Origin of the sequence: Pseudomonas sp. SORT22, from assembly GCF_018417635.1 — a bacterium.
Lineage (GTDB): Bacteria > Pseudomonadota > Gammaproteobacteria > Pseudomonadales > Pseudomonadaceae > Aquipseudomonas.
Genome location: NZ_CP071007.1, coordinates 1,676,852 through 1,732,901, shown reverse-complemented (window position 1 = coordinate 1,732,901; position 56,050 = coordinate 1,676,852). Strand labels below are relative to the sequence as shown.

Genomic DNA, 56,050 nt, shown 5'->3' with positions numbered 1-56,050 from the left:
TCGGTCACTCCCAGCACCACAGTGGGCTGGTAGCCGGAGCCCAAGGCGCCGGCGACCAGCCTGAACGTTTCTGTGGCCGCCGGCTTCAAACTGTCAGGCTCATAGACGCGAAAGCGTGCACCGCCGAACCTGCCCTTGGCGGCGCCGATCCGCACGCTTGAGGGCCCGAACTTATCGACGCTGATCTGCAGCGGAAACGGGTTGGCAATCAGTCGATCCAGCAGCATCGGCACCATCTCGACGGCCTTGTCACTGTCACTGCTCATGCTCAGGCGGTGCAACAGGTTCGGGTTGTCTGCGGGGTTGAGGCCCAAGGTGATGGCATGGCGCGGCGTGCCATCATCGGCAATGAAGCCGAAGGGCACACAGAAGCCGTTGTCCTGGGGAATTTCGTATTGCTTGCGGATGCGGAACGCGGCCAGCACAGCGCGCGCCCTGGGCTCCAGCCGGGCCAGCGCCGCGGTGTCTGTCGCGGTATTGGCGCCACTGTAGAACTTGAATCGGTAGATGCGTTGATCGCGCCACAGGTAGGCAGTCAGATTGCCTTCATACCAGTTTGCAGAGGCGTCCGGCACACCCAGCTCGATAAAGCGCTCATGCTCGTACTCTACATCGGTCGGCCATTGCGCCTGCTCCTCGAAGAAGGCATCGCGCTCGACCTGCAGCTTCGCCACCGACCGCCCCTCGCCAGTAAATTGCTTGATCATGTCGTCAAGCACCACCAGTTGCGAAGTCACATAGCCTATGCGCTGGAGCTTTTCACGCAAGTCGTAGTACTGATCACTCAGGGCCCTGTGGCGCGTTTCGTCGTCACGGCTCGCAGAGATGGCGGCATCCAGCGCCTCCATCTGCGCCTTCACCACCCGCTCCTGCGCCGGGCCACGGGTGAGGCCCTGCACATAGCGGATCTGTTCGTAGAGTGCACGGGTGGTCAACGGGCTGACCTCAATGTCGACCAGAAAGGGCAGCTCGCCGGTCAATCCTTCGCCGTAGGCAATCTGCTTGTCCCCAGGGGTGATTGTGGGAGTGGGGAGCTCGAAATTGTAGTACTGCCAGTAGCCACTGGAAGTGTGCCAGGCAATGTCCTTGGGCACATCGAACTGCACCCGGCCCATGCATTCGGTACGCCAGCCGGGGGGCGTCTGGTAATCCGCCGGTGCAACATCGGCCAGCGCCAACAGTGAATGGCACAGGCCGGCAAACAATACGAACACGCGCACGCAAAAATCCTTTTTTGATGGGCGCCGTTGCAGCCCCCGCTTCCTCAAGCGCGCGATTTGAGCATCCATGGCCCAGAAAGCCAAGACCCCGGCAAGCCGGGGTCCTGTTTACAGCACCCGCAACGTCGTTATTCCGGGGTGCCGTGCACTACACCCGCGGTGTTATCCAGCAGGCTCTTGGTCGCGGTCTGGATGAACGACTCAAGCTTGTGGGTCAGCTCGGTCTGGTCCGGGGCTTCGATCAGCTCGGCCTTGAAGTTGGCGCCCAGCTCGTAGCGGTACATGCGTGGCGACATGTCCTTGGACTCGATCAGGATCCGGTCGCCCTTGACCAGCCCGACGATCTGCTCGCTGCCCGATGGCTTGATCATGCCGAAGCCCTGGTCACCGGCTGGCAGGTTGAGCAGGTCACGGCCCCAGCACTGGTGACGGGTTTCGCCGCCCAGGCGGCCCATGATGGTCGGCACGATGTCGATCTGGGTACCCACGGTGTGGTTGACCGCACCGAACTTCTCCTGGATACCCGGGGCGATCAGCAGCAGCGGCACGTTGAAGCGCCCGAGGTCGAGCTCGGTGACCTGCTGGTGGTTGCCGAAGCCATGGTCGCCGACGATGACGAACAGGGTTTCCTTGAAGTAAGGCTCCTTGCGCGCTTTCTCGAAGAACTGGCCCAGGGCCCAGTCGGAGTAGCGCATGGCAGTCAGGTGCTCGTCCAGGCGGCCCTGGCCGGTAACCTTCTCGACCGGCAGATCCTTGGGCAGCGCATACGGCGTGTGGTTGGACAGGGTCTGCAGCAGCGCGTAGATCGGCTTCTTGCCATCGTGCTTGGCCAGCTCTTCGTTACCACGGTCGAACATGTCCTGGTCGGACACACCCCAGGTCGGGTCGGAAAACACCGGATTGACGAAGTCGTTACGGCCGATGAAGGTGGTCATGCCCTGGTTGCCGAAGAAACCGGACTGGTTGTCCCAGGCAAAGTCACCGTTGTAGACGTAGACGTCATCGTAGTCACGAGCACTGAGCAGCGCCGGCAGGCCGGACAGCTTGTGGCCACCTTCCGGGGTTTGCATCAGGTATTCGAAGCCCGGCAGGTTCGGGTAGCAGGCCATGGTGGCGAACATGCCCTGGTGGGTATGGGTGCCGTTGGAGAAGAAGCGGTCGAACAGCAGGCCCTCTTTCGCCAGTTTGTCGAAGTACGGGGTGATGTTGTTCGGGCTGCCCAGGGCGCCAACCGAATGACCGGCGAAGCTCTCCATGAGGATCACCACGACGTTCTTGATTGGCAGGGTGTTGTCCGCCGGCGGGGTGAAGTCACGGCGCACGGCGGCGCTGTCGGCATCGACCAGCTTGTCGTTGGCGGTCAGCAGCATGTCGCGCACGGTCTGGGTCGCCAGGCCTTGCTCGATGGTCGACTTCCAGATGTTGGCGCGGTCTTCGCCGAAACGGCTCTTGGCCGCGTCGATCAGGGTCAGGGTGCCGTTCAGGCCCAGCTGGTTGACGAAGTTCGAGTCGGTGGTGAAGGCATCGCCCCAACGCATCGGCGGGCCCTGGCGCAGGGTACCGCGAGCGGCGATGACCGCTACCAGCAAGACCATGAAGAACACCACGCCGCGCACGTACCAGGGCGCAACGCTGCGCGTGCCGGCTACCTGGCTTTCATACCCGCCAGCAGGCCGGGTCAGGCGGTCGATGCCCTTGAACAACAGGCTCAGCAGCCAGGTGCCAAAAGCCCAGGCCAGCAGGTAGCGCACCACCGGGAAACCGTACCAGAGCATGCTCAGCACGGTTTTCGGGTCTTCCTTGACGTACTGGAACACCAGGCCGTTGAGGCGCTGATGGAACTCGCGATAGAAGTCCATCTCCATCAGGCCGAGGAACATGACAATGCTCGAGGCGATGGTCAGCCAGGCCCGGAACAGGCCGCGGGCAGCCATGGCGCGGGCACTGAGGATCGCCAGCAGCAGCGGGATGCTCAGGTACACCACAACCCGCAGGTCGAACCGCAGGCCATTGAGGAAACCCTCGGCTACGGTCGAGGTCGGCGTGTCGCCGATCATGTCGCTGTTGTAGACCAGCAACGCGAGGCGGACCAGGCTGAGCATCAGCATGATCACCAGCCCGCACAGCAGGGTGTAGGCCAGATGCGATTTCAGCGTCGGTTGCAACGGGCGCGACGCAGCCCGCTGTTGACTCAAGGCGTCCGTGTTAGCCATGAATTGGAAGATCCTAGGGTTCAGGTTCGAGGAAGGCGGTAAAACGAATCGGCAAATGTGCCCTAAACGCGAGCGCGTTGCACGGTCATTCGGCGAACGGATAATTGCGCGCGCAAATTGTCGGCAATCGTTTGTGAAAATTTCGTAATAGAATCAGGGTTATCCGCAGGGAGATCATTACCCCATGTTTTTTCGCTACCTACCAAGCCCGCTAGGCCCGCTGCTGCTGGCAGGCGATGAACAGGGCCTGCGCCTGCTGCACATGGACGCCGCCCAGCCCTGGGAGCTGGCCGCGGACTGGCTGCCGGCCAGCAACCAGCTGGACGACGTGGCGCGCCAACTGGACGAGTATTTCGCGCGCAAGCGCGAGACCTTCGAAGTGCGTGTGGCGCCCTGCGGCACACCGTTCCAGCGCGAGGTTTGGCAGGCCCTGCAGCGCATTCCCTACGGCACCACCTGCAGCTACGGCGAACTTGCCCAGGCCATCGGCAACCCCAGGTCGGTACGGGCAGTGGGCACCGCCAATGGCGCCAACCCGATTGCCATCATCATCCCCTGTCACCGGGTGATCGGCAGCAATGGCACCCTCACCGGCTTTGCCGGCGGGATCGAGCGCAAGCAGATCCTGTTGGAACTGGAGGGGACCTGGCTGATCTGAAGATTATCTCGGGCTACAGCCGCACATTGCCCCGCGGCCCGGCTATCGCCCAGATAATCAGGCCCAGCACCGGCAGCAGCAGAATCAGCAGGATCCAGAGAATCTTGGCGCCCCCGCTGGCACCGCTTTTGATCACATTGATGATCGCCCAGATGTCCAGGGCGAGGATGATCAGCCCAACCAGGCTATTGAAGGTAGAACCCATGGTATTGCTCCCTTGGTCGCGTCTGCCCTCAGGATAGCTGGCTATCAGGCCCATAGAGGCGAATCGTTCGCCGCGCCCAGGCAGCGCTGGTTACACTCGAGTGATTGAATTGCGCCAGAGAGGTTCCTATGCCACCCGCCCACAGTCACAGCAGCCCCGCTCCCGTCCCCTTGTGGAACGCCTGGATGCAACAGGCACAAAGCAGCCCGTGGCTCAGCGCAGGTTTGGGCCTGAGCTTGCTGGCGGTGCTCGGCCTGCTGATCGCCAGCGCGTGGAATGCTGTGCATGGCGACCACCAGCAAAACCTGCACATGGCCATGCTCGGCGGCCTCGCCGGATTTGCCGCCACCGCCCTTGGCGCAGTCATGGCAGTGGTGCTGCGCGAGGTCAGCGCGCGCACCCAGGACGTGATGCTCGGCTTTGCCGCCGGGATGATGCTCGCCGCCAGCTCCTTCTCGCTGATTCTGCCGGGCCTCGACGCCGCGCGGGAGATCACCGGCAACGGCCCGTACGCGGCACTGACGGTGGTGGTCGGCATGGGCCTGGGGGTCTTGCTGATGCTCGGCCTTGACCGCTTCACCCCGCATGAGCACGAAAGTACCGGCCCCTGCGGCCCACAGGCGGAGCGGATCAACCGGGTGTGGCTGTTCGTCCTGGCCATCACCCTGCACAACCTGCCCGAGGGCATGGCCATCGGCGTCAGCTTTGCCAACGGTGACCTTAATGTCGGCCTGCCGCTGACCAGCGCCATCGCCATCCAGGACATTCCCGAAGGTTTGGCCGTGGCGCTGGCACTGCGCGCCACCGGTCTCTCGACCTTCAAGGCGGCGCTGGTGGCCATCGGTTCTGGTTTGATGGAGCCCATTGGCGCAGTGATCGGCCTGGGTATTTCCACCGGCTTTGCCATTGCCTACCCGGTGAGCATGGGCCTGGCAGCCGGGGCGATGATTTTCGTGGTGTCCCACGAAGTGATTCCGGAAACCCACCGCAACGGCCACCAGACCTCGGCAACCCTGGGCCTGATGGGCGGTTTTGCGGTGATGATGTTCCTCGATACCGCCCTGGGTTAAACGTGCACGGCCACCCGCAGCGCTTCCAGGGCCGGCGCTGCGGCGATGCCGACTTCGGCACACAGCTCCAGCACCCGCGGCAGGTCGTCGTTGCCGACCAGCACCATCTGCAGCTCGTCATCGAGCAACTGGCTGAAGTTCATCAGCACATAGCCGCCGGCTTCCTTGTTCATCGCCCCCATCTGCACCTGGATGCGGTTAAGCGCGGTCAGCGCCTCGACTTTGGCCAGTTGCTTGGCCTTGAGGTTGAACGGCACGCTCTTGTCGAAAGAGTCGGTGATCTGCTGGAACAGGTCCTGATAGCTATCAGCCTGGAACAACACGGTGTCGGGCAGGCTGCCGACGACAATCCACTCACCCAGCGGGATAGGGAAACTGTCGTCGTAGTTGATGTCCGGGTTGGCGGCGAGAAACGCCTGCGGGTCGGCATAGGCCTGGGCGGCTTCGTCGGCGATACGCGCGACTTCGTCCTCGCCCATGCAGCCAGCGCTGATTTTGCCGATGAGTTCGGCCAGTTGGAGTTTCATGAAGGGGCCCTGCGACGCTGAAAAAAGTCGCCAAGGATAGCCGCAAAAGGCCCCGTGGGGTTAGCCGAGCAGCTTGAGCAACTGCTCGGTGGTCTCGGGCGCGCCCATGGTTTGCGCCGCGCCCAGGGCATCGGTGCCACGGGCGTCGCGATGGCGCGGGTTGGCGCCCTGGGCCAGCAGGTAGTCGACAATCACCGTGCGGTTGAACATCGCCGCCATCATCAGCGCGGTGCGTCCATCGGCGGACGCGCCATCGACCTCGGCGCCCTTGTCCACCAGCAGCTGGACCATCTCCAGGTTACCCTTGAAGGCCGCGCCGGCAATCGGCAACTGGCCCTTGTCATTGGCGATCTGCGGGTCGGCGCCGTGCTCGAGCAGTACCGCCACGGCATCCAGGTGCCCGTGGTAGCTGGCAAGCATCAGCAAGGTGTCGCCATTGCCATTGCGCAGGTTCACTGGCAAGCCGTTTTCCAGCAAGCGCCCGAGTATCACCGCGTCGCCCTTGCGCGCCCGGTCGAAGACCTCTTCGGCAAACGCTGCCGCCTCGTCGTCGTTCATCGGCGTTGGCCTGCGTTGGTCAGACATGGGGAACCTCCTGGCTATCGGAAAGGCCCAAGTCTTGAGCAGGGAGCGCGGCGGGTCAACGGTGGATAAGTCATGGCCATGACAGAAGAAATCTATTGGCCAAGGCGATACTGCAAAATGCACTGTGCAAAATGCACGACCATGCAGAATGCACGGCACACCTTTCCCAACCAAATCCTAAGCCATTGATTTATAAAGTTTTTCTAAAATCAAAAAGCTGGCACAGTCGCTGCACCTGTCACTCCATGTCTGCCACTAACAGTCAGGAGCTGATATGGACCTCATCCAGGAAAAATTCGCCTCGGTATTCTCCGCCTACGATGTCACCACCCAGGCGCGCCCCGATGGCGGAATTCTGCTGACCCTGCGGGCAGCCGACGGTACCCAGACCAAGCGCTCGATTTCTTATGCCCAGCTGCATAGCGCCGAACAACTGTCGTGGGCGATCAGTGCGATTCGCCGCGACCTGGCTGAACAGGCCAGTGAGCTGCCGGTGATTTCGATGCTGCAAAGCCAGCAGCGGTTTGCCTTGCCGACTTATCGGTAACTTCGCGGGGGCAAGCCCGCTCCTACCTGTAGGAGCGGGCTTGCCCCGTGATGGCGTTTATCAGTCGTCAAGCCGCGGGAACATCTTGGCAATCGAATCGCCAGTAAACCGTACAAGCCCACCTTCCGGCCGGTTGAACACCCGGATCGCCACGAACCGCGGCTCCTCGCCCATGTCGAACCAGTGCCGAACCCCTGCCGGCACGCCGATCAAATCGCCCTTCTCGCACAACACCGCATAGATGTAGTCCTCGATCCGCAGGCTGACCAGCCCGCGCCCGGCGGCAAAAAAGTGCAGTCGCTCTTCGCCACAGGTGTGCTCATCGCGCAGGCTGGTATCCGCTTCGCGGCTTACCTCGACACGGGCGTAACCGGTCTCGGCTTTTAGCGCATCGATACTGGCTTGATAAGCGCCAATCAGTTGCTGGTCGCTGGCGCCCGCCTGAATCGGCGCGCCAGCCTGCCAACGGGCAAAACGCACGCCCTGCTCTTGCAGGGTCGCGCCGATGTCCTCCAGGTGAGTCAGTACCTTGTTTGGGGTGTCCGGGGTGGACTGGTGATACACGCTAAGGCTGCTCATCGGGGCAACTATCCTCTTTCATTCGAAGCGCAATGATAACGGCTGCAGCCAGGGCTGCGATGCTGGCAATACTAAAGGTGGTAGCCGGCCCCAGCAGGTTCCAGCTGTAACCCGAATACAGGGCGCCCAAGGCGCCGCCAGTGCCGGCCAGTGCGGCATATAACGCCTGCCCCTGACCTTGCTGGCGGGCCGCGAAGCTGCGTTGCACGAAGGCGATGGCGGCCGCGTGAAAACTGCCAAAGGTGGCCGCATGCAAGAGCTGGGCGAGCAACAGTACGCCCAAATGTTCGGCAAAATTGCCGAGCAACGCCCAACGCACTGCCGCCAGGGCAAAGCTGGCCAGCAGCACCCGGCGCAGCGATACCCGCGCCAGAATCCAGCTCATGGCCAGGAACATCAGCACCTCGGCCACCACCCCCAGCGCCCAGAGCATGCCGATGGTGCCGCGGCTGTAGCCCAGGTGCTCAAGGTGCAGAGTCAGAAAGGTGTAGTACGGGCCGTGGCTCAGTTGCATCAGCGCCACGCACAGGTAAAACGCGGCAACCCCGGGGCTGGACAGTTGCTTGAGAAAGCCGCCGCCGCTGGCCCGCTCATTCTGCCCCGGCGGCTGGGCATTGGGCACCCAGAGGCTGGCCAGGACGATACCGGCCATGATAATCACCAGCGCCAGCGGGTAGATGTCCAGGCTCAGCCAGTCGAACAAGCGGCCCAGGCCGACTACGGTGAGGATGAAGCCGATCGACCCCCACAGGCGGATCTGGCTGTAACGCGCGGTCTGCCCCTGCAGATGGGCCAGGGTGATGACTTCAAACTGCGGCAATACCGCATGCCAGAAGAACGCATGCAGGGCCATTACCAGCGCCAGCCAGGCGTAGCTCTTGGCGAAGAAGATCAGCGAAAAGGTCGCCAGGGTCGACAACGCCCCCAGGCGCACGATCAGCAGGCGCTGGCCACTGCGGTCACCCAGCCAGCCCCACAGGTTGGGGGCCACGCAACGCATCAGCATGGGAATGGCGACCAGCTCGCCGATGCGCGCGCTGGAAAAACCCAGATGATCGAAATACAACGCCAGAAACGGCGCGGTCGAACCAAGCAAGGCGAAGTAGAACAGGTAGAAGCTGGACAGCCGCCAGTAGGGAATCGCCGCCACGGCTCAGCGAGCCGCAGCGCGATTGGCCGAGGCCGGCATTACAGCTGGCCCAGTACCGGGGTGTTCACGCGTACCTCGGCATTCTGCCCGCGATGGCGCAGCAGGTGGTCCATCAGCACGATGGCCATCATCGCTTCGGCGATCGGCGTGGCGCGGATACCCACGCACGGGTCGTGACGGCCCTTGGTGATGACCTCGACCGAGTTGCCATCGACGTCGATGGAGCGGCCCGGGGTGGTGATGCTCGACGTCGGCTTGAGGGCCAGGTGGGCAACGATCGGCTGGCCGGAGGAAATACCGCCAAGAATGCCGCCGGCGTTGTTGCTGAGAAAACCCTCTGGGGTCAGCTCGTCACGGTGTTCGGTGCCGCGCTGGGCGACGCTGGCAAAACCTGCGCCGATCTCCACGCCCTTGACTGCGTTGATGCTCATCAGCGCATGGGCAAGCTCGGCGTCCAGGCGATCGAAGATCGGCTCGCCCAGGCCCGGCATGACACCTTCGGCGACCACGGTGATCTTTGCCCCGACCGAATCCTGGTCACGGCGCAGCTGGTCCATGTAGGCCTCAAGCTCCGGGACTTTGTCCGGGTCGGGGCTGAAGAAGGCGTTCTGCTCCACCGAATCCCAGGTCTTGAAAGGGATTTCGATCGGACCGAGCTGGCTCATGTAGCCGCGAATGCGAATACCCTGGCTGGCCAGGTACTTCTTGGCGATGGCGCCGGCGGCCACGCGCATGGCGGTCTCGCGCGCCGAGCTGCGGCCACCGCCGCGGTAGTCGCGCTCACCGTACTTGTGGTGGTAGGTGTAGTCGGCGTGGGCCGGGCGGAACAGGTCCTTGATCGCCGAGTAGTCCTTGGACTTCTGGTCGGTGTTGCGAATCAGCAAGCCGATCGAGCAACCGGTGGTGCGGCCTTCGAACACACCCGAGAGGATTTCGACTTCGTCGGCTTCCTGGCGCTGGGTGGTGTGGCGGCTGGTGCCGGGCTTGCGCCGATCGAGGTCGTGCTGCAGGTCGGCCAGGGAAATTTCCAGGCCCGGCGGGCAGCCATCGACAATGGCGACCAACGCCGGACCATGGCTTTCGCCAGCGGTGGTGACAGTGAACAGCTTGCCGTAGGTATTGCCGGACATGCAGGACGCTCCGCGAATCAGCCAGATTTGAACAAGGCCGCCAGTATACGCAGGCTAACCATTCAGTTCATCCCTGACGGCGAACCTTCTGCGCTGGCCCCGGTCCAAACCGCACTCTCTCGATAGTGGCCTGATGATGTTGCGTATTGTTGCAGTAATCGCCCTGCTGTTCAGTGGTCTGGTCCAGGCTGCTGCCCCCGTCGTGTTCCAGCGCCCGCTCAGCCTCGATACCGGCAGCGGCGTGCTGCACGGCAGCCTGCTGTTGCCGCGCACCGAGCAGCCGCCACCGGTGGTGCTGATCATTGCTGGCTCCGGGCCGACCGATCGCGACGGCAACAACCCCTACGGCGGCAATACCGACAACCTCAAGCAACTGGCCCTGACCCTGGCGAAAAACAATATCGCCAGCGTGCGCTACGACAAGCGAGGCGTCGCCGCCAGCCTGGCTGCTACGCCGGATGAGCGTGACCTGACGGTGGAACGCTATGTTGCCGACGCGGTGGCCTGGAGCCAGAAAATCAAGGCCGACCCACGCTTCGGCCGCCTGGTCCTGCTCGGCCACAGCGAAGGTGCGCTGATCGCCAGCCTTGCCGCCGAGCACAGCGGCGCCAGCGCGGTGATCAGCATTGCCGGCAGCGGCTGGCCGATCGACAAGGCGCTGCGCGCGCAGATGTTTGACCGCATCCCCGGGCGCTACATGGCCAGTGCCCATGACATCCTTGACCGCTTGAAAAACGGCAAGACTTCTTCCCGCGTGCCGCTGCCACTGCAGGACGTCCTGCGCCCGAGCGTGCAGCCCTACCTGATTTCGCTGTTCCGCCAGGACCCGGCCGAGGCCTTCGCCAAGGTCAAGGTACCGGCATTGATCATCCAGGGCACCCATGACTTCCAGGTCGGTGTCGATAACGCCGAGATCCTCAAGGCGGCCAAGCCGGATGCCGAACTGGCGTTGATCAAGGGTATGAACCACATGCTGCGCATCGCCCCCGAAGAAATGAGCCAGCAACGCGACAGCTACCTTGACCCGCAACTGCCGCAAGCAGCCGAACTTGGCCAGCGCGTTGTCGACTTCATTCAGCGGTTGCCCGCCAGCTGAGGCCAATTCGCAGAAATTACGCCTCCAGTCCAGGCCAATCCTGCCGATAAAGCGGTGCTGGCATCGTCAATGCGACCAGCCCGCTGCGCACATGAGGATTGCCGTGATGACCGAAGCCGCCCCCCAGGACACCGCCGAGACGACTGCCGAGCAGGCAGCAGCGGAAGTTGCCCCCCTGCCCTGGGCCGATGTTACCCCCGAACATTTCCAGATGCTGCGCCTGGCGCCGTTGCCGACCGACCGCAACAGCGGTGCGCGGCCGCTGCGCTTTGTCCAGTACGGTTATGCCGAACGCCACAGCAAGCAGACCAGCCTGCTGCGCATGGCCATCCAGCTGCCGGCGCAAAAAGTGCGCAAGGAACAGAACCACCTCGATGTGTGGGTCGACCATGAAGAAAAGCATGTGACCTTCACGCCCGACACCGGCTTGCAGATCGAGCCGCTGAACCGCGGCCTGGGGCGCTTTCTGCTCAACCAGGCGGTGCAGTGGGCGCAGCGCAAGTGGCCGCACTACCGGGTCGAAGGTGCGGCCCTGCCAAGCAAGGATGCGCTCAACGAAGACACTCGCCTGCGCCGCGACCATGTGCTGCGCAGCCATGGCCTGGAGGTCGAGTACGCCGATGCCCAGCACCTGAAGGGGCGCTTCGTCGATGTCCAGGTTGGCGAGCTAAAAGGCGGCTGGAACACTGACAAGGTGCAGCGGGTCGAGATCCTCGATGCCGCGCAGATGCTGCAACAGGCCGAGCAGACCTTGCAGGAAAAAGAGGCGCAACTGCGCGAGCGTGACGAGCGGGTCAGCAAGTACCGCCGCGAAGACAGCGGGCTGCGCTTTACCATCACTTGCCTGGTGGCCTTTGCGGTGTTTCAGGCGGGGCTGTTGATCTGGATCGCGACTCACCGCTGAATCTATCGCGGGGCAAGCCCGCTCCTACAGGAGCGGGCTTGGTGCTTACACCTTCGAGGCAAACAGCCCCTGGTGCTGGCGGCACTGCTCAGCCGTGAGCATGAACACCCCGTGGCCGCCGCGCTCGAACTCCAGCCAGGCGAAATCTACCTCCGGATACAACGCCTCGACATGCACCTGGCTGTTGCCCACCTCGACAATCAGCAACCCTTTGTCGGTCAGGTGATCGGCCGCTTCAGCCAGCATCCGTCGCACCAGGTCCAGGCCGTCGTTACCGCAGGCCAGGCCCAGCTCCGGCTCGTGGTGATATTCCTCGGGCATGTCGGCAAAGTCTTCGGCATCGACGTACGGCGGGTTGGACAGGATCAGGTCGAAACGCTGACCCGGCAGGCCGGCAAAACCGTCGCCCTGCACGGTATACACACGCTCTTCCAGGCCATGGCGCTCGATGTTCTGGTTGGCGACTTCCAGTGCCTCGAACGACAGGTCGGCCAGCACCACTTCAGCCTCGGGGAACACTTCGGCGCTGACGATGCCGATGCAGCCGGAGCCGGTGCACAGGTCGAGGATGCGCGCAGGTTCGCTGGCCAGCCACGGTTCGAAGCGTTTTTCGATCAGTTCGCCGATCGGTGAGCGCGGAATCAGCACGCGCTCGTCGACGATGAACGACAAGCCGCAGAACCACGCCTCGCCCAGCAGGTAGGCGGTCGGCACGCGGTCTTCGATGCGGCGCTTGAGCATACGCTGCAGGTTGACCAGCTCGTCGTCTTCCAGCTGGCAGTCCAGGTAGGCATCGGCGACTTCCCAGGGCAGGTGCACCGAGCCCAGCACCAGCAGCCGCGCTTCATCCCAGGCGTTGTCGGCGCCATGACCGAAAAACAGGCCATGCTCGTGGAAACGGCTGACGGCCCAACGGATATGATCGCGCAGGGTGCGCAAGCGAGAAGTGATCACAACAGACTCCTTGAAAGACGACCTGCGATTCTAACAGCCCGGCAAAAGAAATGATCGGCAAAAACACCCTGTAAGGATATCGCCAGGGTGGCTGCAGGCCACTAACGACGCTGCTTGTACGCGAAGCGATTCACATAACTGCTCAGGCAGGGGACAATAGGGTAAAAGCCCTATCCAAAGGAGCCCTTGATGTCTGTTCCAACGACGATGTTCCACCTCAGCGGCCGCGGCTATCCGCCGGCCAAGCTGAACAACGCCAGCCTGGTGATTATCGATGCGCAAAAGGAGTACCTCAGCGGTCCCCTGGCGCTCTCGGGCATGGACGCGGCCGTGGCCAACATCGCTAAAATGCTCGAGGCGGCCCGCAAGGCCGGGCGCCCGATCATCCACGTGCGTCACCTGGGTACCGTCGGCGGCATGTTCGACCCGCAGGGCCCACGCGGCGAATTCATCCCGGGCCTGGAGCCTGTGGGCGATGAAGTGATCATCGAAAAGCGCATGCCCAATGCCTTCAAGAACACCACCCTGCACGAGACCCTGCAAAAGTACGGGCACCTGGACCTGATCGTCTGCGGCTTCATGAGCCACTCCAGCGTCAGTACCACCGTGCGCCGGGCCAAAGACTACGGCTACCGCTGCACCCTGATCGAGGATGCCTGCGCCACCCGCGACCTGCCGTTCAAGGACGGCGTGATTCCGGCGGCGCAGATCCAGCAGAGCGAGATGGCGATCATGGCCGACAACTTTGCCTGCGTGGCGCCAACCACCAGCCTGATCTGAGCGACCGCCCGGCAGCCGGGCGGAACCACCTCAAGGCTTTTCGGTCCAACGCCGGATATCCATAGAGGAAATCGGAATGAAAATATCCGATGGTTTTGATGCCAAACGCTTGCGCCCACGCACGCCCCGTAACTGGGGCATGCGCCTGGCGGCGGCGTTTTCGGCGTTGCTGGCAACCGCCGGCGTGCTGCTGGCCATGGCCGGCGCCGCCAGCCTGCTGGGCCACCCCGCTGCTCTGGGCGAGCTCAACGCCAACCCGGCCGGCGCCAGCGTCCTGCTGGGCCTTGGCCTGTTGCTGCTGTACCTGGGTGTGTGGTTCTGGCGCCGCAGCCGCTTGCGCCTGCGCCGCAGCCGCGAGCTCAACCTGTCACCGCACCTGATGAAAAAACACGATTGACTGCACGCTTTGGGGGAGTCGCGTAAACTACGCCGCCCTGGCGGAGGCTTACATGCAAGACGACGATTTTTCCCTGTTCAAAAGCGAGATGCGCGGCGTCAAGCCGATCACCCATGATCGCGCCGAAGTCGGCAAACCCAAGGCCGACCGCAAGAAACTGGCAAGCCTGCGCCAGGCCGCGACGGTCCGTAGCGACCAGACCGTGGTCGATGGCCTGTCGGACCAGTTTGTGATTGATGTCGGCCCCGAAGACGATCTGCACTGGAGCCGTGACGGCGTCCAGGAAAGCCAGATGCGCAAGCTCAAGCTCGGCCAGATCGGCTTCGAAGGCAGCCTCGACCTGCACGGCATGACCGTCGAAAAGGCCCGGGAAACCCTGTGGGCCTTCCTTGCCGAAGCCACCCGCTTCGAAGTGCGCTGCGTGCGCGTCACCCACGGCAAGGCAGTGCGCCTGGATGGCAAGCGACCGATGATCAAGAGCCACGTCAACACCTGGCTGCGCCAGCACCCTCAAGTGCTCGGTTTTACCTCATGTCAGGCCCGCCATGGCGGTACTGGCGCGGTGTATGTCATGCTCAAGCGAACCATGCTCGAAGGCCGTGACGAGTAACGCCGTACTTGCAGCGCCGCCGTCGCCGCCGTACCCTTCGCGTTTGCGATAAATCCCACAGGTAGATCCATGTCCCTGGAACAGAACTACACCGCGATCCTTGGCCAGCTTGGCGAGGATGTCTCCCGCGAGGGCCTGCTCGACACGCCCAAGCGGGCTGCGAAGGCCATGCAGTACCTTTGCCGCGGTTATGAGCAAACCCTGGAAGAAGTGACTAACGGCGCCCTGTTCAGCTCCGATAACAGCGAAATGGTCCTGGTCAAGGACATCGAGCTGTACTCGCTGTGCGAACACCACATGCTGCCGTTCATCGGCAAGGCCCACGTGGCCTACATCCCTGACGGCAAGGTCCTGGGCCTGTCGAAGGTGGCGCGGATCGTCGACATGTACGCACGCCGCCTGCAGATTCAGGAAAACCTCAGCCGCCAGGTCGCCGAAGCGATCCAGCAGGTCACCGGCGCCCTGGGCGTTGCCGTGGTCATCGAGGCCAAACACATGTGCATGATGATGCGCGGTGTGGAAAAACAGAACTCGACCATGATCACTTCGGTGATGCTCGGCGAATTCCGCGAAAACGCCGCGACCCGCAGCGAGTTTCTCAGCCTGATCAAGTAATCGGGCCAGACTGCAAGCCGACCTTTCGTGGTCGGCTTTTTTTATCCTTTGGAGTTGCCATGATCGTCAAAGCACTGCGTGTGGGCCTCGGCCAGTTGATTGTGTTCGGTGACTGGATCAGCCGCCCGGCCAAGCTCAAGCGCGACCCGGCCGCCCAGGCCCTGGTCGAGCAACAGGCCAAGGGCCTGAGCCTGTACCAGTTTCATGCCTGCCCGTTCTGCGTGAAAACCCGCCGCACCCTGCACCGCCTGAACGTGCCGGTGGCACTGCGCGATGCCAAGAACAACCAACAGGATCGCCAGGCCCTGCTTGCCGAAGGCGGCAAGATCAAGGTGCCGTGCCTGCGTATCGAGGAAGACGGCAAGACCACCTGGATGTATGAATCCAAGGTGATCATCGACTACCTCAACAAGCGTTTTGCCGCCTGATCGCTCAACCGAGCATGGTCACATGACGGGGATGGCTGGCCACACGCTCCAGCCATGCCTGGATGCCAGGGTAGCCGTCGAGGTCAAAGCCGCCCTGGTGGGCGACATGGGTGTAGGCGTACAGCGCGACGTCGGCGATCGAATAGCGATCACCCACCAGGTAAGGCGTTAGCTGCAGTTGCTTCTCCATCACCCGCAGGGCCTTGTAGCCGCCCTTGTGCAGGGTCTTGTACTCCTCCAGCCGCTCTTGCGGCAACCCCAGGTAAAACTGGATGAAGCGTGCCACGGCGATGTACGGCTCATGGCTGTACTGCTCGAAGAACTGCCATTGCAGCACCTGGGTGCGCAAGCGCGGTTCGGTGGGCAGGAACTCGCTACCATCGGCGAGGAAGTTGAGAATCGCGTTGGACTCCCACAGGTAGGTGCCATCCTCGAGTTCCAGCACCGGCACCTTGCCATTGGGGTTCATGGTCAGGAACTCAGGGGTTTCCGTCTCGCCCTTGAGGATATCCACCGAATGCCATTCATAAGGCAGGTCGAGCAGGTGCAACATGAGCTTGATCTTGTAGCAGTTGCCCGACTGGTAGTCGCCGTAAACCTTGTACATCGCTCCCCCTCTTCGTAATGCTGAATCGAACCCGCGCCCATAGTTGGCGACTGTACGGCTAATTGCAATGCCTGCTGTATGGCAAAGATCAACAGTACGCACGGTAGTCTGAAAAAACTGCTTACATCCAGAACAAGGAATGCCCCCATGCCCGACGCCACGTCCGCGCAATTGCGCCCTTTGGCCGACTCCTCGCCGTCTGCGGTGGTGGCTGGCTTCATCGCCATGCTCACCGGTTATACCAGCTCCCTGGTGCTGATGTTCCAGGCCGGCCAGGCTGCCGGCTTGACCACGGGGCAGATCTCGTCGTGGATCTGGGCGCTGTCGATCGGCATGGCGGTGTGCAGTATCGGCCTGTCGCTGCGCTATCGCACCCCGATCACTGTCGCCTGGTCGACCCCCGGCGCGGCACTGCTGATCACCAGCCTGGGCGGGGTCAGCTACGGCGAAGCGATCGGTGCCTATGTCACCTGCGCGGTGCTGGTGGTGATCTGCGGCATGACCGGCAGTTTCGAGCGCCTGGTCAAACGCATTCCGGCCTCGCTGGCCTCGGCATTGCTGGCCGGGATCCTGTTCAAGATCGGCAGCGAGATTTTCATTGCCGCCCAGCATCGGACCGCGCTGGTGCTGGGCATGTTCTTCAGCTACCTGTTGATCAAGCGCGTTTCGCCGCGCTACTCGGTATTGGCAGCGTTGGTGGTCGGCACGGTGCTGTCCGGGGCCATGGGCCTGCTGGATTTCAGCGGTTTCAGCCTGGAAGTGGCCACCCCGGTGTGGACCACGCCGAGTTTCTCTCTGGCGGCGACCATCAGCATCGGCATTCCGCTGTTCGTGGTGGCCATGACCTCGCAGAACATGCCCGGTGTCGCCGTGCTACGCGCCGATGGCTACCAGGTGCCGGCCTCGCCGTTGATCACGGTGACCGGCCTGGCTTCATTGCTGCTGGCACCGTTCGGCTCCCACGGCGTCAACCTGGCCGCCATCAGTGCAGCGATCTGCACCGGCCCGCATGCCCATGAAGACCCCAGCAAACGCTACACCGCGGCCGTCTGGTGCGGGATTTTCTACGGCATCGCCGGGGTCTTCGGCGCCACCCTGGCGGCGCTGTTCGCCGCCCTGCCCAAGGAGCTGGTGCTGTCGATTGCCGCCCTGGCATTGTTCGGCTCGATCATGAATGGCCTGACCGTGGCGATGAACGAGGCCAGGGAGCGCGAGGCGGCGCTGATCACCTTCATGGTCACCGCCTCTGGCTTTACCCTGTTCTCGATCGGTTCGGCATTCTGGGGGATCGTCGCCGGGGTGCTGACCTTGATGATTCTCAACTGGCGTAAATAGTCGTAGGGACGCCGCTGCTACAGACGAAAATGCCCGACCATCCCCTTCAAGTCATTGCCCAACTGCGCCAGCTCGATACTTGAGCTGGCGTTGCCCTGCATGGCCAGCGCCGACTGATCGGCGCTGCTGCGGATCTGGGTGACGCTGCGGTTGATCTCCTCGGCTACCGAGCTCTGCTGCTGCGCCGCTGCGGCAATCTGCTGGTTCATCTGCTGGATCAACGACACCGCCGCAGCGATGCTGCCCAGGGCGCTTTCGGTGTGCAGGGCATCGCTGACGGCCAGCTTGACCAGCTCGGCACTGCCCTGGATCTGCGCCACCGAGGCCTGGGCACCGCTGCGCAAGCTGCTGACCAGGCGCTCGATCTCCTCGGTCGATTGCTGGGTACGCCGGGCCAGTGCCCGCACCTCGTCGGCGACCACGGCAAAACCGCGGCCCTGCTCGCCGGCCCGCGCGGCCTCGATGGCGGCGTTGAGCGCCAGCAGGTTGGTCTGCTCGGCGACGCTCTTGATCACTTCCAGCACCTGGCCGATGTTCTGCACTTCGCTGCTGAGGTTGTCGATGCTCTGGCTGGCTGATTCAGCAGAGCTCGCCAGTTGCTCGATGCGCTGCATGCTCTGGCGCACCACCTGCTGACCGCTCTCGACCTTGTCGTCCGCCGTTTGCGCCGCCAGGGCAGCCTCTTCGGCGTTGCGCGCAACATCATGCACGGTAGCGGTCATCTGCTGCATGGCGGTAGCCACCTGCTCGGTCTCATCCTTTTGGCTGTTGACCTCGCGATTGGTTTGCTCGGTAACCGCCGACAGCGACTGAGCATTGCTCGCCAATTGCTCGATACCGTTTTGCAGGCCACTGACGATGGCGCTCAAGCCCGAGCCCATCTGCTGCATGGCCAGCATCAGCTGACCGACCTCATCACGCCGATCGATACTGATTTCACCACGCAGGTCACCGGCGGCTATCTGCTGGGCGCGGCCCATCACCTGGCGCAACGGCCCGACCACCGCACGGGTGATCAGCCAGGCCGCCAGCACCCCGACCAACAGCGCCAACAGCGCAGCGCCAAGGATCAGCACGGCATTGCGCTGCAGCTCGCCTTGCATGGCCTGGTCTTCAGCGAGCCGGGCCTGGTCGACCTGGCGGGTGACCTGTTCGGCACGCGCTTGCAATTGCTCCTTGAGCTGCTGCTCACGGCCAAGCAGGTCGGTGTATTCAGCAAGTTTTTCAGTGAAACTGGCGATGTGCGTGCTGACCTCGCCGAGCACGGTCTGATAGCCAGCGTCGGTCACCGCGGTTTTCAATTGCTCGACCAGTGCTGCTGCCTGCTCGGTCTGTTCGATGCGGCCCTGGCGGGCATCGTCGGCGCCCTTGCGATTCTGCTCAAGACGCACGCGCGCTTCGTCCATGGCCTGCAGCATCAGCCGTGCGACTTGTGCCACCTGCCCGGCTTGCTCGACGAACTCGGCGCCCTGCTGGCCCTGGGTGTCCTTCAGGGTATAGGTGCCGTCATCGGCGAGCCCGGACTGCAGCACATCCAGGTTGTTGGCCACGCTTGAGACCGACCAGCTGGCCATGTCCAGCGCCAGCTCCTTGGCCTGGGTCAGTTCGACGAACTGGTCAAAGGCCTGGCGGTAGTCGTTCAGCGCCTGTTCGACGCCGCTCAGTTGCACCAGCGTCCGGGCTTGCTCTTGCAGGGCCTCGAGGCGCTGGTGCACCGCGTCTACCGACTTGGGATCGGAGCGCAGGGCGAATGCCTGTTCCTGCAAGCGGGTATCGAGCAGCGCGGTATTGAGCGCCGCCATCTGCTTCAAGCCATCGAAGCGCTGCCCGACGCCGTGCAGGGCGGCAACCCCCGCTGCCGCCACCACCGCCGTCAGCAGTAGCACCAGGGCAAAGCCCAGCCCGAGTTTGCGGGCCATGCCCAGGTTGGCGAAAAAACCACGCTTGGCCGAACTCATCGCACTACCCCCTGCTGCCCGCAAATGCATCAAGCCTCAAGAGTGGCAATGGCACGGCCAGCGGCACAAGATCCCGGCGTCGGAATAATGGCAAAAAGCTACAGTTGCGTCGTTTTCAGGACTGCCGAGGTCGTCCGGCGCGCTGAAAGAACGCCTGCGCGCGCTGGTCCTGGGCATAGGCGACATTAATCCGCAGCCAGTCACAGGCAGCGCCCTGGGGATCAAAGGCACTGCCCGGCGCCAACAGCACCGAACAGGCCTGGGCCTCGCGGCTGAGCTCGGCAAAACTGCGTCCCGGGCAGCGCGCCCAGACAAACATGCCGCCATAGGGCTCGGTAAACACCTCCCAGCCATAGGCCTCCAGTTGGCCCAGCGCCTTGGCCATGTGCTGGGCCAGGCGCAGGCGCAGACGCGCCGTGCTTTTGCGGTAGCTGCCGTTGCCGAGCATTTGCGCCACCACCTGCTCGGTAAACCGCGAAGTCCCCAGGCCACTGACCATTTTCAATTCCGCCAGGCGCGCAACCAGTTCCGCCCTGGCCACCAGGTAGCCAACCCGCAGCGAACTGCTCAGGGTCTTGGAAAAGCTCGCCAGGTAAATCACCCGCTGTTCAGCGTCCAGGGTTGCCAGACGCGTCACCGCACCGTCCTGAAAGTCCGCGTAGATGTCGTCCTCGATGATCAGCAGGTCATGTTCGCGTGCCAGCTCCAGCAAGCGATAGGCGACCTTGGGCGACAGGCTGCTGCCGGTGGGGTTCTGGTACAGGCTGTTGATGTACAGGCAACGTGGCCGGTGCTGCTTGAGCAGCGCCTCCAGCACCTGCAGATCAGGCCCCTGCGGGGTACGCGGCACTTCGAGCATGTCGACGTGATGCTGGCGCAACAGGCTGTAGAGGTTGTAGTAGCCCGGGCTTTCCACCAGCACCTTGTCGCCGGGCTTGAGCAACGTGCGCACCAGCAAATCGAGGGCATGGCTGGCGCCCTGGGTGGTGAGGATCTGCTCGGGCGCGGCGTCGATGCCGATCTGCCCCAGGCCCTTGTGCAGCTGGGTACGCAGGCTGGCCAAGCCCAGCGGCGGGCAATAGTCGATCAAGTCCTCGACCGCGCCGCGGCTGACCTGGCGCAGCGCCTGGGCAATGGCTTCGGTAGCGCGCCAGCTGGAAGGTACCCAGCCACAGCAGAGCTTGAGCAACTCGCCGGGGTCATCGGTGAACTGCTGCCAGCGGCTGTCGAAGGCCTCGTCATGGATCGGCTGATCAACCAGCGACGCCTGCAGGCGCTGTTCGGCGACGAAGAATCCGGCGCCATGGCGCGCCTGCAGCCAGCCCGCCGCCACCAACCGGTCGTAGGCTTCGATCACGCAGGACTGGCTGACACCCTGCTCGCGGGCCAGTTGGCGAATCGACGGCAAGCGGCTACCCGGGCGCAGGCGCTGGTGTTCGATCCAGGCCTGCAATTGCTCACTCAGTTGCTGCACGAGCGGGCGGGAGGAGTGGCGATCGAGGCTCAGGTGCATGGCAAAGTGTTCGCTGATTTTATCCGAACAGTTAACCACAAAACCCTCGCCAGTGTGCCTTGTGACGCCCAGGCGATCACCGGATAGTCGGCCCATCGACAAGGAGCCGAACCATGCCCACCCCGCGCCACCCAGCCCTCCTGGCCTTCGCCCTGTGCCTGATCACCTTTGCGGTCAACCTGCAGGCACCGCTGTACACCGCTTACGCCGAGCTTTCCGGTGAGGGCGCCGGGGCCACGGCCATGGCCTTCTGCGGGTATGTGCTGGGGGTAATCCCGGTACTGCTGTTGCTCGGTGGCTTGGCCGACCGGGTCGGGCGGCGGCCGCTGATCCTCATCGCCCTGGCCCTGTCGATGCTTGCCACCTTGCTCATGCTCTTGGCGCCGGGGCTAAAGACCCTGGGCCTGGCGCGCCTGCTGCTGGGCATCGGCACTGCGCTGGCGTCGGCCACCGGCACTGCCTACATGGGCGAACTGATGCACGGCGGCGACAACCGCCATGCCGCCACCTGGGTCACCGCCAGCACTTCGCTGGGCTTTGGCCTCGGCGCGGCGCTGACCAGCCTGTTCCTGCTCAGTGGCCCAAGCCTGACCCCGGGCAGCTTCCACCTGCACCTGGCGCTGGCCTGCCTGGCGATGCTGGCGGTATGGCAATTGCCCGACCGGCGCCTGGCCCCACCTGCCGCGCTGTTGCGCCTGCCCTGCTACCCGGCCGGCAGCCTGCCCTACGGTTTGGCAATTCTGCTGGCCTGGGCCTGTGTCGGCCTGGTGATTGCCTTGCTGCCGTCGATCCTCAAACAGCATGGCCTGGCCAACTGGTCGGGGTTCTCGACCTTTTGCGTGATCAGTTGCGGGTTGTTGTTCCAGCCCCTGGCCAAGCGCCTGGCGCCGGTGCGGGCCACGGCCATTGGCCTGGTGATCTTGCCCTGCAGCTACGCGCTGCTGGCCTGGGGCGCCGACAGCGGCGCGCTGGCGGCAGTGCTGCTGGGCACCATCGCCGCCAGCAGTGCCTGTTATGGCTTTATTTACCTGGGCGGGCTGTCAGCGGTGAACACCCTGGCGGGCGAGGAAAAAACCCGCGCCAGCGCAGGCTTCTTCCTGTTGGCCTACATGGGCTTCAGCCTGCCAGTCATCCTTACCGGGCTGCTGGTCGATCGCCTCGGCCCGGGTAATGCCCTGCTGGTGTTCGGCCTGGTGTTAGTGGTTGGCTGCCTGCTGGTGGGCCTGGCCCTGGCACGCAGCCACAAGGCGCTCGCTCTGCCTGCGCTGGCAGGCGTCAAATAGCCGTGGCGCCGCCATCGACTGCCAGGGCCTGGCCCGTTGTAAACGCCGCACCATCGCTGCACAGGTAAAGCACCGCACTGGCGATCTCCTCGACCTTGCCGATGCGCCCGACCGGGTGCATGGCGGCGGCGAACTCGGCCTTGCGCGGGTCGGCCTCATAGGCGCGGCGGAACATGTCGGTATCGATCACCGCCGGGCACACGGCGTTGACGCGAATCTTCTTCTTGGCGTACTCGATGGCCGCCGATTTGCTCAGGCCGATCACCGCATGCTTGGAAGCGCTGTAGATGCTCATCTTCGGCGCGGCGCCAAGGCCGGCCACCGATGCCGTATTGACGATGGCGCCGCCGCCCTGGGCGAGCATCAACGGCAACTGGTACTTCATGCACAACCACACACCCTTGACGTTGACGCCCATGATCGCGTCGAACTCGGCCTCGCTGCCTTCGGCCAGGCGGCCCTGCTCGATCTCGATGCCGGCGTTGTTAAAGGCGTAGTCCAGGCGCCCGTAAGCCTCGACCGTGCGCCCCATCAACTGCCGCACATCGGCCTCGCGGGTGACGTTGCAACTGACGAACAGCGCCTCGCCGCCGCTGTTGCGGATCAGCTCTACCGTGCCTTCGCCACCTACGGCATCAAGGTCGGCCACCACCACTTTCAACCCCTCGGCGGCAAACGCCAGCGCCGTCGCCCGGCCAATCCCCGCAGCACCACCGGTGACCAGGGCAACCTGGCCAGAAAAACGCATGCTCATCGCTAGCTCCTGCAACAAAGTGAGGTCAGTGATCAGGAGTCTAGGCAGCGATCAGCGCCATTGGGCAGCATCATCAGGGCGCCGGTTGGCGCACTATCGGCCTGGGTGATTGTCTTCCCCAGTATCAATCAGCGCAGTGGATTACCGTGCATTCGCCAGGCGGGTAAACCTTGCCGCCTGGCCAAACAAGGTCTATCAACAAGCATTGCCCTTCAATCGAGAGCCTTGCCATGACTGCCCAGACCAACCGCCGCTTCCTGCTCGCCAAACGCCCGACCGGCGCCGTGACCCGCGACGACTTCAGCTACGAACAGGTGCCGGTGGCCGAACCTGGCGAAGGCCAGATCCTGGTAAAAAACCTGTATCTATCCCTGGACCCGGCCATGCGCGGCTGGATGAACGAAGGCAAGTCGTATATCCCGCCAGTGGCCCTGGGTCAGGTGATGCGCGCCCTGGGCGTCGGCGAGGTGATTGCCTCGAAACACCCGGGCTACGCCGTCGGCGATCACGTCAACGGCGCACTGGGTATCCAGGACTATTTTGTCGGCGAGCCCCAGGGCTTCTACAAGATCGATCCGAAACTGGCGCCGCTGCCGCGCTACCTGTCCGCGCTGGGCATGACCGGCATGACCGCCTACTTCGCCCTGCTCGACGTCGGCACCCCGAAAGAAGGCGATACCGTGGTGATTTCCGGTGCTGCGGGCGCGGTCGGCAGCATTGCCGGGCAGATCGCCAGGCTCAAGGGCTGTCGTGTAGTGGGTATCGCCGGCGGCAGCGAAAAGTGCCAGTACCTTAAAGATGAACTGGGCTTTGACGGGGTCATCGACTACAAGGCAGAGGACGTTCTGGAAGGCCTCAAGCGCGAATGCCCGAAAGGCGTCGATGTGTTTTTCGACAACGTCGGCGGCGAGATTCTCGATGCCGTGCTCAGCCGTCTGAACTTCAAGGCGCGAGTGATCATCTGTGGCGCCATCAGCCAGTACAACAACAAGCAGGCGGTCAAGGGCCCGGCCAACTACCTGTCACTGTTGGTCAACCGTGCACGCATGGAAGGCTTCGTGGTCATGGACCATGCCGCCAACTACGGTAAGGCGGCACAGGAGATCGCCGGCTGGCTGGCAACCGGCAAGGTGAAGAGCAAGGAGGATGTGGTCGAAGGCCTGGAAACCTTCCCCGAGACACTGTTGAAGCTGTTCAGCGGGGAAAATTTCGGCAAGCTGGTGCTTAAGCCCTGATCTCGGCGACCACTGCTGCCAGCGCCTGGGCAGGGTCGGCGGCCTGGCTGATCGGGCGACCGATCACCAGGTAGTCGGAGCCGGCATCCAGGGCCTGGCGCGGGGTCAGGATGCGGCGCTGGTCGTCCTGGGCGCTGCCGGCCGGGCGAATGCCCGGGGTCACCAGTTGCAGTGACGGGTGCGCAGCCTTCAGTGCCGGCGCTTCCAGCGCAGAGCACACCAGGCCGTCCATGCCGGCCTTCTCGGCCAGGGCCGCCAGGCGTAGCACCTGCTCCTGCGGCTCGATGTCCAGGCCAATACCGGCCAGGTCTTCGCGCTCCATGCTGGTCAGCACCGTCACGCCGATCAGCAGCGGCTGCGGGCCGCTGCGCTGGGCCAGCACCTCACGGCAGGCCGACATCATGCGCAGACCACCGGAGCAGTGCACGTTGACCATCCACACGCCCATCTCCGCGGCGGCCTTGACGGCCATGGCGGTGGTGTTGGGAATGTCGTGGAACTTCAGGTCGAGGAACACTTCGAAGCCCTTCTCGACCAGGGTTTCGACAATGCCCGATGCGCTGCTGGTGAACAGCTCCTTGCCGACCTTGACCCGGCACAGGGCAGGATCGAGCTGATCGGCCAGCTTCAGGGCGGCGTCACGGGTAGGGAAATCCAGGGCGACGATGATGGGCGTCTGGCAGGCGGACATGGGCGGGTCTCTTGGCAAGTCTTGAACGGCGCGCATTGTAAACGAAGCGGCGGCCCGTGGGGGGCCGATGATCGCGAAATGGCCGCGGCCCACCCCTGCCCCTATAATTGAACCAATGAATGATGCTTTGGCTCCAATTTAGTGAAGCAGTGTGATTTGCTGTTTAAAAGGAGAATTACATGCCCTGGTATGCCTGGTTGATTCTGGTGCTCGCAATCGGCTCCATCGTCGGTGGCCTGATGTTGCTGCGCGATACCGCAAAAAAGCTGCCCTTGACCGAGGAGCAGCTCAAACGTGTGCATGAGCGCAATGCCGAGATGGATGCCAAGGATGCGCAGGATCGCTGAGCCTTCTGCACGGCCCGGCAACGCACGGCGTTACTTGTAGCGCGCCGCCGCCGAACTGCGCGAAAGATTCGGCCCCAGCGCATCCCGCGCCTTGATGTACGCCTGCCAATCCGCCGCTTTCGGCAATGAAGGAATGGTTACCAGCTCGTTCTGGTCCAGCCCGCTCAGTGCCGCGTCAACCATCTCCCCTACTTCCATCACCATCTGCGGGTCGATCTGGTTCACGTCAAGGCCTGAACGCTCGAAGATTTCCGTACGGGTCACCCCGGGCAGTACAGCCTGAACCTGTATCCCCTTGTCTTTCAACTCACCGCTCAGCGTCTGGGTCAGGCTCAGGACATAGGCCTTGCTCGCGCTATAGACGGCGTTGAACATTTCCGGCGCCAGGGCCACGACTGAAGCGATGTTGATGAGGGTCCCCCGGCCGGCGTTGGCGAACTGTGTCGCAGCAGCAGAAGCCAGGCGGGTGACAGCGACGATGTTGAGTGCGACCACTGCATCGATCTGTTGCGCGGTAACCTCCGCCAGGGTGCCATGCAGGGCGATGCCAGCATTGTTGACCACTACCGCAATGCGGTGGTCGTCACGCAGACGCTTCTCGACCCGGGCAAGGTCGGCGGCTTCGACAAGGTCCGCAGTCAGCACTTCGACACTTACGCCATGACGAGCCTGCAACTCATTCGCCAGCGCCTGCAGGCGTTGGCCGTCCCGTGCGACCAGAAGCAGGTCGTGCCCGCGTGCAGCCAGGCGCTCGGCGTAGACAGCACCGATTCCTGACGATGCACCGGTGACCAGTGCCGTAGTGGTTAATGAAGAATTCGACATGACAGTGATCTCCAAAGGCTCGACGAAAGAGAGGAACAAGTGCGCCAGATAAAAATATTATGATCATAATATTTTATCAACCCGAGCCGACCAAAGGCATCGCACAGCCAAGAAAAAGCCGGTCAATGACCGGCTCCTTCCCTGTGGGTGATCAATTGACCGTGAGCTTGTCCCGATTGCGATCCAGCAGTGCCTTGCCAATACCCTTGATTTCGAGCAGTTCATCCACCGAGGTGAAGGCGCCGTGCTCATCACGGTAGGCGACGATGGCTTCGGCTTTGGTTTTGCCAATGCCGGTCAGGGTGGTTTGCAGGGTTGTGGCATCGGCCTGGTTCAAATCGAGCTTGGCAACCGGCAAAGTGACCATGGCGGCCGTCGGCTCGACTTGTGGTTGCGCCGCCATTGCCGAAAGCGAGACGGCAGTAAACAGTGGCAGAAAGAGGTACGACAGGACGGTGTTGCGCATGGGGAAACTCCTTGGCTATGAATTTGCAGAGCAGCATTTCCTTGGCTGCTACCGAAACCTAGACCGGCAAGAGAGTCGGCGCAAATGTGTCCACAGCGGATTGTTTTACCAAACAAGTCTCAACAGTATTCGAGCGTAGCTGTAGCACAAACGCTTGTGCAAACGCGCCCCGCTACAACAGATGTAGTAAACTCCCGCGCACTTTGTGAGGGGGAGTCAAATGCGTAGAAGGGAATTTATTGTTGGCCTGGGCGTGGTTGCCCTGGCAGGGATCGCCACGAAAGTTATTGTTTCGGGTTCGTCGAATGCACTTAAAACACCAACCGGCATGGACTGGCTGCCGTTTGACTTGCTGGCCCTGAATGCCGATGGAACCGTTACAGTAAGTAAAGACGCGGCCAAGATCATGGACAAGATTTCCATGCTGCCGTCGGCCGATGCCGAGTCGCTGGCAGCCGGCGCGCATGATCCTTTCCAGATCCGCATCGACAACGGCTCGGGTGCCAGTGCTCGCAGTTTCATTGGCGCCAGCAATCCAAACCAAGGCCCGTTTGACCTGAGCAAGCTGACCGTCATCCGCGCGCCGGGGCCTGAGCCCAAAGCGCTGGACTGGGCCCAGGGCGGCAAGTTTTACCGCGCGTTGATTCCGGCCGGCTCCGATCCACGGGCCGTTACTGTATCGAATGTGCTGGACGAATACTCCCGGCCAAAGCCGCTGCGCGAGTTCGCCGACCTGGAACAGGCTGGCGAGGAAGGCTGGTTCTTTGATCAGAAAGAACGCACGCTCTATGTCAGCAAAAAACTTGCAACTAATGTCAACGCACTGAAAGATATCCTCGGCATTGTGTATCGCCAGCCCGGCACTACTACAATGCGCGTACAAGGCGGTGAAGCCTATTTCGAAAACATATTGTTCCTCGGTGTCCTGCCGTGGGTACTGAATGCCTCTGGCCTGGTGTCCAAGGCGGTCTTCAAGAACTGCGCGTTCTGGTATTCCCCGGGTTCAGGTATCGCCAACGAAGGCGGCTATGTTGTTCTCGACAACTGTGAAATCTATCGCAGTCGGGATCATGGCATCAGTTCCCGCAAGAAAGATGACGCGCAACCTAAACATATCGCCATCAACACTAAAGTACGTTATGCCGGGGATATCGACACCCATGGCAATCAGCGCAGTGGCAAAAATGGCATGTCGATGAGCGACGGCGGCCTGGCGGCAGTTCTTGGCTGCGACATTCGACAATCGCTTGGCACGAACATCGCCGACGGCGGCAGTATCGCTAGCCAGGGGATCTCCTGGTGGTATGGCGTGCATTGCGAAGACAGCCTGAGTGAACACTCGATCAACTTTAGTGTTCAGGGCTCACGTACCGTCTGGATGGAACACTGCAGCGAAGACAATACCCGTGGCATTTCAGTACGGGTTACCGGTGAAGGCTCGGTACTTCGTCACGCCAACAATAGTGTTGGCAAGTACCTGACCGACAATGGCGGTCAAGCTTTACCCTTCAGTGACGCCTGAATACTGACGCCTTGAGACCTTGAAAAAAGTCGCCCATGGGCGACTTTTTTCATGTAGTGAAGGCATCAGCAACGAGGGCCGATCACTCTTTGCCTGTGCAACTTCCGCGGTTTTTGCCCTGATCAGTAACGGCAAGCAGCACTGCCAATGGCAACCAGACTATGGTCCAGTAATCGCCCGGCCGGGTGAAGATCCTCTCGACATCCGTCAGCATGACGATCAGTGCATAACACAGCGCGGGCAATGTAAGGCAGATCAACGGATCACGGCGCATGCTCCAGGCTTTCTTAAATACACAGGCCAACCCCGCCAATAGCAGTCCCAGCGCGATCAGGCCGCTGTCATACACTTGCTGCAAATACAGACTGTGTGCATGAGGTGACACCGTCTTGCCATCTGGCCAATGATAGGCGAAGGGAGTACCAAGCCCGTGCCCGACTAACCAGGAGCCGGACATACTGGAGAAAAAATACTCCCAGATGGGACTACGCCCGGAGAGACGACGCGTCAACAATTCGTTGAGTACATGATCTTTCCAGATCACCGCGACGCCCAGGGACACTAGCAGACCAGCACCAAGAATCCACCACCCAAGTTTTGAACGCTGGAGCAAAATGGCCACCAGACAACTCGCCGCTAAACCGATCCACGCGCCACGCGCGTAGGTCAACAGCACATAAGCTGCAAGCACCAGAAACACCGCCATCCAGGCAACAGCCTTGCGCAACGAAGTTGTTCTATCGACTGCAAGCGCAAACGCCCAGCTGGCTATAGCGCCATGAAACATGCCGGCAGCGACCGGATAGCGATAGTTGGCAAAGTCGCCGATGCCCAGGCGATCCAGGCGAAAGGCTCGGTAGTGCAAGGGGCGGTCCAGCCAATAGAACTGAAAGAACAACGTAGCCAATGCCCCCAGGGCAACGACGATGACCGCAGCGTAGAGCGCCTTGCGAAAGACCTGGGGCGACCCATTGACGAGGATGTGAACCGCAGCCATGAACAAGGCTATGAACACACCGCGCTTGGCCAGCGCCAGAACATCACGCTCACTACCGGTTGCCCACAAACCGGATAAGGCGACCCACACCAGGTAGCTCGACCAGATCCAATAGCACAAACCAGGCATGCGCACTTTTCTGCTTGCGATGGCGGCTATTGCATACACCAGGGCCGGCAACAGCAAGAGGAAATACACCTGACTGTTACGCGCGCTCCCTGAGGTCAACCATACCTTGCCACTGATCAGCACAAACAAGCCCAGTGCCAACACCCAGCCTGTCAGGTACCGCCAACGATTGTCATCATTCCAGTAGCTACCCATGGTCAGCACTCACATCAAACCGCCTTCTAGAACGCATTTTTGTTGATGAACCCCTTGAACACGGTGCTGGCAATGATCTTCAGGTCCAGCCACAGCGACCAGTTATCGATGTACCAGAGATCATGCTCCACCCGCTTCTGCATCTTCTCGAGGGTGTCGGTTTCACCACGAAAACCGCTGACCTGAGCCCAACCGGTGATACCCGGCTTGACTTTGTGCCGCTGCATATAAGACTCGACCAGGTCCTTGTAATACTCGTTATGTACCAGTGCATGAGGACGTGGCCCGACCAGAGACATGCGCCCCTGAAGGACATTGAAGAACTGTGGCAGTTCGTCAAGGCTGGTGCGCCGCAAGAACGCGCCCACTTTGGTCACACGCATATCGTTGCGCGTCGCCTGGGTTACATCCTTGTCATCGTGGACGACCATCGAACGGAACTTGTACACCTTGAAGCGCACCCCATTGATCCCGGTGCGGTACTGCTTGAACAACATCGGGCCAGGCGAGCTGAGCTTGACCACAATGCCGATGACGGCACATACCGGCAGGATCATCAGACTGATCAGGCCGCCGACCACCAGATCTTCCAGGCGCTTGACGATCTGCGCCGGCCCGTCGATCGGACTGCAGCTCAAGTCCAGCGAATACAGCCCGGCAATGTAGCTGACACGATGATTGAGCAAGCGGATATCGCCCCACTCCGGAATGAAGCGTACTGCCACCGTGTGATGCCTCAAGGCGTACATTACCGCCTGAATACCGCCGCCCTCGCTAAGCGGCAAGCACAGCCAGACTTCATGAGCCCCATGCCTTTCAACTTGTTCGACCAGCTCGGCCAACCAGCTTTCGTCTGCCCGATAGTTGAAGGACGTCGCCACCTTGAAGCCAAACTCGTTCAACTTGCGTGTACGGTTCAGGCGCCGTGCCGTTTCACCACCGGTGTCTACCAGCAAAACAGACTTCAGGTTCATCCCCGAAGATCGCAGCTGGCGCAGGACCAGATAAACGATCACGCGAAACGACAGGCTGAATACTGCGCCCAGAATCAAGGTCGAAGAAAACCATATCCGCGAGTAATTACCCGACACTTTCAAGAAGAATGACAGCGACAACAAGATTCCCGCAGCAAGACACCAGCACGCCAGAAGAATGCCCAGTTGCCGCCAGATGGATACGCCACGTTGCGATCCATAGCCGCCGCCAAAGGTGATACACAGGACAACAACCGCCGCGATCAGCAGTGTCGTGGTGTTGTAGCGGCCTGCCATGTCAAACGTTGCAAATCGATAATCGTGGGCAAGCAAGGAGGCCACAATAACAATCAACATATCCAGCAACGCTACAACGAACGGTACCGGATAGCGCTCTGAAAACGTGGGCTGATAACGATTGATCAGTTCCATACCCTACACATCCTCCCCCATTCCGGAGCCTGACGGCCTCTTGGCCGCGCCCCGGAAGTCCTATAAAAATGTTGCTTGTTATTGCCCTATGGCGCCTGGGTTCTTTGCCCATGATTGCCATCGATGCAGCCAACCCGAAGTTGACTGGCTGCTGGTCTGCTCCCGACAGCACCAGCTTTCATCACACGTTATTGATGGTGTCGCCAGCCAGCGAAAAACGTCTGGCACTTGTCATCGACAAAACGCTTGAACCTCTCTCGAAAAATCTCGGGAGCAAATTGTTCGGCATGCGCACGAATGCTTGCCGGATCAAAATCCCCAGCGCTTTCAAACTGGCTGATGGCGGCACAAATCGCAGCCTCGGTCTGCTCATAGAAAAACATCCCGGTTTTCCCCTCGACGACGGTTTCGAGGGCACCGCCCTTACCGAAGGCAATGACCGGCGTGCCGCAAGCCTGGGCTTCGACCGGGGTGATGCCAAAGTCCTCCTCGGCAGCGAACACAAATGCCCGACACCGCTGCATATGGTCACGCAGGACCTCGAAAGGCTGATACCCCAGCACCTGCACATTCGGTCCGGCAGCCTGCGTGACTTTATCGAACTGCGGCCCGTCGCCGATCACCACCAGTTTCTTGTCGGGCATGGCACTGAAGGCCCTGACAATCAGGTCCATTTTTTTATAGGGGACCATGCGCGAAGCGGTCAGGTAGAAGTCTTCCTTGTCAGGCGTGAAAGCAAAGTCCTGAACATCCACCCCCGGGTAGATGGTGGTCGCCTCACGTTTGTAGACCTTGCCGATACGGCGGCCGATGTAATTGCTGTTGGAGACGAAATGCTCGACGTTGTTGGCCGTGCGCGCGTCCCAGTTGCGAATTTTGAACAGCAGGTAACGGGCCAGCCAGCCCTTGAGCCCTTCACTCTTGTTGGACTCGATCAGGTACTGGTTCTGCAGGTCCCAGGCGTAGCGGATCGGTGAGTGGCAATAACAGATGTGCAACTGGTCAGGGCCGGTCATCACCCCTTTGGCCACCGCGTGGCTGCTGCTGATGATCAGGTCATAACCCGACAGGTCCAGTTGTTCAATCGCCAGTGGCATCAACGGCAAGTACAGTTGATAGCGCTTGCGGGCCTGTGGAAGACGCTGGATGAAGGTCGTCGTGGCAACTTTGCCACCGATCTTTTTACGCTCGGCGTCAGAAAAGAAATCCACCACAGAGAACAGATCTGCCTGAGGCCAGAGACTGATAATTTCAGCCAACACCTTCTCTGCACCTGCGAATGTCACCAGCCAATCATGAACAACCGCTACCCTGATATTCACTACATCACCATCGCAAATTTTCAAAAAATCAATGTGTTGCCGCGACTGCCTGTTACACCGCGTCAGACGCTTTGAACAACGTTGAATAGAACACGCGGAGTATCAATCCCAGGAGCACTGCGGCAATCATTGCGTACTGCCCGATACCACTGACAAACAGATTGACGACCAGAAAGAACGGCAAGAACGAACAAAAAATCAGGTACATCGGCAACCAGGCGATACCCTGACGGCTCACGGCCCTGGCTACCAGCCCCAGCACCACGGCAAAGATCAGACATGCCAGAGCCCCACCCCAGATGCCAAAGTCATAGACCACGGGCCCGAACAACGTGGTGTAGACACCCGGGCGAATGACACCGTCAATCAACACCTCCTCGATATCCCCTTTACCCAGGGCCGACATGATGATCTTGGCGGGAATGTAGAAGCTCTGCAGCCCATAGGTACTGGCGCCATCAACTAACGAGGCCAGATAGAAAAACTCGTACAACCCGTGGGTGATGTATTGAGAAAAGTGGGTCAGCGCATAAATCAGTCCAGCCAGACCCGAGCTGTCGTTCTGCCCCAGATACTCCACGACCTGAGCGCTGGCTGGGGCAAATCGGGCATAACCGGAAAGCTCCATTGACGCTACCGGATCCAGACCCATTTGCTGGGTACGGATCCAGAAGACCATGCCCCCCAGCCAGATAAAAGCAACGGCCAGTGCAAGGCCAAGCAACAGGTTGCGCAGGGAAAGCCTGACATATCCGGTCATCAGTGCAGCGGTCAACGAAGTCGCCATGAACACCACCAGTCCACTTCTGGAGCCCTGCAGGACCATGTCGAAAACGGCAAACAACAGGCAGCAGAACAACATCGGAAAGTGATACCAGCGGCGCGCGCCGGCCACCCGCATCATGCAGATGAAGATGGGTAAGAATAGAAAGAATGATGACAACACCGCACCGACCAGCGCAATGCTGCCCGAGCCACCGGTGGCAATCAGCTCGCGGTTTTCCATAAAATCGGAACTGATATTGCCGCCGGCCCGGATAAAGATCCGTTCGATAACCCGAAGCACCAAACCGACGCTTCCAAGGCCATAAACAAGCCACACCAGGCGGCCAATGGAGCGCGCATCACATTCAAGCGTCAGAACTTTCGCCCGGGTCAAGCCAGCCGAAAAAAACAAGGCCAGGAAGAACAGGTAGACATAGGCCACGAGGATAAAGAGCGAAGACGGGCCAGCTTCATACAGGTAGTCAATCGGGGCAAAAAACCAGATCAACAGACAGCACAAGCCACCCCAGAGAAAAATCCGGTAGGGCGGAAACACCGCAAGCCTTATCAACAACGGCGTCATCGCAAACCCACTTTCAATATGTTCTCCAGCCTGAAGGTGAACAGTTCCAGTTTCACTGCCCAATACAGTTGCATGCCCACGATCATCAGAAATCCGGCGATCCAGGCCAGCGTGATCAACCCAGTGAAGCTGACAGTCGGCAACAGGTAACCAATGCCTACAAACAGCACAAATACACTGATCCCCGCGGCGACACACAGGGTTTGCAAGCCCGGTCGTGCCGCACTGGCCAAAACGCCTTCAAGGCTTGCGCTGGTCGCCCAGAGCACCATGACCAGCGCCATGCTACTTACCAACCAGCGATCTTGCGGCAACGGCCAGGGAAGGCCGAGTTCGGCCCCGGGAACAAACCAGAGCACTGTCGCTATAACGGCCGCAGCCAGGGCAACCAGCGTCACGCAAGCCATGATCGCTGTACTTCTGAATGCGACCACGCTGCCATAGACGCGCCGGAAGAACACAGTGTTGATAAATTGATGCACGACAATGGCAATGGACAGCCAGCGAAATACAATTGAAAACGCCGCAACGGTGGTTTCTGTGTCCAGTACCCCGAGCACTATTCGCGGGCCGCCCATGAACGCGCCCATCAACACCCCTCCCAGCAGGAACTTGTAGCTGTGGCGAAATACTCCACGCAACGCACCCAAACGCAGCGCCTCACGCCCGGGCAGTTGCGAGACCTTGAGCAATACCCCGATCATGAGCACGCCACAGAGCGCCATGACCTGCACATAGAAGGCCATGAAGTCCACACCCAGCCAATGTGAGGCCAAGCCAAAAAGCAGGGTGAGATACAGGGCACTCTCGAATATCGACGCCACCGCGCCTTTGCCCAACGCTTTAAGCCGGGCTGAGGTTGCCAGTTGCAGCACGACAAGTGCACTTTGCAAGCCGATAACCGCGGCAGCAGCCAGCGATGGCTCCGTGACCAGATGAAATGCCAGCCAACTCGCAGCCATGACCGTCGCGCAGGCGATAAGCACATACGCGGTGGCAGTTTGTACGCCACTGGCTAAAGGTCCACCCAAGGTGCCATAGGCGATGACGCCATGCATGCCCAGTGCAAGCAACGGCCCCAGCGCCATCGACACTGATAGCCACCACTCAACCGCACCATACTGGGCATTGCTCAACGTCCAGGCAGCGAGAAACGGCGCGAACAACACTGCTGATTTCGATAACCCGAAAAGACCTGCCTGTACCAGCAGCCGCTTGGCATGGATGAGCAACGCTAAATCCCCGGCTTCTTGTTATAGACCCGCTCCACCAATCCCCGGACTTCGACTTTGGGATGGCGAACCATGGCCTGCTCATAATCCAGGGCGATCCAGCGCAGCGGCTGCGCGACATACAGCCCTGGCTTGAGCAACGATTTGGAAACGCAGGAAGCGGCCCCGACCGTAACCCCATCGCTGATCGACACTGCTGCATTGACCACTGTCATCGAGCCGATGTAGACGTTGTCACCGATACGCACGCTACCATCGACCCGAAAACGATCCAGCCCCGAAGGCGCATGCATGTATCCATGCGTCCAGATCTGGCTGCCCGATCCAGCGAGCGTTGAGTAATCGCCAAAGCGAACACTTCGGGTACAGTCGACGATGTGTTTCGAGGTGATTTTCGAGTAGACCCCAAGCCGCAACACTGCCCGACCCCAGGTAACGCCACGGCGTGCCCGGTACACTTTGTTCATGTTGCCAAGTGCCGCATTCGGCAACAGGAACACCCAGATGTCGCCCTTCACCAGGTTGAAGTGCTGAATGTAAGCCGCCGGCCGCATGACCAGGCATTTGCAGTCCAGGTAGTTACCGTGGCCAACCGAAACCCGTTCGCCGAGCATGACCGATTCGGCACGAATCCAGGAAAAACCGATTCGGCACCCGGCACCGATATGCCAGCCCAGGGCGCGCAGGATCATATTCTTCAGGGCACATGCTGGCAGGCATAACCCCAACAGCGACGCCAAGGTGCGTTTCATCTGTGTTGCTCCGCCACTCGAACCAGGTTGTTTGCAATTTGCCGGACATTGTCCTGGTCGAGCACTGCTGGCAACGATGCAGGGTCGGAGACCAGCCCGGCAAAGGTGGTGGTATACAGCTTGCGGACCAACTGGGTTCTGGCCGCATCGTCGGCAAGCGTGAATGTTCCGCTTTCCACGTCCTGAATAACCTGCGAAATCCCTTCGACATCACTCAACTGTACGTATCCTGGCTCGCCGGCAAGCACGCCTGGACCGAATTGAACCAGTGGCTTGCGCGACAAGACCGCCTCCACGGCAATAGTCCCGGTAACGGTACAGATCAGTTTGACGTGCTCGAGCAGGGAACCCATTGCGACTTCGTAGGGAACCGGGATGATATTGTCCACGGATACGATCTGTTCAAGCAGGGCATCGTCCAGTTCATATTTGGTCTTGGGGTTAAGTTTGACCAGCAGTTTCCAGTGGGCGGGAAGCGCTCGTGCCAACGCTGCAATCAACTCGGCCTGGTTACGGAAATCCTGTCCCCACAGGTCGAGGTTGGATTCGGGTTGCATCTGCATTGGGTACAGCAGGTAATGTTGATCGGCATCCAGGCTGAAGCGCTCGCCACTGAGTTGCGCCCAACGCGCCAGCCGCGCTTTTACCGCCCGGTCCAGCAACCACTTCTTTACCGGTGAAGGCGTATTGAACCGCTCCCCCCCCAGGTAGCTTTTGATCAACGTCAGCCGGTTGGGCCAGGAACCGTGCAACGGAAACACCCGCCCCGGATCCGAAGGCAGGGCGGGACGCATGTAGTCCGGAACCTTCTCGCGCTTGCGAATAGCTTCAGCCAGGGCAAAACAGTCCTCGTCCGCCGGGCAGTCCGCGGACGTACCAATAGCCTCCTTGCTGTCTGCGGCGTAGATGCTGTAGCGCCCTCCCGGATAGCCGGGCATGGAGGGATGAAAAAAGGCTACTCCGCGAGCCTTGCACCATTCTACCGCCAGCAGTTCATGAAACAGCGTGGCCTCGCCAATGACCAGGTCCGGCTTGGCGTCATCCAGCGCCTGCCAGATGGCCTGCCGGTAGTAGTGGTAGTGGGTAGGCTGACCGCCAAAATAATTGACGAAACGATCTGACTGACGTGTCCGGGTGAACAGATCGTCGCCACCCAGCGGGCTGAAGTCCTTCCCTCGGGGAAAGCCGATCAGCCTGGCCTGACCATGGGCCGGTGCAAAAAGCGGGTTCTGTACAATCCACTGGACATTATGGCCATCAGCAATGAAGCACTTGGCCAGCGCATCCCAGAAATAGGTCTTGTACCTATTTTCTATCAGTACAATATTCATAGGTCAGTAGCTTTCTTTCCGCTCGATAAACCTGAATCCCGATCCGACTACGATCGAGTTTTCCGGGACACTTTTGCTGACCACGACGCCGGCACCAATCACTGAGTTACGGCCAATGGTTACCCCGGCCAGTACGATGCAATGCGCGCCCAGCCAGACCCCGTCTTCGATACAGACCGGCTTCGAGACATGCTGATAGGGCAACGGACCATTGATATCCAGGGAGGCCGTTTCAATATGCACACCCTGGGAAAGGCGCACTTCATTCCCCAGGTGCACAGGTGATTTTGCCCCGATAACGCAATCGGGACTGATCATGACCCGGCCATGAAACTTGATGTTCTCGGGGTACTTCAGGACGACACTCCAGTGACAGTTGCTACCGCGTGGAATATCGGCGACAGCCCTGATTTTGACAAAGGTCCAGAACCGTCCCAGCAGATCAACTACATGAATCATCGCGCGCACCAGCGCCCTGACCAACGACAGTCGGAAAAAGCTTTCGAACAAGCGCTTCAGCGTGCCTTTCATTTGACGTACAACCGATTGATATAATTATCCAGGGGCGCACCCAGCTCGACGCTTACCGGTGCATATTCGTAAATACCTATGGGATGCAGTGAATACTGCGCCTGAAACAGCAACCGTGGCTTATGCGTCGGCAGTTGCCCCTTGTGCAGGCCAAAGGTGTTTTCCAGGAAGGCACTGCCCTGCTCTCCGGTAAAGTACTTGATCCCGTCTTGACCAAAGGCCTCGATCACTTCTGAATCGCTGTAACGTCGGATCTTGTTGAAACCATCATGTTTGTGACTGCCCGGCACGAAGACGTGGGGACCGGCGCCTTCGTCGACATCTGAAAGGTAGATAAACAACTTGATGAAACGCAGGTCATCAACATCGCGGTGAAAGCACTCGGCCTCTTGTGGGGTGTCATGACCGGGGTAAGACCACCACACGCTGAGGTTCGACAATGTCGGTTTGGCGCCCAGCCAGTTCTCAACAATCGCCAGCACGCGACTGTCGTTGGCCCATTTCAACGCCCATGGCGACTGCGCGATATCGGAATTGAGGAATGGCGCGGTATGGCAATCTGCAGGCGGATGCGCGGGATCGAACAACCCCGACGCCGCATTCCAGCGGTCGAATGCCTGCTTGTCCTGGAAGTATTCCTTCATCTGGGCAACCTGGTCGGAGGTGACCAGGTCGTCGAGCATGACATAACCGTTGCGGCCCAGTTCGCCCAGTTCATGTTGCGGCAATGGGCTCGAAGAAGACTTGGCTGGAAGTCGCTTGCAGGCCACCTCGGAAAGCGCTTCGCGGTGACCAGGCCTGGTGATCAGGCGCTGGGTAAAAAAGGCCAGCCGACGAAACGGATAGACCCTTCCGACAATCTTCTTCAATGTACTCCCAGCCATTTTCAACTCCTTGAACTACGGGTTCGAGCCCAGCGTGCACCGGGTTATTCAGTCAACATCGAGAGAGGCAAAATCGACAGGTGTGTTTTCCAGCACCGCAGTCTTTACTCGCTTGCCAACAACGTCATCGAAGTATTTCGGCGCAACACCACGCCCTGGACGGACGCTGCGGATCGCATCGGCGGTAACCACATCACCTGCGGCCAGTGACTTGACGAAGTAGAGCGAGCGACGGAACTGCACATTGCCCTGCTCGCTGGATTTGCGCGCGTAGTTGACGTCACCCAGTGCCGCCCATGCGGTTTTGCTGTCCTGACACAGCGCCTTGAGCTCCAGTGGCTCCAGCGAGAAACTGTCGTCCGGTCCTCCACCCTTGCGATCCAGGGTGAAATGCTTCTCGACGATCGAAGCGCCCAAGGTAACGGCGGCAATCGCAGTGGTGTTGTCCAGGGTGTGATCGGAAAGCCCGGTGACCAAACCAAAACGGCGAACCATGTCGGGAATGGTGCGCAAATTGTATTCCGCAGCCGGCGCCGGATAGCCGCTGACACAATGAAGAATTGCCAGCTCCTTGCAGCCGCCCTCACGCGCGGCCTCGATCGCTTCGCTGATCTCTTCGGCATCGGCCATGCCGGTAGAAATGATCATGGGTTTGCCAGTGCCAGCCACATATTTGATCAATGGCAGGTCGATTGCCTCGAAGGAGGCAATCTTGTAAGCCGGGGCATTCAGGCTTTCCAGCAAGTCGACGGCAGTAAAGTCAAAGGGCGAACTGAAAATGGTGATACCCAGTTTGCGGGCATGCTCGAACAACGGCTGGTGCCACTCCCAGGGCATCTGCGCCTCCAGATAAAGGTCGTACAGGGTACGGCCATCCCACAGCCCCCCGTGAATGCGGAACTCTTCAGCATCGCTGTTCAGCGTGATGGTATCTGCGGTGTAGGTTTGCAGCTTGACCGCATCGGCGCCGGCTTTCTTCGCTTCCTCGATGATCCTCATTGCTGTTTCGAGCTTGCCATTATGGTTGGCAGACAGCTCGGCAATGATGTAAGGCGCATGCGCGGCACCGATTGCCCGCCCTGCAATGGATATCATCGGATTCATCATTGGCCTCGAATTAATTTATTCAGTTTTTCTTGCATGACATCACGGTGCATATCCCACTCACGGGACAGCAGCGCCAGCCTGTATATATCGACGTACGCGTCGTCCACACGGTGCTGCTCGCGAAAAATACCTTCCACCTGGAAGGCGAACTTCTGGTGAAGCTTGATGACGGCACTGTTGAATGCCAGCACCTCGCAATTGAGCTTGTTCAGCTGCAGCACGTTGAACGCATGCTCCAGCGCGAGAAACTCCATACGGCTGCCAGTGCCCTTGGCGGCATCCGGGGCGGCATAGAACGCCCAGCTGGCATTGGCGCTGTGGGTGTCGATGTCGGTGAAGCCGACAATCCCCGCAGCCCCCCCCTGCCACTCGTACATGAAGTACTGCTGGTCCTGGCGCTGCTGCAGGCGTTGCCACCATGCCAGGTGTTCCTGCTCGCTGATTACATGCCGGGTGTACATGTTGGCCCGCACGGCGGGTGCGTTTCGCCACTCAAGCATCAGGCCGACTTCGTCAGCCTCGATATTTCGCAGTTTTCCAAATGCCTGCACGTGTTCAATCCTTTTCCGATTCAGCCATAACCTGCGCGACGACCCGGCAGCCGGAGCCGTCGACAATCTTTCGTGCCTGCTGGCTCATTTGTTCCAACATGGACGGATCCCCACTCGCCTGTTCCAGATACCGGGCAAGGTCGCGGCCCAAAGTCTCATCCAGCGCCAGCGTCAGCACGGCGCCGGTAGCTGCCAGTTGTCGGGCGGCAAATACCTGGTTTTCCGCCAGCACAACCATCAGCGTCGGCAAACCCAGGCAGCAACGCTCCCATGAGGTTGCACCGGCCGCACCGATAGCAAGGTCAGAGGCAGCCATCAGCTCTGCCATGTTGCTGACATTGGTCTTGACCTCGGTGCTGAATGGCAGGGTCCGGGCTTGGGCACGAACCTCTTCGAGCCAGGGCGCGGTAGCCCCCATCACTACGGTTACCCGGGAGATAGTGGCCAGGGAAAGCGTTTCCAGGACCGATAAAATGCGTCCCGTGACGTTGTCCTTATCGACGCCACCCATGGTGATCAACACGTTCCTGAGGGCAAATGCCGCCCGGCGCTGCAGGCTATCGCCCCGCAACGCGGAAAAATCCGGTCGCAGCAATGCATGCTGTACACCGCACAGTAACCTGCAGTGCGCAGGCACCCATCGGCAATAATCCTGAGGCGAACGTCCCAACGACTGATCAAGCAACAGGTCGCACTGATGGGCTCGATCGGCTAGGTCGTCTATGACCATCAACTTGCGGGACAACCCCGCAATACTGCCCTCCCATTGCTGGTCCAGAGCGTAATGATCAACAACCAGCCAGTCCGGCCTGATGCTTTCAAGCAGCGCAGCACACGCAGCCGCATCCTCTGCCTGGCTGGCCCCCAGCCAATAACCGTAGATTCCGCGGTCCGCCCCCGGATTGCCGGCAATGCCGGTCACCACTTGCAGCGGATGGACCTGATAGCCGCGGGACCTGATCTGCTCGATCAGATTCCCGGTATGCGCCCGGCAAATGAAGTGACAGTGCGCGCCCTGTGCGGTCAGCTCATCGGCCAGGGTCAGGCAGCGCATGACATGCCCGATGCCAATCTCGACGGAGGCGTCTGCACGGAACACAACTTTCAATCGATCCACCCGCCTACCTCAATGATCTTACGCAGCATCACAACAACCCTGGCAACTTACCCTGAAAGCCCTTTCGCGACTCCTGAGCCGGATCAAGGTTTACCGGTTCATTTCCCGGAACATCCATTCAGCCCGAACCCAATCTTCAAGCGTGTCGATATCCTGGACCCTGTGGCCTGGCAGCACTACCGGTACCGAGCCGGGCCCAAACACGGGCTTGCCCAACCGCCAGGCCTGCGTACGCCCCCAATAGAACTGGCCAGCGTCATGAAAGGTTTCCTGTAGATCTTGCGAGCGGGTATTGAATTGCTCCGGATAGATCATTTCAATCCGGCCCTGGGTGTTGATCCGTACTGCCCGCTGGACAGGAAATGCATAGCGGGTAACGGCAAAGGCAAAATCGCATTGTTCACGGATCAAGGCGTCGAGCCCTGCCTGCAAATCCTCGGGCCTTACAAAGGGTGCCGTTGCGTAAAGGCAGCACAGGTAATCGATCTGCTGCCCGTCCTGTTCGAACCACTCAATGGCATGCTGAATCACCGGCACTGTGCCGCTGTGATCGTCAGCCAGTAGCGCGGGACGGATAAATGGCACCTGTGCCCCGGACTGGCGGGCCACCTCGGCGATCTCCAGATCGTCGGTCGAGACGATCACCCGGTCAAAAACACCGCTATTGAGGGCGGCCTCGATCGACCAGGCGATCATCGGCTTGCCGCAGAACATCTTGATGTTCTTGCGCGCAATACGCTTGCTGCCGCCACGGGCGGGAATGACCGCCAGTTTCATGCCTGCAAGGCCTTGGTCAGTGCAGCGACGACCACGTCCTGCTGAGACTCGCTCATGGTCTGGAACATCGGGATGCTGATGGCGTCCCGGTAATAGGCTTCAGCTTCAGGGAAATCGCCGCGGGCAAACCCCATGGCGGTGTAGTAAGGCTGGGTATGTACCGGAATGTAGTGAAGATTGACTCCGATACCCTGCTCCCGCAACGACTCGAAAACCTGGCGATGGGTCTTGTCGATCTTGTCCAGTTGCAGGCGAATCACATACAGGTGCAATCCGGAATAACTGTCTGGATGCTGCCACGGCAGGGTCAGCGGTAATGCTGCCAGCAGTTCATTGTAGCGCGCCGCCAGTTCATGCCGGCGAGCGATGAACTGATCGAGGCGCTGCATCTGGCTCACACCCAAGGCCGCCTGCAGTTCGGTCATGCGGTAGTTGAAACCCAGATCGATCTGCTGGTAGTACCAGGGCCCATCAGCTTCATGGGTCATCTGTTGCGGGTCGCGGGTGATGCCATGGCTGCGCAGCAAGGCCATCTTTTGTGCCAATGCGTCGTCGTTGGTGACCGCCATACCGCCTTCGGCGGTGGTGATGATCTTCACCGGATGGAAGCTGAACACAGTAATGTCACTGTACTTGCCGTTACCGATGAACTCGCCCTGGTATTGGCCACCAATGGCATGCGAGGCATCTTCGATGACTTTGAATCCGTATCGCACGGCCAACGCATGGATCGCCTGCATGTCGCAGGGCTGACCACAAAGATGCACCGGGACCACAACCTTGGGCAGCGTCCCCGCTTGCTCCGCCAGCTCCAACTTGCGCGCCAGGGCTTGTGGGCAGAGGTTATAGGTGCGTGGGTCGATGTCCACGAAATCGACCTGCGCCCCACAGTACAAGGCGCAGTTTGCCGATGCGACAAAAGTAACCGGGGTAGTCCACAAACGATCACCAGGCCCCAGCCCCAGGGCCAGGCAGGCAACATGCAATGCCGACGTTGCACTATTGAGCGCAAGTGCGTGACGCGCGCCTACATGCTGTGCAACCCGCTGCTCGAACTCCGGCACCATTGGGCCCTGAGTGAGAAAGTCGGACTGCAGGACGCTGACGACAGCGTCGATATCAGCCTGGCTGATGTCCTGGCGACCATAAGGGATCATGGCTCAGATGCTCCCGATTTTTTCTTTGTTGATGGTGATCCACTCTTGCAGATCGGCATCACTCATCCACTCCGTGTTGTTGTCACTGGCGTAGACGAAACCTTCCGGCACTTTCTTGCCGTCCTTGATGCGCTTCTCGCAGTTGGCCCAGTCATTGATGACCGGCAGGATCTTGAAGTGCTCGGCATACTCGTAGGTGTAATAAGCGTCTTCAGCACTGATCATCTGTTCATGCAGTTTCTCGCCCGGGCGGATACCGACGACTTTCTGCCGAGCCTCGGGAGCGACAACCCGTGCCAGGTCGGTCACCTTCATGGACGGGATCTTCTTCACATAGATTTCGCCGCCTTCCATATCTTCGAAAGCATGCCAGACCAGTTCCACGCCCTCTTCCAGGGAGATCATGAAGCGCGTCATACGCTCATCGGTGATCGGCAACTCACCCTTGTCCTTGATCGACATGAAGAACGGGATGACCGAACCACGCGAGCCCATCACGTTGCCGTAACGGACCACCGACATGCGCGTGTCATGGCCGCCAGCGTAGGAGTTACCGGCAACAAAGAGCTTGTCGGAAGCCAGTTTAGTGGCGCCGTACAGGTTAACCGGGCTGCTGGCCTTGTCGGTGGACAACGCCACGACCCGCTTCACGCCCTTGTCGATGCAGGCGTCGATCAGGTTCATTGCACCATTGATGTTGGTCTTGATGCATTCGAACGGGTTGTACTCCGCAGTCGGAACAATCTTCGTTGCCGCCGCGTGCACCACGTAATCGACGCCATCCAGCGCCCGGTACAGACGATCCTTGTCTCGCACGTCACCAATGAAGAAGCGCACGCGGGAATCACCTTCGAATTTCTTCGCCATGTCCCACTGCTTCATTTCATCACGCGAGAAGATGATGATCTTCTTGGGGTTGTACTTGGCCAGTGTCATCGGCACGAACGTGTTGCCGAAGGAGCCGGTACCACCTGTGATGAGAATGGTCTTGTTAGTGAACATGTAACGCGTCCCTATGTAAAATCTGACCAGTTGGTCTTGATGAACTGAATAATGCTGGCCGCGGCCCTTCAAGAAAGCCGTCTGCCGTGCACATTAACTTGAGAAGTAACCATGCCCCTTTCACGGAGCCAGGCAGCGGACCTGCCCGCAGCCCGTACAAGGGCTGCGAACCTGTGTTGACTTACTGGGGATTGCCCAATGGCTCGCCGCCCTTTGCCACCTTCGTCATCCGCAAGACGACAAAGTAACGAATGATCGCCAGCAACACCCCCAACATCCCCCCCACGGCCAGGCCCGCTAGAATCATCAGCGACTTTTTCGGCCAGACGGGTTTGAGTGGCTCCAGCGCGTACTGGTCAATGGTGACCAGATTCAAGCGCATCACATCGATATCGAGCTTTTTCAAGCGGGCCATTTCAGAACGCAACGGTTCGATGTTCTGCAAGAACACATCTTCGTTCTCTCGCTGTTTCAATGATTCGATCCGGCGATTGTTCTTCAGCAGCATGAGTTCTTTGCCGATCTGCGCCACCCGCGGGTCGGTGAAGTCATCGGAAGTTCGCTGACGGAGGGCCTTGCGCTCGGCCTCCAGGGCATCGGTACCCATGAAGTACAGCGGGATCTGCTGGTTATTGACCTCAGTACGGATCACATTGCCACCAGACTCGCCTTCGCTGGCCATGGCCGAAGGGGTAGACGGCTTCTTCAAGCCCAGCGAACGGGCGATGCTGATGGCTTCATCCAGCTGGGCGATTCGGTCGGCACGGCGCGCCTTGAGCTGAACGCGCAGTGCCCGAAGTTCATCTTGCAGTTGCGCGCGCGTGAGATTGTCCTTCTCCAGCAGCGTGGCAATTTGTGACTCCTTGCCTGCTTCATATCCAGCACGGGCTGCGTCGAGCTTGCCATCCAGTTCGTTCAAGCGGTTCTTGATAATGACCGACAAGTCCGAGGCCACTTGCTGGCGCTCGCTTTCAATGGCGTATTTAACGAAGCCGTTGAGGATCTCGTCACCGTCGACATTCTTTGGATAGCGCAACTCCATGCCAATGTAGGCGCTGAGCAGGTCAACCTTCTTTTTGGGGTCCGGCTGCACCAGCTTGATGGAATTGCGGTTGAACTCTTCGAAAGCTTGTTCGTCGGTCTGGCCAGGCATGCGCAAAGGAGCGAAAAGCTGAGGATTGGCGCGAAAGTAACCCAGGCGCACATCGTAGGAATCAAGCGCGGCGCCGACGCGGGTGAGCGCCTGCTCACGCGGCAGCGAGTAAACACCAGAGCGGTTCAGGGCATCCAGATCGTTGAGCGCAGCAGGGCGCAGCGTGGTGCTGACCTGATACTCGGGAGTGGTGAGGAAGGCATAGGCTCCCGCCGCCGCCCCAACTGCCAGAGTGACAGCAACGATCAGAAATTTCTGCTTCCAGAGGCTTTGAACCACGGCAAAAAAATCGATATCGCTACTTTGGCTTACGGGGGGTATACGGGAAATGCTGGTCACGCACATGCCTGCCTGGTCGAGTAACAATGGCTCCAACGACAAGCGAGGTGTCACCAAAATCCTGGTAAGCAGCGCTCCCTGCCCCATTGACTCGATCCCGGAGAAACTTCCCTGTCATCAGACGAGAAAGGCGCGCATTGTGACAGTTTATGCAAAGGCAAACCACTCTCTGGCCAATCTTTGTAGGAAAAGTTCCCAACCAAAAGGTCGCAAAGCCCAGCAAAATAGGCACTTTTTCGGGTTTGCCCGTCAGAAACAGACGAACGGCAGGCAAGGTATTCCAGCACAATTGATCGACAATATCCTGGCGCGCCAGGGCGGCGCGTTTTGACTCAGGGTGTTGACAGGTACTGCGTTTCCAACTCGAGCAGGCCCTTGTTGCGATTCTTGATTCGCTTGGCCGGGATTCCGAAATAGATACCCCAGGCTTCAGTGGATTTGGTCACCAGGGTCATCGCCCCGACAGAACAGCCATCCTCGACGTTGACTCCGGGCACTACGATCGAGGAGGTGCCGATGATCACGTGACGACCAAGTCGGACCGCGGCCTTGGTTTCGCCCTTGAACTGCGCGGGGACCGTGGGATTGGTCATGGTCTTGCCGGAATAGTCATCGGACTGGGCAAATACATGACAGCCATAGGCCAGGCCGGAAAAATCTTCCAGGGTGATACCTGGCTCGCCCCCGGCAACATTGCAGAAAACGGCGATATGCACATTGCGACCGATCGACACCTTACCGGAGACGACACAGAAATCGTCAATTCGGGAGTTATCGCCGATCTCGATCTGGTCGCAATTGTAAATAGAGGCCTTGTCACTGATCAGTACGTTGGAACCCAGTTTCTTGAACCCTTTTGACGCCAGTTCAGCAGGTGTAAGGAATGCCATTAACGCCTCACCGTTTTATACGCTTCACGAAGAACCACCCTATCAACACTCCCAGATGAAGACAAGGCAGCGCGCGGCTCACAATTTAATGGTACAGATCACGGATCCAGGCGGCGCTGCTGATAGATCCAGTCGACAATTTCACCGTCCGGCGTATAGCCACTAACGGTTTCACGCAGCAACTGGCGAACCCGCCCGTAGTCATCACCGGCAACCGCCGCCAGTAACCGGTGCAGACGCTCCTTGAGCGTCTCCCAAGGCAGATGATCTTCGGCAGCGCTCATGATCATCGGGTGTCGGGTAGCAACGACGTTGTCACCGATCAGCAATTCTTCATAGAGTTTCTCGCCTGGACGCAGCCCGGTGAACTCAATAGCAATATCGCCGTGCGGATTCTTTTCAGAACGCACGCTTAGCCCGGAAAGGTGGATCATTTTTTCCGCGAGTTCGGCAATGCGGACCGGCTCGCCCATGTCCAGCACGAACACATCCCCACCCTGCCCCATGGAGCCGGCCTGGATAACCAACTGGGCCGCCTCGGGGATGGTCATGAAGTAGCGAGTGATCTTCGGGTGGGTGACCGTCAGTGGCCCGCCCGCCTTGATCTGCTTGTGGAACAACGGAATCACCGAGCCTGACGAGCCCAGCACGTTGCCGAACCGCACCATGGTAAAACGCGTCTTGTTGACCTGAGAGACTTTGTCCGAGTCACCAAACAGAACCGGCGCGAGCTCCTGGCTGAGCGCCTGCAGGGTCATTTCCGCCAGACGCTTGGTACTGCCCATGATATTGGTGGGACGAACCGCCTTGTCCGTGGAGATAAGGACAAAGTTGGCAACTCCGGCCTGCAATGCGCTTTGCGCCGTATTGAGCGTGCCGATGACGTTGTTCAACACGCCTTCGGCGATATTGTGCTCAACCATGGGAACATGCTTGTAGGCTGCAGCGTGATACACCGTATCGACACTCCAGGTCTTCATGACATCCAGCAACTGCGCCTGATTACGGATGGAGCCAAGAATAGGCAAGACCCTTACCGGCAACGAAGACCTGCTGATGGTCTGCTCCAGCTCGCTGAGAATGGTGTAGAGGTTGAACTCACTGTGCTCGAACAACAGCAAGGTAGTAGGTTGCGACTTGAGGATCTGCCGGCACAGCTCCGAACCGATCGAACCACCGGCCCCGGTCACCATTACCGACTGCCCCTTGATGCAACGTTCGATCAGGTCATCCTGTGCCGGAACCGCGTCGCGGCCCAGCAGGTCGGCGATATCCACTTCCTGGATATCATCGACCTTGACCCGGCCACTGGCCAGATCCATGAAGCCGGGCACACTACGCACATGCAGCGGGAAGCCTTCCAGGTAACTGAGTATCTCCCGCCGGCGCGCGCGCGTGGCAGACGGAATGGCCAGGAGAATCTCCTGGGCGCCGGTCATATCGACCATGCGCTGGATATGCTTGGACTTGAAAACCTGCAGACCGGAAATCGTCCGGTCAGTGATGCTGGCGTCATCATCGATGAATGCAACCGGACGCATCACCTTGCCCATGCGCAACGCGGCCACAAGCTGGTTGCCCGCAGCCCCGGCACCGTAGATGGCTACCTTGGGCAAACCATCGTCACGGTTGGTAAAAGGTACATTCTGAATGCCCGCGAACCAGTCACCGAGAAAATACTGACGCATGGCCAGGCGCAAGCCTCCGACCATGATCAGACTCAGCCACCAATAGTTGAACACGATCGAACGGGGGATCACGACTTGATGGTTGCTGTACCAGTAAACCGCTACGCCCAGTATCAGCGAGGACAGGCTCACCGCCTTGATAATGGTCACCAGCGCATCGTTGCCGAAGTAGCGCATCACCGCACGGTACATGCCGAAACGGATAAACAGCGGAATGGCAATCAACGGCGCGGTAACAAATATCCACAGGTGCGTGGTGAAAGGGTTGATGGCTTCTTCAATACCCAGGCGAACGACAAACGCCATCCACAGCGCAATCCAGACCAGTACCACGTCTGCCGCGACTTGAATCAACCGTTTGTAACGGCGCGGCAATGAAACCAGCCAGAGCCGTAGCCTATCGTATTTCACCATCTTCAAACTCCACTACGCCTGAGCCGACACTGCCATTGCTGCAGCATTCCATGTTCATACACCCCGTTCCCGGCGCTCCAGCGGTGGCAACAATTCATCACCACCCTGTGATTTACCAGGGTAACGGCTACCTCATCGAGAAACGATCTTTGCAAGTGTGGCAAAAATGATCTTGATATCGGTCACCACACCATGTTGCTCGACATACTCCAGATAGTACTTCTGCTTGATTGGCAGAATTACATCAATATAGGCCTGCCGAGGATCCGGGTACTGGCCCAGGATCAAACTTTCATCAACCATCTCGATGGATGCCCGATCAGTGATCCCTGGGCGCACCGAGAGCACTTTGCGGCGCACCGATTCTTCATAGCAGTTCATGAATTCTGGTACTTCCGGGCGCGGTCCGACCAGGCTCATGCCCCCCAGCAACACGTCGATGAGCTGCGGCAGCTCATCGATCTTGGTGCGACGTAAAAAACGACCGGAGCGGGTAATACGCGAATCTTCGCCAATGGTCAGGCGCCCGGCACTTTCCGCGTGCAGCTTCATGGTCCGGAACTTATGAATCCTGAACAGATTACCGAAACGTCCGACACGCTCCTGTCGAAAGAATACCGGCCCGGGCGAATCCAGCTTGACCCACAGAAAAATCGCCAACAGCAACGGCGACAGCACCAGGAGACCCAGCGCAGCACAGACAATGTCAAAGAGCCGCTTAAGCATTGGCCAACACCGATCGCACCGCCGCAATCACACGTTCCTGATCGGCTTCGGTCATCTTGGTGTAGAGCGGGATCGAAACCTCCTGCTCGAACAGGCTCTGGGCTACCGGGAACTGCTCGGGACTCAGGGCACAGCTTTCACGCCAGTAGGGTTGCAGGTGCAGCGGAATGAAATGCACCGAGCAACCAATGCCCAGTTCGGCCATCTTGATGATGAAGTCGTCGCGCTTGATATTTGCCTCTGCGCGCAGACGCAGCGGGAACAGATGCCATGCATGCATGTCGCCAGCAGCGGCCACTGGCGGCAACACCAATGGCAGATCGCTCAGCGCCTCAAGGTAACGCTCGGCCATGGCCTGACGCTTGAGTTGGAAGCCTTCAAGACGACGCAACTGGTGAATGCCCATGGCGGCGGCGACGTCGCTCATGTTGTATTTGAAACCGGGAGCGACAATTTCGTAGAACCAGGCCGGCGTCTTCGACACATAACGATCGAAGGCATCGCGACTGATACCGTGCAGGCGCATGATCCGGCAGCGCTTGGCCAGTTCCGCATTGCGGGTCACCAGCATGCCGCCTTCACCGGTGGTCATGGTTTTGTTGGCGTAGAAACTGAACACTGTGATATCGGACTCGAGGGTACCGATCTTGCTGCCTTTCCAGGTGGTTGGCAGTGCATGCGCAGCATCTTCCACCACCTTCAGGCCATGGCGACGGGCAATCTGCAAAATCGCATCCATGTCACAGCTCAGTCCGGCGAAGTGCACAGGCATGATCGCACGGGTCTTGTCGGTAATCGCCGCCTCGATCGCCGCCGGATCGATATTGAAGGTCTCTTCCAGCACATCCACGATAACCGGCGTGCCGCCCAGATACCGGACAACCTCGGCAGTTGCCGTGAAGGTATAGGACGGCAGAATGACTTCATCGCCTGGGCCGATACCAATGGCTTCCAGCGCCAGGTGCAGCCCGGCGGTTGCCGAGTTCACGGCAATGCTTTCAACATCACCACCAAGAAAACTGGAAAAGTCCGCTTCGAATTGCTTGGCTTTTGGCCCGGTGGTCACCCAGCCGGAACGCAGGGTGTCGACAACTTCATTGATTTCCTCTTCACCCAGTTCAGGAAGAGCGAAGGGCAGGAACGGAGTATTCTGCATAGGTTCACCGCAAGCGTTTGATGTAACGGTTCATGATGCGATTGCCACTTTTCTTCAGCGTGGACTCCAGCACATAACCATTGCGTTGATAAAAACCGTTGACCTCGACATTGGCATCGCGATCAGTTGTCAGGTACACAAAAGCGGCGCCGGATTCGGCAGCCCACGCCTCTACTTCTTGCAGCAGTTGCCTGCCCACACCCTGCCCCTGCGCCTGCGGCGACACCGAAATGGTGCTCAGCAGCACCGCATTCTCGGTATCGAGACTCTCGACCTGATCGCCTCGATAAAACACCGCCGCCCATAATTTTTTGGCGACGAACAACGGGTTCTTCAGCAGGCTCGGCAAGGCGCGCAAGGCAAATGCCAGCCAATGCTTGGCAAACAGGTCCTTGTAGAACAGCGATGGCTGGCGAATGGCAACCGCCAACCCCTTGGGCGCCCGGCCTGCCGAATCATCAGAGGCAAGGATGCAGGCGCACTGTTCGGACTGCAGGTAATGGGTGTAGAGCAAGGCCAGAAACTTCGGCCCCAACTGACTGAGAAAAAAGCCTGGAAACGCCTGAACATGCAAGTCGGCAAATGCCTGGACCTGAGCACTGTCAACCAACCTAACCCGTTCAAGCTTCATAGACATCCTCAACAATTGCCTTCAGTTTGGGCACTGCTCGCTCAGCCGAGTAAAACTCCTGGGCGTATTCACGACCGTTGCTTCCCATTGCGGCCAGACGCTCAGATGAGGCATTGAGCAAATAGTTCATCCCCTCCAGCACTGCCGCATTGGTACGCACACCAATGGTATGGCCCGCATCCGATTTGCCCAGCTCGATTGCCGACTCGCTACGCTCATCGGCCAGCAACAGAATGGGCCGGCCAGCCAGCATATAGGTGATCAGCTTGGAAGGCACTGAGGCGAACTCCTGACCTGCGGCGGTTGGCAGCAACAAAGCATCTGCGGCACCGAACACTGCCGGAGTCAGTTCGAACGGCCAAGGCGAAAGGAAGTGGCAACGGGACTCCAGACCGCGGGCCTGTAGCAACCGCTTGAGCTCCGGCACCAGCGATCCGTCACCTGCAAACAGGAACACTGCCCGTGGATCGACGCCATCCAGATAACCCATGAACTCATCCAGGCCGGAAGCGACGCCCATATTGCCGCCATACACGAAAAGAAACTGCTCAGGCGCCAGGCGCAAGCCCATCACCTTCTCAAGCTCCCCTCGCGCCTGCTCCTTGGGTAAGGCCTGAATCTGACTGCCTTGAACCCAGTTTCGGACAAGCGTCACCTTCGATGGATCGATTTTTCGCGTCTCGGTATAAGCACGATGGAATCCATCGGAAATCACCACCAAGTGATCGCAGTTACGCGCGATGAGCGTATCAAGCTTGAGCAGGCCGCGATAAATGCCGCCGGTTTCCTCGATACGCTTTTGCACGGCCAAGGACTCCGGATACAGGTCCTGGACACTGGCGACCACCTTGATGCCCTTGAGCCTGGCCGCCATCAGCAGCAGGCCGAGGGAGAACAACGGCCACACGTTGGCGTAGATCACTTCAACCTTGCGCTGACGCAAGATGAAGAAAAATACTGACAACCCGAAAGAGATGTTCTCCAGAAATCGTGAGACGAAGCTGGATTTTTTCGAAGAAAAGGCAAACAGGCGTGACACCGGAAACGGCATGTTCAAACCGGCGATCTTCTCATCCAGCCCTTCGGCGGCGACGTTGCGGGTTGGTGTCGGACATGCCACCAGCACCTCATGCCCTTGGGCATGCAGGTACTGGGCGACATCAGCACTGGTTCTGGCACTCACCACCGGCTCGGGCGGAAAAACACAACTCGCAACTAAGACTTTCAACCGCAACCCCTCGCTTACGCCCGCCCGTAGATATCTTCGAAACGAACAATGTCGTCTTCACCCAGATAGGAACCCGATTGCACCTCGATCAGCTCGAGGGGCACTTTTCCTGGGTTCTCCAGGGCATGCACCTGACCGATAGGAATATAGGTCGACTGGTTTTCGGTCACCAGATAGGTTTCCTTGCCATTGGTGACCTTCGCCGTACCGCTGACCACGATCCAGTGCTCGGCACGGTGATGATGCATCTGCACCGACAGCTTGGCGCCCGGCTTTACAGTGATACGCTTGACCTGGTAGCGATGCCCCTGGTCTATGGCCTCGTAGCTACCCCACGGGCGATACACTTCGCTGTTGCAATGAAACTCCTGGCGCTGCTGGGCCTTGAGGTTCTCAACGATTTTCTTGACCCCCTGGACCTTGTCCTTGTGCGCTACCAGCAGAGCATCCTTGGTCTCAACGATGATCAGGTCGCGGACCCCTACGGCAGCCACCAGGCGGCTGGTCGACTTGATGTAGCTGTGCTCCACTTCATCAGCCATGACATCGCCGCTGACGACGTTGCCACTTTCATCCTTCTGGCCAACATCCCACAAGGCGGACCAGGAACCGATATCGTTCCAGCCGGCATTCATTGGCACTACTACCGCATCGGCAGTCTTTTCCATGACGGCGTAGTCGATGGAGTCGCTCGGGCAGCGTGCAAAGGCCTCGGCACCGACGCGGGTGAAATGCAGATCACGGGAACTTTGCTCCAGGGCTTCGGCGCAACAAGCATGGATCTGCGGAGCAAACGCCTTGACCTCGTCAAGCAGACGGCTTGCCTTGAACAGAAACATACCGCTGTTCCACAGGAACTTCTTGCTGGCCAGATAGCGTTGGGCGGTGGCCAGGTCAGGCTTTTCGACAAACCGTGCAATCGCATACCCAGAACCCACGGCCGGCCCCTGTTCGATATAGCCGTAGCCGGTTTCCGGAGACAGCGGCTGGATGCCGAAGGTGACTAGCTTGCCTGCCTGAGCCAGCGGCAATGCGCTGCGAACGCACTGCTGGAAAACTTCGGCATCACTGATCAAATGATCTGCCGCCAGTACCAACAGGAGCGGATCCTGACCGTCCTGTACGGCCTTCAGGGCAGCAAGCGTAATAGCAGCGGCGGTGTTGCGCGCCACAGGCTCGAGAAGTAGCTCGCAATCATCGAAACCCAACTGGCGCATCTGTTCCGCGGCAACGAAACGATGGGCTTCGTTGCAGATGATTTGCGGCTTCAGATCGGTAAGACCGGACAGGCGCTCGACCGTCACCTGGAGCATGGTGTGCTCATCTGCCAATGACAGGAATTGCTTCGGGTTGAGCTCACGGGACATTGGCCACAAACGCGACCCGGAGCCGCCAGCCATCACAATAGGTAAAATCATAAGCCACCCAGGACCGAAGTATACGGTTGCACAAAGCCTAGGACTTGCAACACATAGATGATTTGGAATGTTGATACTGCGAGCATCCCTGCAGCGCCGACAACGCGACCAAACAGAATGGCGTACGCAAGCAGCGAGAATACCATGAAATGATTGAAAATATCCGATATCCGGTAGGCCACAACCTGGGCATCGTGCAACGCCAGCAAGATCAGCAAGCCACTTAGATGGAGGATCACCGAGTAAGCAATAAAGGGCTGTTGGCGCTGTATACGAGCAAACATAAAGACCAACGGCGATAACAGCGCAAAATGAAATATCGCCCGAAAAAAGTTGATCGAACCACCCTGACCACTAAGAATATTATTAATATAAAAGTCGAGCCTAGGGTTCTCCAGCAGCGACAAGAGCTGTAAAAACCCTTTAAGCACACTGATGTCCAGCAAGTAGAGTGCAAACAGCGCGCAGCAACACAAATATATATAAAATACCGTACGCACCCCGGCTGCGCGGAGCAACATAAAGGGCAGAAACAGAATGGCCGAATAATGAAATAACACGGCCCCACACAAGACCGCCAGACTTTTCGACCACTGCCCATTAAACACCAGGTAAGCTGAACACATTACCAAGCCGGTGGCCACACCGATACGAATCTGCGTGAAGTCCTGCAGCAAGAAGAAGTAAGACAGGTAAATTGCAACACTCAACCAACGATACGGTGTTGCCCGCTCCATCACATAAAATTTGCTACCGACGCCCAAAACCGCGTAAAAAACAAACAGCAGTATCGCTGAACCCGTCAGTAGCGAAGACAGCTTCGCCAGAACGAAAAAAGTTGGCTCGACAAAAAACGGCCCAAATTCACCAGAAACAATACCTGCATAATAATCAAGGTAGTTCCCGTGATCGTCCGATACCCCGGGCGCCTGGAAGGCACACATGGCAATCAGCAAGGCGGCCAAGCCCCAGTAGCAAAGCTTGCGCTTGCCACCCAGCAACGAGAGTAGCGCCGAAACCATGAAAGGCAGATAGTAGAAAAGCATACGACGCAACCCTAGACAGAACCCCGAGCGACCATGTGAAACAGAGCAACTGCCCGCTTCGCTTAACCCTCAGCCCTGATCGAAATAGTCCAAGACATGCTGATGCACGCGCAACGAAGTTGTGCGCACGTCGACCCAGCGATATTCAGCATGCTGTTCACGTGGCAGGCTTTCAAGTGCCGAATCTGCCAGTAACAGGGTATAGGCGAGTACCACATAGTGAGTGCCCGAATCGTGCTCATCTGCCGAAAAGTAACTATCGCGGTAGAAGTGTTCGTACACACCGCGAAACGTCGCGCTCGCCATTAACAGTTGCACCCCGAGCTCGGAGTGACTGATGCGGCGAAACGCCTGTTCCAGTGACTCGTTCTTGCGCACCCGCCCCCCGGGGGTAAACCAGTATCCCTGGGCGGGACGATTCAAACGCTCGCCCAGAAGCACTTGCCCGTGCTCATTCAACACGAGCAGGTCAATCGCTATCAGAGGCGTATGCATGACGACTGTGCGGAATGCATCCGCCTGCAGATAGCCGGCCATTAGCGTCTGGCCGAACTTTCGTGATCGACAAACCACTGATAGGCATCGACCAGGCCATCTTCGAGACTGATAGAGGCCTGCCAGCCGAGGTTCTTCAAACGAGAGACGTCCAGCAGCTTTCTTGGCGTGCCATCAGGCTTGCTGGCATCAAAGCCAAGACGCCCCTGATAACCGGTCACTCGACAAATGGTTTCAGCCAGCTCACGAATAGTGCAGTCGACGCCTGTCCCCACGTTAATGTGTGACAAGGTCGGCTGGGTATGCTGCTGATACACCTGCGACTCCATGTTCATGACATGCAGGCAGGCCGCCGCCATATCATCTACGTGCAGAAACTCGCGCATCGGTGTGCCGCTGCCCCAGATGACCACCTCCTGGTCACCCCGCACCTTGGCCTCATGAAAACGACGAATCAGCGCCGGAATCACATGGCTGTTTTGCGGATGATAGTTGTCATGAGGACCGTACAGGTTGGTCGGCATGACACTGCGGTAATCCACCCCATACTGGCGGTTGTAACTTTCACACAGCTTGATACCGGCAATCTTGGCGATAGCGTAAGGCTCGTTGGTAGGCTCCAGTACGCCAGTCAACAACGCTCGCTCTTCAATTGGTTGCTCAGCGAACTTTGGATAGATACACGAAGACCCGAGAAACAGCAGCTTTTTTACGCCGCTGGCGTACGCGCCCTGAATGATGTTGGCCTCAATCATCAGGTTTTCATAAATGAACTGAGCTGGGTATTCATTGTTGGCATGAATACCCCCTACCTTGGCCGCTGC

Annotated in this window: 57 protein-coding genes and 2 pseudogenes (2 of these 59 cut by a window edge); 16 read left to right on the top strand and 43 right to left on the bottom strand. The window is 59.6% G+C overall.

Annotated elements, in window-relative coordinates:
• A protein-coding gene (locus tag JYG36_RS08135; protein ID WP_213603543.1) for a hypothetical protein crosses the window boundary here: on the bottom strand, positions 1-1,220 show its 5' portion. 115 nt of this gene lie to the left of the window's left edge; only the first 1,220 of its 1,335 coding nucleotides appear in the window; the start codon lies at positions 1,218-1,220; its stop codon lies off the left edge, out of view.
• A 128-nt stretch (positions 1,221-1,348) separates the two neighbouring features.
• Positions 1,349-3,433 carry an LTA synthase family protein gene (locus tag JYG36_RS08130; RefSeq protein WP_045195285.1) on the bottom strand — a complete coding sequence of 695 codons (2,085 nt, stop codon included), beginning with the start codon at positions 3,431-3,433 and terminating at the stop codon, positions 1,349-1,351.
• A 184-nt stretch (positions 3,434-3,617) separates the two neighbouring features.
• Here JYG36_RS08130 and JYG36_RS08125 point away from each other — a divergent pair, with 184 nt between their 5' ends.
• The gene (locus tag JYG36_RS08125; protein ID WP_213603541.1) at positions 3,618-4,091 is read left to right on the top strand and encodes a methylated-DNA--[protein]-cysteine S-methyltransferase; all 474 of its coding nucleotides are present in this window, start codon (positions 3,618-3,620) and stop codon (positions 4,089-4,091) included.
• A gap of 13 nt (positions 4,092-4,104) precedes the next feature.
• On the opposite strand, the gene JYG36_RS08120 is transcribed toward JYG36_RS08125, so the two are convergent.
• Complete coding sequence (locus JYG36_RS08120; protein WP_045195289.1) at positions 4,105-4,296, bottom strand: PLDc N-terminal domain-containing protein; 192 nt, start codon at positions 4,294-4,296, stop codon at positions 4,105-4,107.
• Positions 4,297-4,424: 128 nt separating this feature from the next.
• On the opposite strand from JYG36_RS08120, the gene JYG36_RS08115 reads away from it, so the two are divergent.
• On the top strand, positions 4,425-5,366 hold the full coding sequence (locus tag JYG36_RS08115; RefSeq protein ID WP_045195291.1) for a ZIP family metal transporter: 942 nt from the start codon (positions 4,425-4,427) through the stop codon (positions 5,364-5,366).
• On the opposite strand, the gene JYG36_RS08110 is transcribed toward JYG36_RS08115, so the two are convergent.
• A complete protein-coding gene (locus JYG36_RS08110; protein WP_213603539.1) occupies positions 5,363-5,893 on the bottom strand; it encodes a hypothetical protein in 531 nt (176 codons plus the stop codon). The genes JYG36_RS08115 and JYG36_RS08110 overlap by 4 nt on opposite strands.
• A 60-nt stretch (positions 5,894-5,953) precedes the next feature.
• The gene (locus tag JYG36_RS08105; RefSeq protein WP_045195295.1) at positions 5,954-6,478 is read right to left on the bottom strand and encodes an ankyrin repeat domain-containing protein; all 525 of its coding nucleotides are present in this window, start codon (positions 6,476-6,478) and stop codon (positions 5,954-5,956) included.
• 274 nt (positions 6,479-6,752) lie between these two features.
• Here JYG36_RS08105 and JYG36_RS08100 point away from each other — a divergent pair, with 274 nt between their 5' ends.
• Positions 6,753-7,025: a DUF3509 domain-containing protein gene (locus tag JYG36_RS08100; RefSeq protein WP_045195296.1), complete on the top strand. Its 273-nt coding sequence runs from the start codon at positions 6,753-6,755 to the stop codon at positions 7,023-7,025.
• A gap of 60 nt (positions 7,026-7,085) precedes the next feature.
• Here JYG36_RS08100 and JYG36_RS08095 read toward each other — a convergent pair whose 3' ends face one another.
• Genes JYG36_RS08095 through aroC form a run of 3 tightly spaced genes read right to left on the bottom strand, consistent with a single transcriptional unit; the run spans position 7,086 to position 9,884 of the window.
• On the bottom strand, positions 7,086-7,604 hold the full coding sequence (locus tag JYG36_RS08095) for an acireductone dioxygenase (RefSeq protein WP_093380490.1): 519 nt from the start codon (positions 7,602-7,604) through the stop codon (positions 7,086-7,088).
• Positions 7,591-8,754 (bottom strand): MFS transporter, encoded by a 1,164-nt coding sequence (locus JYG36_RS08090; protein ID WP_045195299.1) that lies wholly within the window; start codon positions 8,752-8,754, stop codon positions 7,591-7,593. Before JYG36_RS08090 ends, JYG36_RS08095 begins: the two co-directional genes overlap by 14 nt.
• Before the next feature lie 38 nt (positions 8,755-8,792).
• On the bottom strand, positions 8,793-9,884 hold the full coding sequence (gene aroC, locus JYG36_RS08085) for a chorismate synthase (protein ID WP_213603537.1): 1,092 nt from the start codon (positions 9,882-9,884) through the stop codon (positions 8,793-8,795).
• A gap of 133 nt (positions 9,885-10,017) precedes the next feature.
• Between aroC and JYG36_RS08080 the strand changes: the two genes are divergently transcribed.
• Positions 10,018-10,980, top strand: coding sequence for an alpha/beta hydrolase (locus tag JYG36_RS08080; protein WP_045195303.1), 963 nt, complete (start codon positions 10,018-10,020; stop codon positions 10,978-10,980).
• 106 nt (positions 10,981-11,086) lie between these two features.
• On the top strand, positions 11,087-11,884 hold the full coding sequence (locus JYG36_RS08075; RefSeq protein WP_045195305.1) for a hypothetical protein: 798 nt from the start codon (positions 11,087-11,089) through the stop codon (positions 11,882-11,884).
• A gap of 45 nt (positions 11,885-11,929) precedes the next feature.
• On the opposite strand, the gene prmB is transcribed toward JYG36_RS08075, so the two are convergent.
• A complete protein-coding gene (gene prmB, locus JYG36_RS08070) occupies positions 11,930-12,838 on the bottom strand; it encodes a 50S ribosomal protein L3 N(5)-glutamine methyltransferase (protein ID WP_045195306.1) in 909 nt (302 codons plus the stop codon).
• A gap of 189 nt (positions 12,839-13,027) precedes the next feature.
• Here prmB and JYG36_RS08065 point away from each other — a divergent pair, with 189 nt between their 5' ends.
• The 5 genes from JYG36_RS08065 to JYG36_RS08045 all read left to right on the top strand — a co-directional run bounded on the left by JYG36_RS08065 (position 13,028) and on the right by JYG36_RS08045 (position 15,668).
• The gene (locus tag JYG36_RS08065; RefSeq protein WP_093380478.1) at positions 13,028-13,618 is read left to right on the top strand and encodes a cysteine hydrolase family protein; all 591 of its coding nucleotides are present in this window, start codon (positions 13,028-13,030) and stop codon (positions 13,616-13,618) included.
• Positions 13,619-13,694: 76 nt separating this feature from the next.
• Positions 13,695-14,015, top strand: coding sequence for a hypothetical protein (locus JYG36_RS08060; protein WP_045195308.1), 321 nt, complete (start codon positions 13,695-13,697; stop codon positions 14,013-14,015).
• Positions 14,016-14,067: 52 nt separating this feature from the next.
• On the top strand, positions 14,068-14,625 hold the full coding sequence (locus JYG36_RS08055; RefSeq protein WP_038994072.1) for a Smr/MutS family protein: 558 nt from the start codon (positions 14,068-14,070) through the stop codon (positions 14,623-14,625).
• Between the two features lie 69 nt (positions 14,626-14,694).
• On the top strand, positions 14,695-15,240 hold the full coding sequence (folE, locus tag JYG36_RS08050; protein WP_045195310.1) for a GTP cyclohydrolase I FolE: 546 nt from the start codon (positions 14,695-14,697) through the stop codon (positions 15,238-15,240).
• A gap of 59 nt (positions 15,241-15,299) precedes the next feature.
• Complete coding sequence (locus JYG36_RS08045; protein WP_045195311.1) at positions 15,300-15,668, top strand: glutathione S-transferase N-terminal domain-containing protein; 369 nt, start codon at positions 15,300-15,302, stop codon at positions 15,666-15,668.
• Between the two features lie 4 nt (positions 15,669-15,672).
• Here the strand turns inward: JYG36_RS08045 and JYG36_RS08040 are convergent, their stop codons facing one another.
• Positions 15,673-16,275 carry a glutathione S-transferase family protein gene (locus JYG36_RS08040; RefSeq protein ID WP_045195312.1) on the bottom strand — a complete coding sequence of 201 codons (603 nt, stop codon included), beginning with the start codon at positions 16,273-16,275 and terminating at the stop codon, positions 15,673-15,675.
• Between the two features lie 147 nt (positions 16,276-16,422).
• Between JYG36_RS08040 and JYG36_RS08035 the strand changes: the two genes are divergently transcribed.
• Positions 16,423-17,610: a benzoate/H(+) symporter BenE family transporter gene (locus JYG36_RS08035; protein WP_045195313.1), complete on the top strand. Its 1,188-nt coding sequence runs from the start codon at positions 16,423-16,425 to the stop codon at positions 17,608-17,610.
• A 17-nt stretch (positions 17,611-17,627) separates the two neighbouring features.
• Here the strand turns inward: JYG36_RS08035 and JYG36_RS26760 are convergent.
• The 3 genes and pseudogenes from JYG36_RS26760 to JYG36_RS08025 form a co-directional block, all read right to left on the bottom strand.
• Positions 17,628-18,221, bottom strand: a pseudogene (locus tag JYG36_RS26760) (methyl-accepting chemotaxis protein); the annotation flags it as partial.
• Positions 18,222-18,488: 267 nt separating this feature from the next.
• Positions 18,489-18,713: pseudogene (locus JYG36_RS26755) on the bottom strand (HAMP domain-containing protein); the annotation flags it as partial.
• Between the two features lie 970 nt (positions 18,714-19,683).
• Positions 19,684-21,081 (bottom strand): aminotransferase-like domain-containing protein, encoded by a 1,398-nt coding sequence (locus tag JYG36_RS08025; protein WP_093387389.1) that lies wholly within the window; start codon positions 21,079-21,081, stop codon positions 19,684-19,686.
• A gap of 113 nt (positions 21,082-21,194) precedes the next feature.
• Here JYG36_RS08025 and JYG36_RS08020 point away from each other — a divergent pair, with 113 nt between their 5' ends.
• Entirely contained in the window at positions 21,195-22,364 is a 1,170-nt protein-coding gene (locus JYG36_RS08020) for an MFS transporter (protein WP_093380470.1), read from the top strand.
• Here JYG36_RS08020 and JYG36_RS08015 read toward each other — a convergent pair.
• Positions 22,357-23,118, bottom strand: coding sequence for an SDR family oxidoreductase (locus JYG36_RS08015; protein ID WP_045195319.1), 762 nt, complete (start codon positions 23,116-23,118; stop codon positions 22,357-22,359). The two genes, JYG36_RS08020 and JYG36_RS08015, sit on opposite strands and share 8 nt — an antisense overlap.
• Positions 23,119-23,348: 230 nt before the next feature.
• Here JYG36_RS08015 and JYG36_RS08010 point away from each other — a divergent pair, with 230 nt between their 5' ends.
• A complete protein-coding gene (locus JYG36_RS08010) occupies positions 23,349-24,353 on the top strand; it encodes an NADP-dependent oxidoreductase (protein ID WP_195884787.1) in 1,005 nt (334 codons plus the stop codon).
• Here JYG36_RS08010 and pyrF read toward each other — a convergent pair.
• Positions 24,343-25,044, bottom strand: a complete 702-nt coding sequence (gene pyrF, locus JYG36_RS08005) for an orotidine-5'-phosphate decarboxylase (protein WP_038994059.1) — start codon at positions 25,042-25,044, stop codon at positions 24,343-24,345. The genes JYG36_RS08010 and pyrF overlap by 11 nt on opposite strands.
• A gap of 179 nt (positions 25,045-25,223) precedes the next feature.
• Between pyrF and JYG36_RS08000 the strand changes: the two genes are divergently transcribed.
• Positions 25,224-25,391: a DUF2897 family protein gene (locus tag JYG36_RS08000; protein ID WP_010224101.1), complete on the top strand. Its 168-nt coding sequence runs from the start codon at positions 25,224-25,226 to the stop codon at positions 25,389-25,391.
• Between the two features lie 30 nt (positions 25,392-25,421).
• Here the strand turns inward: JYG36_RS08000 and JYG36_RS07995 are convergent, their stop codons facing one another.
• Positions 25,422-26,216, bottom strand: coding sequence for an SDR family NAD(P)-dependent oxidoreductase (locus JYG36_RS07995; RefSeq protein WP_213603533.1), 795 nt, complete (start codon positions 26,214-26,216; stop codon positions 25,422-25,424).
• Positions 26,217-26,367: 151 nt separating this feature from the next.
• Entirely contained in the window at positions 26,368-26,682 is a 315-nt protein-coding gene (locus tag JYG36_RS07990; RefSeq protein ID WP_045195325.1) for a ComEA family DNA-binding protein, read from the bottom strand.
• A 220-nt stretch (positions 26,683-26,902) separates the two neighbouring features.
• Between JYG36_RS07990 and JYG36_RS07985 the strand changes: the two genes are divergently transcribed.
• A complete protein-coding gene (locus JYG36_RS07985) occupies positions 26,903-28,204 on the top strand; it encodes a hypothetical protein (RefSeq protein WP_213603531.1) in 1,302 nt (433 codons plus the stop codon).
• Positions 28,205-28,286: 82 nt separating this feature from the next.
• Here JYG36_RS07985 and JYG36_RS07980 read toward each other — a convergent pair whose 3' ends face one another.
• From JYG36_RS07980 to JYG36_RS07905, 16 genes are all read right to left on the bottom strand, one after another.
• Positions 28,287-29,525: an O-antigen ligase family protein gene (locus tag JYG36_RS07980; protein ID WP_213603529.1), complete on the bottom strand. Its 1,239-nt coding sequence runs from the start codon at positions 29,523-29,525 to the stop codon at positions 28,287-28,289.
• 26 nt (positions 29,526-29,551) lie between these two features.
• Entirely contained in the window at positions 29,552-30,925 is a 1,374-nt protein-coding gene (locus JYG36_RS07975) for an undecaprenyl-phosphate glucose phosphotransferase (RefSeq protein WP_082075420.1), read from the bottom strand.
• Positions 30,926-31,119: 194 nt separating this feature from the next.
• On the bottom strand, positions 31,120-32,247 hold the full coding sequence (locus tag JYG36_RS07970) for a glycosyltransferase family 4 protein (RefSeq protein ID WP_045195753.1): 1,128 nt from the start codon (positions 32,245-32,247) through the stop codon (positions 31,120-31,122).
• 58 nt (positions 32,248-32,305) lie between these two features.
• Entirely contained in the window at positions 32,306-33,601 is a 1,296-nt protein-coding gene (locus JYG36_RS07965; protein WP_213603527.1) for a hypothetical protein, read from the bottom strand.
• Complete coding sequence (locus tag JYG36_RS07960; protein ID WP_213603525.1) at positions 33,598-34,833, bottom strand: hypothetical protein; 1,236 nt, start codon at positions 34,831-34,833, stop codon at positions 33,598-33,600. Before JYG36_RS07960 ends, JYG36_RS07965 begins: the two co-directional genes overlap by 4 nt.
• Positions 34,834-34,835: 2 nt before the next feature.
• Positions 34,836-35,585: an acyltransferase gene (locus JYG36_RS07955; RefSeq protein WP_213603523.1), complete on the bottom strand. Its 750-nt coding sequence runs from the start codon at positions 35,583-35,585 to the stop codon at positions 34,836-34,838.
• Complete coding sequence (locus JYG36_RS07950; RefSeq protein WP_213603521.1) at positions 35,582-36,916, bottom strand: capsular polysaccharide export protein, LipB/KpsS family; 1,335 nt, start codon at positions 36,914-36,916, stop codon at positions 35,582-35,584. The genes JYG36_RS07955 and JYG36_RS07950 overlap by 4 nt, the downstream gene beginning before the upstream one ends.
• A gap of 3 nt (positions 36,917-36,919) precedes the next feature.
• Positions 36,920-37,447, bottom strand: coding sequence for an acyltransferase (locus JYG36_RS07945; protein ID WP_249744408.1), 528 nt, complete (start codon positions 37,445-37,447; stop codon positions 36,920-36,922).
• Positions 37,444-38,331: a phytanoyl-CoA dioxygenase family protein gene (locus JYG36_RS07940; RefSeq protein ID WP_213603520.1), complete on the bottom strand. Its 888-nt coding sequence runs from the start codon at positions 38,329-38,331 to the stop codon at positions 37,444-37,446. The genes JYG36_RS07945 and JYG36_RS07940 overlap by 4 nt, the downstream gene beginning before the upstream one ends.
• A 48-nt stretch (positions 38,332-38,379) precedes the next feature.
• Positions 38,380-39,438 carry a pseudaminic acid synthase gene (gene pseI / locus JYG36_RS07935; protein ID WP_249744407.1) on the bottom strand — a complete coding sequence of 353 codons (1,059 nt, stop codon included), beginning with the start codon at positions 39,436-39,438 and terminating at the stop codon, positions 38,380-38,382.
• Positions 39,435-39,989 (bottom strand): UDP-4-amino-4,6-dideoxy-N-acetyl-beta-L-altrosamine N-acetyltransferase, encoded by a 555-nt coding sequence (gene pseH, locus JYG36_RS07930; RefSeq protein ID WP_249744406.1) that lies wholly within the window; start codon positions 39,987-39,989, stop codon positions 39,435-39,437. The genes pseI and pseH overlap by 4 nt, the downstream gene beginning before the upstream one ends.
• Before the next feature lie 4 nt (positions 39,990-39,993).
• Positions 39,994-41,088 carry a UDP-2,4-diacetamido-2,4,6-trideoxy-beta-L-altropyranose hydrolase gene (gene pseG, locus JYG36_RS07925; protein ID WP_249744435.1) on the bottom strand — a complete coding sequence of 365 codons (1,095 nt, stop codon included), beginning with the start codon at positions 41,086-41,088 and terminating at the stop codon, positions 39,994-39,996.
• 108 nt (positions 41,089-41,196) lie between these two features.
• A complete protein-coding gene (pseF, locus tag JYG36_RS07920; protein WP_093380444.1) occupies positions 41,197-41,883 on the bottom strand; it encodes a pseudaminic acid cytidylyltransferase in 687 nt (228 codons plus the stop codon).
• Positions 41,880-43,040, bottom strand: coding sequence for a UDP-4-amino-4,6-dideoxy-N-acetyl-beta-L-altrosamine transaminase (gene pseC / locus JYG36_RS07915; protein WP_045195345.1), 1,161 nt, complete (start codon positions 43,038-43,040; stop codon positions 41,880-41,882). Before pseC ends, pseF begins: the two co-directional genes overlap by 4 nt.
• Before the next feature lie 3 nt (positions 43,041-43,043).
• Positions 43,044-44,042 (bottom strand): UDP-N-acetylglucosamine 4,6-dehydratase (inverting), encoded by a 999-nt coding sequence (gene pseB, locus JYG36_RS07910; RefSeq protein WP_045195347.1) that lies wholly within the window; start codon positions 44,040-44,042, stop codon positions 43,044-43,046.
• Positions 44,043-44,223: 181 nt separating this feature from the next.
• A complete protein-coding gene (locus JYG36_RS07905; RefSeq protein WP_052676505.1) occupies positions 44,224-45,534 on the bottom strand; it encodes a Wzz/FepE/Etk N-terminal domain-containing protein in 1,311 nt (436 codons plus the stop codon).
• Here JYG36_RS07905 and JYG36_RS07900 point away from each other — a divergent pair.
• Positions 45,524-45,865: a hypothetical protein gene (locus tag JYG36_RS07900; RefSeq protein ID WP_213604508.1), complete on the top strand. Its 342-nt coding sequence runs from the start codon at positions 45,524-45,526 to the stop codon at positions 45,863-45,865. The two genes, JYG36_RS07905 and JYG36_RS07900, sit on opposite strands and share 11 nt — an antisense overlap.
• Position 45,866: 1 nt before the next feature.
• Here the strand turns inward: JYG36_RS07900 and JYG36_RS07895 are convergent, their stop codons facing one another.
• From JYG36_RS07895 to fcl, 10 genes are all read right to left on the bottom strand, one after another.
• Positions 45,867-46,424: an acyltransferase gene (locus tag JYG36_RS07895; RefSeq protein ID WP_093380442.1), complete on the bottom strand. Its 558-nt coding sequence runs from the start codon at positions 46,422-46,424 to the stop codon at positions 45,867-45,869.
• A 98-nt stretch (positions 46,425-46,522) separates the two neighbouring features.
• A complete protein-coding gene (locus JYG36_RS07890) occupies positions 46,523-48,526 on the bottom strand; it encodes a polysaccharide biosynthesis protein (RefSeq protein ID WP_045195352.1) in 2,004 nt (667 codons plus the stop codon).
• A gap of 132 nt (positions 48,527-48,658) precedes the next feature.
• Entirely contained in the window at positions 48,659-49,252 is a 594-nt protein-coding gene (locus JYG36_RS07885) for a sugar transferase (RefSeq protein ID WP_213603515.1), read from the bottom strand.
• Entirely contained in the window at positions 49,245-50,408 is a 1,164-nt protein-coding gene (locus tag JYG36_RS07880) for a DegT/DnrJ/EryC1/StrS family aminotransferase (RefSeq protein ID WP_045195356.1), read from the bottom strand. Before JYG36_RS07880 ends, JYG36_RS07885 begins: the two co-directional genes overlap by 8 nt.
• Before the next feature lie 4 nt (positions 50,409-50,412).
• Positions 50,413-50,838: a GNAT family N-acetyltransferase gene (locus JYG36_RS07875; protein ID WP_213603513.1), complete on the bottom strand. Its 426-nt coding sequence runs from the start codon at positions 50,836-50,838 to the stop codon at positions 50,413-50,415.
• A 190-nt stretch (positions 50,839-51,028) separates the two neighbouring features.
• Entirely contained in the window at positions 51,029-52,222 is a 1,194-nt protein-coding gene (locus tag JYG36_RS07870) for a glycosyltransferase family 4 protein (RefSeq protein ID WP_213603511.1), read from the bottom strand.
• Between the two features lie 59 nt (positions 52,223-52,281).
• On the bottom strand, positions 52,282-53,685 hold the full coding sequence (locus JYG36_RS07865; RefSeq protein WP_045195362.1) for a mannose-1-phosphate guanylyltransferase/mannose-6-phosphate isomerase: 1,404 nt from the start codon (positions 53,683-53,685) through the stop codon (positions 52,282-52,284).
• Positions 53,682-54,731 carry an EpsG family protein gene (locus tag JYG36_RS07860; protein WP_045195365.1) on the bottom strand — a complete coding sequence of 350 codons (1,050 nt, stop codon included), beginning with the start codon at positions 54,729-54,731 and terminating at the stop codon, positions 53,682-53,684. The genes JYG36_RS07865 and JYG36_RS07860 overlap by 4 nt, the downstream gene beginning before the upstream one ends.
• Positions 54,732-54,800: 69 nt before the next feature.
• Positions 54,801-55,268 (bottom strand): GDP-mannose mannosyl hydrolase, encoded by a 468-nt coding sequence (locus JYG36_RS07855; RefSeq protein WP_045195367.1) that lies wholly within the window; start codon positions 55,266-55,268, stop codon positions 54,801-54,803.
• Positions 55,268-56,050: the 3' portion of a GDP-L-fucose synthase gene (fcl, locus tag JYG36_RS07850; protein ID WP_442794288.1), read on the bottom strand. It continues 144 nt past the right edge of the window; the window shows 783 of its 927 coding nt (coding positions 145-927); its start codon lies beyond the right edge, outside the window — the gene reads right to left on this strand; it ends in the stop codon at positions 55,268-55,270. The genes JYG36_RS07855 and fcl overlap by 1 nt, the downstream gene beginning before the upstream one ends.

Excerpts from the sequence above, each read along its gene's own strand:
- JYG36_RS08095 (WP_093380490.1), bottom strand. The coding sequence starts at position 7,604 with ATGAGCAGCCTTAGCGTGTATCACCAGTCCACCCCGGACACCCCAAAC.
- JYG36_RS08120 (WP_045195289.1), bottom strand. The coding sequence starts at position 4,296 with ATGGGTTCTACCTTCAATAGCCTGGTTGGGCTGATCATCCTCGCCCTG.
- JYG36_RS07880 (WP_045195356.1), bottom strand. The coding sequence starts at position 50,408 with ATGCAGAATACTCCGTTCCTGCCCTTCGCTCTTCCTGAACTGGGTGAA.
- JYG36_RS08080 (WP_045195303.1), top strand. The coding sequence starts at position 10,018 with ATGATGTTGCGTATTGTTGCAGTAATCGCCCTGCTGTTCAGTGGTCTG.
- JYG36_RS08045 (WP_045195311.1), top strand. The coding sequence starts at position 15,300 with ATGATCGTCAAAGCACTGCGTGTGGGCCTCGGCCAGTTGATTGTGTTC.
- JYG36_RS07865 (WP_045195362.1), bottom strand. The coding sequence starts at position 53,685 with ATGATTTTACCTATTGTGATGGCTGGCGGCTCCGGGTCGCGTTTGTGG.
- JYG36_RS08105 (WP_045195295.1), bottom strand. The coding sequence starts at position 6,478 with ATGTCTGACCAACGCAGGCCAACGCCGATGAACGACGACGAGGCGGCA.
- JYG36_RS08130 (WP_045195285.1), bottom strand. The coding sequence starts at position 3,433 with ATGGCTAACACGGACGCCTTGAGTCAACAGCGGGCTGCGTCGCGCCCG.
- aroC (WP_213603537.1), bottom strand. The coding sequence starts at position 9,884 with ATGTCCGGCAATACCTACGGCAAGCTGTTCACTGTCACCACCGCTGGC.
- JYG36_RS08020 (WP_093380470.1), top strand. The coding sequence starts at position 21,195 with ATGCCCACCCCGCGCCACCCAGCCCTCCTGGCCTTCGCCCTGTGCCTG.
- JYG36_RS07900 (WP_213604508.1), top strand. The coding sequence starts at position 45,524 with ATGCTGGTCACGCACATGCCTGCCTGGTCGAGTAACAATGGCTCCAAC.
- JYG36_RS08110 (WP_213603539.1), bottom strand. The coding sequence starts at position 5,893 with ATGAAACTCCAACTGGCCGAACTCATCGGCAAAATCAGCGCTGGCTGC.
- JYG36_RS08115 (WP_045195291.1), top strand. The coding sequence starts at position 4,425 with ATGCCACCCGCCCACAGTCACAGCAGCCCCGCTCCCGTCCCCTTGTGG.
- JYG36_RS08060 (WP_045195308.1), top strand. The coding sequence starts at position 13,695 with ATGAAAATATCCGATGGTTTTGATGCCAAACGCTTGCGCCCACGCACG.
- pseF (WP_093380444.1), bottom strand. The coding sequence starts at position 41,883 with ATGAAACTGGCGGTCATTCCCGCCCGTGGCGGCAGCAAGCGTATTGCG.
- JYG36_RS08075 (WP_045195305.1), top strand. The coding sequence starts at position 11,087 with ATGACCGAAGCCGCCCCCCAGGACACCGCCGAGACGACTGCCGAGCAG.
- JYG36_RS07945 (WP_249744408.1), bottom strand. The coding sequence starts at position 37,447 with ATGAAAGGCACGCTGAAGCGCTTGTTCGAAAGCTTTTTCCGACTGTCG.
- JYG36_RS07940 (WP_213603520.1), bottom strand. The coding sequence starts at position 38,331 with ATGGCTGGGAGTACATTGAAGAAGATTGTCGGAAGGGTCTATCCGTTT.
- JYG36_RS08000 (WP_010224101.1), top strand. The coding sequence starts at position 25,224 with ATGCCCTGGTATGCCTGGTTGATTCTGGTGCTCGCAATCGGCTCCATC.
- JYG36_RS07950 (WP_213603521.1), bottom strand. The coding sequence starts at position 36,916 with ATGAATATTGTACTGATAGAAAATAGGTACAAGACCTATTTCTGGGAT.
- JYG36_RS08010 (WP_195884787.1), top strand. The coding sequence starts at position 23,349 with ATGACTGCCCAGACCAACCGCCGCTTCCTGCTCGCCAAACGCCCGACC.
- JYG36_RS07980 (WP_213603529.1), bottom strand. The coding sequence starts at position 29,525 with ATGGGTAGCTACTGGAATGATGACAATCGTTGGCGGTACCTGACAGGC.
- JYG36_RS08100 (WP_045195296.1), top strand. The coding sequence starts at position 6,753 with ATGGACCTCATCCAGGAAAAATTCGCCTCGGTATTCTCCGCCTACGAT.
- JYG36_RS07985 (WP_213603531.1), top strand. The coding sequence starts at position 26,903 with ATGCGTAGAAGGGAATTTATTGTTGGCCTGGGCGTGGTTGCCCTGGCA.
- JYG36_RS07995 (WP_213603533.1), bottom strand. The coding sequence starts at position 26,216 with ATGTCGAATTCTTCATTAACCACTACGGCACTGGTCACCGGTGCATCG.
- pseC (WP_045195345.1), bottom strand. The coding sequence starts at position 43,040 with ATGATCCCTTATGGTCGCCAGGACATCAGCCAGGCTGATATCGACGCT.
- JYG36_RS07885 (WP_213603515.1), bottom strand. The coding sequence starts at position 49,252 with ATGCTTAAGCGGCTCTTTGACATTGTCTGTGCTGCGCTGGGTCTCCTG.
- folE (WP_045195310.1), top strand. The coding sequence starts at position 14,695 with ATGTCCCTGGAACAGAACTACACCGCGATCCTTGGCCAGCTTGGCGAG.
- pyrF (WP_038994059.1), bottom strand. The coding sequence starts at position 25,044 with ATGTCCGCCTGCCAGACGCCCATCATCGTCGCCCTGGATTTCCCTACC.
- JYG36_RS07890 (WP_045195352.1), bottom strand. The coding sequence starts at position 48,526 with ATGGTGAAATACGATAGGCTACGGCTCTGGCTGGTTTCATTGCCGCGC.
- JYG36_RS08125 (WP_213603541.1), top strand. The coding sequence starts at position 3,618 with ATGTTTTTTCGCTACCTACCAAGCCCGCTAGGCCCGCTGCTGCTGGCA.
- JYG36_RS07855 (WP_045195367.1), bottom strand. The coding sequence starts at position 55,268 with ATGGCCGGCTATCTGCAGGCGGATGCATTCCGCACAGTCGTCATGCAT.
- JYG36_RS08035 (WP_045195313.1), top strand. The coding sequence starts at position 16,423 with ATGCCCGACGCCACGTCCGCGCAATTGCGCCCTTTGGCCGACTCCTCG.
- JYG36_RS07965 (WP_213603527.1), bottom strand. The coding sequence starts at position 33,601 with ATGACGCCGTTGTTGATAAGGCTTGCGGTGTTTCCGCCCTACCGGATT.
- pseI (WP_249744407.1), bottom strand. The coding sequence starts at position 39,438 with ATGATGAATCCGATGATATCCATTGCAGGGCGGGCAATCGGTGCCGCG.
- JYG36_RS07990 (WP_045195325.1), bottom strand. The coding sequence starts at position 26,682 with ATGCGCAACACCGTCCTGTCGTACCTCTTTCTGCCACTGTTTACTGCC.
- JYG36_RS08040 (WP_045195312.1), bottom strand. The coding sequence starts at position 16,275 with ATGTACAAGGTTTACGGCGACTACCAGTCGGGCAACTGCTACAAGATC.
- JYG36_RS08065 (WP_093380478.1), top strand. The coding sequence starts at position 13,028 with ATGTCTGTTCCAACGACGATGTTCCACCTCAGCGGCCGCGGCTATCCG.
- JYG36_RS08055 (WP_038994072.1), top strand. The coding sequence starts at position 14,068 with ATGCAAGACGACGATTTTTCCCTGTTCAAAAGCGAGATGCGCGGCGTC.
- JYG36_RS07955 (WP_213603523.1), bottom strand. The coding sequence starts at position 35,585 with ATGAAACGCACCTTGGCGTCGCTGTTGGGGTTATGCCTGCCAGCATGT.
- pseB (WP_045195347.1), bottom strand. The coding sequence starts at position 44,042 with ATGTTCACTAACAAGACCATTCTCATCACAGGTGGTACCGGCTCCTTC.
- JYG36_RS07895 (WP_093380442.1), bottom strand. The coding sequence starts at position 46,424 with ATGGCATTCCTTACACCTGCTGAACTGGCGTCAAAAGGGTTCAAGAAA.
- JYG36_RS07860 (WP_045195365.1), bottom strand. The coding sequence starts at position 54,731 with ATGCTTTTCTACTATCTGCCTTTCATGGTTTCGGCGCTACTCTCGTTG.
- JYG36_RS08015 (WP_045195319.1), bottom strand. The coding sequence starts at position 23,118 with ATGAGCATGCGTTTTTCTGGCCAGGTTGCCCTGGTCACCGGTGGTGCT.
- JYG36_RS08025 (WP_093387389.1), bottom strand. The coding sequence starts at position 21,081 with ATGCACCTGAGCCTCGATCGCCACTCCTCCCGCCCGCTCGTGCAGCAA.